Source organism: Mesorhizobium sp. WSM2240 (genome assembly GCF_040438645.1).
Lineage (GTDB): Bacteria > Pseudomonadota > Alphaproteobacteria > Rhizobiales > Rhizobiaceae > Allomesorhizobium.
In genome coordinates, this window is sequence record NZ_CP159253.1 from 5,500,247 (window position 1) to 5,555,159 (window position 54,913).

Annotated in this window: 56 protein-coding genes, 1 tRNA gene and 1 pseudogene (2 of these 58 cut by a window edge); 28 read left to right on the forward strand and 30 right to left on the reverse strand. The window is 63.8% G+C overall.

Annotated elements, in window-relative coordinates; genetic code table 11:
• The 3 genes in view from ABVK50_RS27340 to ABVK50_RS27350 are tightly spaced (at most 54 nt apart) and all read left to right on the forward strand, a layout consistent with a single transcriptional unit that may run on beyond the window.
• A protein-coding gene (locus ABVK50_RS27340) for an ABC transporter substrate-binding protein (protein ID WP_353643597.1) crosses the window boundary here: on the forward strand, positions 1-862 show its 3' portion. 167 nt of this gene lie to the left of the window's left edge; only the last 862 of its 1,029 coding nucleotides appear in the window; the start codon falls outside the window, past its left edge; its stop codon occupies positions 860-862.
• Positions 863-916: 54 nt separating this feature from the next.
• A complete protein-coding gene (locus tag ABVK50_RS27345; protein WP_353645787.1) occupies positions 917-3,145 on the forward strand; it encodes an iron ABC transporter permease in 2,229 nt (742 codons plus the stop codon).
• Between the two features lies 1 nt (position 3,146).
• On the forward strand, positions 3,147-4,223 hold the full coding sequence (locus ABVK50_RS27350) for an ABC transporter ATP-binding protein (protein WP_353643596.1): 1,077 nt from the start codon (positions 3,147-3,149) through the stop codon (positions 4,221-4,223).
• Here the strand turns inward: ABVK50_RS27350 and ABVK50_RS27355 are convergent.
• Positions 4,213-5,004 (reverse strand): inositol monophosphatase family protein, encoded by a 792-nt coding sequence (locus tag ABVK50_RS27355; protein ID WP_353643595.1) that lies wholly within the window; start codon positions 5,002-5,004, stop codon positions 4,213-4,215. The two genes, ABVK50_RS27350 and ABVK50_RS27355, sit on opposite strands and share 11 nt — an antisense overlap.
• Before the next feature lie 212 nt (positions 5,005-5,216).
• On the opposite strand from ABVK50_RS27355, the gene ABVK50_RS27360 reads away from it, so the two are divergent.
• From ABVK50_RS27360 to ABVK50_RS27390, 7 genes are all read left to right on the forward strand, one after another.
• Positions 5,217-6,116, forward strand: a complete 900-nt coding sequence (locus tag ABVK50_RS27360) for a Ku protein (protein WP_353643594.1) — start codon at positions 5,217-5,219, stop codon at positions 6,114-6,116.
• 210 nt (positions 6,117-6,326) lie between these two features.
• Positions 6,327-6,473, forward strand: a complete 147-nt coding sequence (locus ABVK50_RS27365) for a hypothetical protein (RefSeq protein WP_353643593.1) — start codon at positions 6,327-6,329, stop codon at positions 6,471-6,473.
• On the forward strand, positions 6,470-6,796 hold the full coding sequence (locus ABVK50_RS27370) for a hypothetical protein (RefSeq protein WP_353643592.1): 327 nt from the start codon (positions 6,470-6,472) through the stop codon (positions 6,794-6,796). The genes ABVK50_RS27365 and ABVK50_RS27370 overlap by 4 nt, the downstream gene beginning before the upstream one ends.
• Positions 6,797-6,910: 114 nt before the next feature.
• On the forward strand, positions 6,911-7,114 hold the full coding sequence (locus ABVK50_RS27375; protein ID WP_353643591.1) for a hypothetical protein: 204 nt from the start codon (positions 6,911-6,913) through the stop codon (positions 7,112-7,114).
• 22 nt (positions 7,115-7,136) lie between these two features.
• Positions 7,137-7,637, forward strand: coding sequence for a DUF892 family protein (locus tag ABVK50_RS27380; RefSeq protein ID WP_353643590.1), 501 nt, complete (start codon positions 7,137-7,139; stop codon positions 7,635-7,637).
• Positions 7,638-7,730: 93 nt separating this feature from the next.
• Entirely contained in the window at positions 7,731-7,991 is a 261-nt protein-coding gene (locus ABVK50_RS27385; protein WP_353643589.1) for a hypothetical protein, read from the forward strand.
• 278 nt (positions 7,992-8,269) lie between these two features.
• The gene (locus ABVK50_RS27390; protein WP_353643588.1) at positions 8,270-9,172 is read left to right on the forward strand and encodes a hypothetical protein; all 903 of its coding nucleotides are present in this window, start codon (positions 8,270-8,272) and stop codon (positions 9,170-9,172) included.
• A gap of 56 nt (positions 9,173-9,228) precedes the next feature.
• Here the strand turns inward: ABVK50_RS27390 and ABVK50_RS27395 are convergent, their stop codons facing one another.
• The 8 genes from ABVK50_RS27395 to ubiE all read right to left on the reverse strand — a co-directional run bounded on the left by ABVK50_RS27395 (position 9,229) and on the right by ubiE (position 18,756).
• A complete protein-coding gene (locus ABVK50_RS27395; RefSeq protein ID WP_353643587.1) occupies positions 9,229-10,260 on the reverse strand; it encodes a histone deacetylase family protein in 1,032 nt (343 codons plus the stop codon).
• Positions 10,261-10,264: 4 nt separating this feature from the next.
• Positions 10,265-10,756: a GNAT family N-acetyltransferase gene (locus ABVK50_RS27400; RefSeq protein WP_353643586.1), complete on the reverse strand. Its 492-nt coding sequence runs from the start codon at positions 10,754-10,756 to the stop codon at positions 10,265-10,267.
• Between the two features lie 3 nt (positions 10,757-10,759).
• Entirely contained in the window at positions 10,760-11,629 is an 870-nt protein-coding gene (locus tag ABVK50_RS27405; RefSeq protein WP_353645786.1) for a 3-keto-5-aminohexanoate cleavage protein, read from the reverse strand.
• Positions 11,630-11,714: 85 nt separating this feature from the next.
• Positions 11,715-13,103 carry an aspartate aminotransferase family protein gene (locus ABVK50_RS27410; protein ID WP_353643585.1) on the reverse strand — a complete coding sequence of 463 codons (1,389 nt, stop codon included), beginning with the start codon at positions 13,101-13,103 and terminating at the stop codon, positions 11,715-11,717.
• 20 nt (positions 13,104-13,123) lie between these two features.
• Positions 13,124-14,761 carry a N,N-dimethylformamidase beta subunit family domain-containing protein gene (locus ABVK50_RS27415; RefSeq protein WP_353643584.1) on the reverse strand — a complete coding sequence of 546 codons (1,638 nt, stop codon included), beginning with the start codon at positions 14,759-14,761 and terminating at the stop codon, positions 13,124-13,126.
• A 104-nt stretch (positions 14,762-14,865) separates the two neighbouring features.
• The gene (gene coaBC / locus ABVK50_RS27420; RefSeq protein WP_353645785.1) at positions 14,866-16,083 is read right to left on the reverse strand and encodes a bifunctional phosphopantothenoylcysteine decarboxylase/phosphopantothenate--cysteine ligase CoaBC; all 1,218 of its coding nucleotides are present in this window, start codon (positions 16,081-16,083) and stop codon (positions 14,866-14,868) included.
• A 308-nt stretch (positions 16,084-16,391) separates the two neighbouring features.
• The gene (ubiB, locus tag ABVK50_RS27425; protein WP_353643583.1) at positions 16,392-17,966 is read right to left on the reverse strand and encodes a 2-polyprenylphenol 6-hydroxylase; all 1,575 of its coding nucleotides are present in this window, start codon (positions 17,964-17,966) and stop codon (positions 16,392-16,394) included.
• Between the two features lie 13 nt (positions 17,967-17,979).
• Positions 17,980-18,756 (reverse strand): bifunctional demethylmenaquinone methyltransferase/2-methoxy-6-polyprenyl-1,4-benzoquinol methylase UbiE, encoded by a 777-nt coding sequence (gene ubiE / locus ABVK50_RS27430; protein ID WP_353643582.1) that lies wholly within the window; start codon positions 18,754-18,756, stop codon positions 17,980-17,982.
• A gap of 115 nt (positions 18,757-18,871) precedes the next feature.
• Between ubiE and ABVK50_RS27435 the strand changes: the two genes are divergently transcribed.
• The 3 genes from ABVK50_RS27435 to ABVK50_RS27445 all read left to right on the forward strand — a co-directional run bounded on the left by ABVK50_RS27435 (position 18,872) and on the right by ABVK50_RS27445 (position 21,775).
• The gene (locus ABVK50_RS27435; protein ID WP_353643581.1) at positions 18,872-19,846 is read left to right on the forward strand and encodes an adenosine deaminase; all 975 of its coding nucleotides are present in this window, start codon (positions 18,872-18,874) and stop codon (positions 19,844-19,846) included.
• A 99-nt stretch (positions 19,847-19,945) separates the two neighbouring features.
• On the forward strand, positions 19,946-20,572 hold the full coding sequence (gene upp, locus ABVK50_RS27440; protein WP_353643580.1) for a uracil phosphoribosyltransferase: 627 nt from the start codon (positions 19,946-19,948) through the stop codon (positions 20,570-20,572).
• A 642-nt stretch (positions 20,573-21,214) separates the two neighbouring features.
• Complete coding sequence (locus ABVK50_RS27445; RefSeq protein ID WP_353645784.1) at positions 21,215-21,775, forward strand: TIGR02281 family clan AA aspartic protease; 561 nt, start codon at positions 21,215-21,217, stop codon at positions 21,773-21,775.
• Positions 21,776-21,781: 6 nt separating this feature from the next.
• Here ABVK50_RS27445 and deoA read toward each other — a convergent pair whose 3' ends face one another.
• From deoA to ABVK50_RS27480, 7 genes are all read right to left on the reverse strand, one after another.
• Positions 21,782-23,101, reverse strand: a complete 1,320-nt coding sequence (deoA, locus tag ABVK50_RS27450; RefSeq protein ID WP_353643579.1) for a thymidine phosphorylase — start codon at positions 23,099-23,101, stop codon at positions 21,782-21,784.
• 94 nt (positions 23,102-23,195) lie between these two features.
• Complete coding sequence (locus ABVK50_RS27455) at positions 23,196-24,002, reverse strand: purine-nucleoside phosphorylase (protein WP_353643578.1); 807 nt, start codon at positions 24,000-24,002, stop codon at positions 23,196-23,198.
• On the reverse strand, positions 23,999-24,391 hold the full coding sequence (gene cdd, locus ABVK50_RS27460; RefSeq protein ID WP_353643577.1) for a cytidine deaminase: 393 nt from the start codon (positions 24,389-24,391) through the stop codon (positions 23,999-24,001). The genes ABVK50_RS27455 and cdd overlap by 4 nt, the downstream gene beginning before the upstream one ends.
• Before the next feature lies 1 nt (position 24,392).
• Positions 24,393-25,364: an ABC transporter permease gene (locus ABVK50_RS27465; RefSeq protein ID WP_353643576.1), complete on the reverse strand. Its 972-nt coding sequence runs from the start codon at positions 25,362-25,364 to the stop codon at positions 24,393-24,395.
• A 1-nt stretch (position 25,365) separates the two neighbouring features.
• Entirely contained in the window at positions 25,366-26,505 is a 1,140-nt protein-coding gene (locus ABVK50_RS27470) for an ABC transporter permease (RefSeq protein ID WP_353643575.1), read from the reverse strand.
• Entirely contained in the window at positions 26,502-27,053 is a 552-nt protein-coding gene (locus ABVK50_RS27475) for a cysteine hydrolase family protein (protein ID WP_353643574.1), read from the reverse strand. Before ABVK50_RS27475 ends, ABVK50_RS27470 begins: the two co-directional genes overlap by 4 nt.
• A complete protein-coding gene (locus ABVK50_RS27480; protein ID WP_353643573.1) occupies positions 27,050-28,582 on the reverse strand; it encodes an ABC transporter ATP-binding protein in 1,533 nt (510 codons plus the stop codon). The genes ABVK50_RS27475 and ABVK50_RS27480 overlap by 4 nt, the downstream gene beginning before the upstream one ends.
• A 209-nt stretch (positions 28,583-28,791) precedes the next feature.
• Between ABVK50_RS27480 and ABVK50_RS27485 the strand changes: the two genes are divergently transcribed.
• Both ABVK50_RS27485 and ABVK50_RS27490 read left to right on the forward strand, forming a co-directional pair.
• Entirely contained in the window at positions 28,792-29,001 is a 210-nt protein-coding gene (locus tag ABVK50_RS27485) for a SlyX family protein (protein WP_353643572.1), read from the forward strand.
• A gap of 78 nt (positions 29,002-29,079) precedes the next feature.
• Positions 29,080-29,511 carry a hypothetical protein gene (locus ABVK50_RS27490; RefSeq protein ID WP_353643571.1) on the forward strand — a complete coding sequence of 144 codons (432 nt, stop codon included), beginning with the start codon at positions 29,080-29,082 and terminating at the stop codon, positions 29,509-29,511.
• 3 nt (positions 29,512-29,514) lie between these two features.
• Here ABVK50_RS27490 and ABVK50_RS27495 read toward each other — a convergent pair whose 3' ends face one another.
• The 6 genes from ABVK50_RS27495 to ABVK50_RS27520 form a co-directional block, all read right to left on the reverse strand.
• Entirely contained in the window at positions 29,515-29,880 is a 366-nt protein-coding gene (locus ABVK50_RS27495; RefSeq protein WP_353643570.1) for a VOC family protein, read from the reverse strand.
• Positions 29,868-30,350 (reverse strand): GNAT family N-acetyltransferase, encoded by a 483-nt coding sequence (locus ABVK50_RS27500; RefSeq protein WP_353643569.1) that lies wholly within the window; start codon positions 30,348-30,350, stop codon positions 29,868-29,870. Before ABVK50_RS27500 ends, ABVK50_RS27495 begins: the two co-directional genes overlap by 13 nt.
• Positions 30,350-31,540 carry an MFS transporter gene (locus ABVK50_RS27505; RefSeq protein ID WP_353643568.1) on the reverse strand — a complete coding sequence of 397 codons (1,191 nt, stop codon included), beginning with the start codon at positions 31,538-31,540 and terminating at the stop codon, positions 30,350-30,352. Before ABVK50_RS27505 ends, ABVK50_RS27500 begins: the two co-directional genes overlap by 1 nt.
• A 153-nt stretch (positions 31,541-31,693) precedes the next feature.
• Positions 31,694-32,683, reverse strand: coding sequence for a BMP family ABC transporter substrate-binding protein (locus ABVK50_RS27510; protein ID WP_353643567.1), 990 nt, complete (start codon positions 32,681-32,683; stop codon positions 31,694-31,696).
• Positions 32,684-32,873: 190 nt separating this feature from the next.
• Complete coding sequence (msrA, locus tag ABVK50_RS27515) at positions 32,874-33,539, reverse strand: peptide-methionine (S)-S-oxide reductase MsrA (protein WP_353643566.1); 666 nt, start codon at positions 33,537-33,539, stop codon at positions 32,874-32,876.
• A gap of 64 nt (positions 33,540-33,603) precedes the next feature.
• The gene (locus ABVK50_RS27520) at positions 33,604-33,930 is read right to left on the reverse strand and encodes a hypothetical protein (protein ID WP_353643565.1); all 327 of its coding nucleotides are present in this window, start codon (positions 33,928-33,930) and stop codon (positions 33,604-33,606) included.
• Positions 33,931-34,243: 313 nt separating this feature from the next.
• Between ABVK50_RS27520 and ABVK50_RS27525 the strand changes: the two genes are divergently transcribed.
• Together ABVK50_RS27525 and ABVK50_RS27530 are read left to right on the forward strand one after the other, a co-directional pair.
• Positions 34,244-34,333, forward strand: a tRNA-Ser gene (locus ABVK50_RS27525).
• 1,257 nt (positions 34,334-35,590) lie between these two features.
• A pseudogene (locus ABVK50_RS27530) lies at positions 35,591-35,653 on the forward strand (hypothetical protein); the annotation flags it as partial.
• 796 nt (positions 35,654-36,449) lie between these two features.
• On the opposite strand, the gene ABVK50_RS27535 reads toward ABVK50_RS27530, so the two are convergent.
• Entirely contained in the window at positions 36,450-36,893 is a 444-nt protein-coding gene (locus tag ABVK50_RS27535) for a DUF1810 domain-containing protein (RefSeq protein WP_353643564.1), read from the reverse strand.
• 588 nt (positions 36,894-37,481) lie between these two features.
• On the opposite strand from ABVK50_RS27535, the gene ABVK50_RS27540 reads away from it, so the two are divergent.
• Entirely contained in the window at positions 37,482-37,667 is a 186-nt protein-coding gene (locus ABVK50_RS27540) for a hypothetical protein (protein WP_353643563.1), read from the forward strand.
• Between the two features lie 85 nt (positions 37,668-37,752).
• On the opposite strand, the gene ABVK50_RS27545 is transcribed toward ABVK50_RS27540, so the two are convergent.
• A complete protein-coding gene (locus ABVK50_RS27545; protein WP_353643562.1) occupies positions 37,753-39,006 on the reverse strand; it encodes a DUF763 domain-containing protein in 1,254 nt (417 codons plus the stop codon).
• Positions 39,007-39,245: 239 nt separating this feature from the next.
• Between ABVK50_RS27545 and ABVK50_RS27550 the strand changes: the two genes are divergently transcribed.
• Positions 39,246-39,743 (forward strand): MbcA/ParS/Xre antitoxin family protein, encoded by a 498-nt coding sequence (locus ABVK50_RS27550; RefSeq protein WP_353643561.1) that lies wholly within the window; start codon positions 39,246-39,248, stop codon positions 39,741-39,743.
• Positions 39,740-40,414, forward strand: a complete 675-nt coding sequence (locus ABVK50_RS27555; RefSeq protein WP_353643560.1) for an RES family NAD+ phosphorylase — start codon at positions 39,740-39,742, stop codon at positions 40,412-40,414. The genes ABVK50_RS27550 and ABVK50_RS27555 overlap by 4 nt, the downstream gene beginning before the upstream one ends.
• A 63-nt stretch (positions 40,415-40,477) precedes the next feature.
• Here the strand turns inward: ABVK50_RS27555 and ABVK50_RS27560 are convergent, their stop codons facing one another.
• Together ABVK50_RS27560 and ABVK50_RS27565 are read right to left on the reverse strand one after the other, a co-directional pair.
• Complete coding sequence (locus ABVK50_RS27560) at positions 40,478-41,920, reverse strand: protein adenylyltransferase SelO (RefSeq protein WP_353643559.1); 1,443 nt, start codon at positions 41,918-41,920, stop codon at positions 40,478-40,480.
• Positions 41,921-42,185: 265 nt separating this feature from the next.
• Positions 42,186-42,731 carry a Pycsar system effector family protein gene (locus ABVK50_RS27565; protein ID WP_353643558.1) on the reverse strand — a complete coding sequence of 182 codons (546 nt, stop codon included), beginning with the start codon at positions 42,729-42,731 and terminating at the stop codon, positions 42,186-42,188.
• Positions 42,732-42,869: 138 nt separating this feature from the next.
• On the opposite strand from ABVK50_RS27565, the gene ABVK50_RS27570 reads away from it, so the two are divergent.
• Both ABVK50_RS27570 and ABVK50_RS27575 read left to right on the forward strand, forming a co-directional pair.
• Positions 42,870-46,541: a FecR domain-containing protein gene (locus tag ABVK50_RS27570; protein ID WP_353643557.1), complete on the forward strand. Its 3,672-nt coding sequence runs from the start codon at positions 42,870-42,872 to the stop codon at positions 46,539-46,541.
• The gene (locus tag ABVK50_RS27575) at positions 46,541-48,358 is read left to right on the forward strand and encodes a CHASE2 domain-containing protein (protein WP_353643556.1); all 1,818 of its coding nucleotides are present in this window, start codon (positions 46,541-46,543) and stop codon (positions 48,356-48,358) included. The genes ABVK50_RS27570 and ABVK50_RS27575 overlap by 1 nt, the downstream gene beginning before the upstream one ends.
• Before the next feature lies 1 nt (position 48,359).
• Here the strand turns inward: ABVK50_RS27575 and ABVK50_RS27580 are convergent, their stop codons facing one another.
• Positions 48,360-48,905 carry a GNAT family N-acetyltransferase gene (locus ABVK50_RS27580; RefSeq protein ID WP_353643555.1) on the reverse strand — a complete coding sequence of 182 codons (546 nt, stop codon included), beginning with the start codon at positions 48,903-48,905 and terminating at the stop codon, positions 48,360-48,362.
• Between the two features lie 106 nt (positions 48,906-49,011).
• A complete protein-coding gene (locus tag ABVK50_RS27585) occupies positions 49,012-49,248 on the reverse strand; it encodes a YdeI/OmpD-associated family protein (RefSeq protein WP_353643554.1) in 237 nt (78 codons plus the stop codon).
• A gap of 110 nt (positions 49,249-49,358) precedes the next feature.
• On the opposite strand from ABVK50_RS27585, the gene ABVK50_RS27590 reads away from it, so the two are divergent.
• Positions 49,359-49,808: a DUF2214 family protein gene (locus tag ABVK50_RS27590; RefSeq protein ID WP_353643553.1), complete on the forward strand. Its 450-nt coding sequence runs from the start codon at positions 49,359-49,361 to the stop codon at positions 49,806-49,808.
• On the opposite strand, the gene nth is transcribed toward ABVK50_RS27590, so the two are convergent.
• Positions 49,802-50,578 (reverse strand): endonuclease III, encoded by a 777-nt coding sequence (nth, locus tag ABVK50_RS27595; RefSeq protein WP_353643552.1) that lies wholly within the window; start codon positions 50,576-50,578, stop codon positions 49,802-49,804. The two genes, ABVK50_RS27590 and nth, sit on opposite strands and share 7 nt — an antisense overlap.
• Positions 50,579-50,600: 22 nt before the next feature.
• Here nth and ABVK50_RS27600 point away from each other — a divergent pair, with 22 nt between their 5' ends.
• The 5 genes from ABVK50_RS27600 to ABVK50_RS27620 all read left to right on the forward strand — a co-directional run bounded on the left by ABVK50_RS27600 (position 50,601) and on the right by ABVK50_RS27620 (position 54,159).
• Entirely contained in the window at positions 50,601-51,092 is a 492-nt protein-coding gene (locus ABVK50_RS27600) for a DUF2244 domain-containing protein (RefSeq protein WP_353643551.1), read from the forward strand.
• 79 nt (positions 51,093-51,171) lie between these two features.
• Positions 51,172-52,053, forward strand: coding sequence for a methylated-DNA--[protein]-cysteine S-methyltransferase (locus tag ABVK50_RS27605; protein WP_353643550.1), 882 nt, complete (start codon positions 51,172-51,174; stop codon positions 52,051-52,053).
• Positions 52,054-52,128: 75 nt separating this feature from the next.
• The gene (locus ABVK50_RS27610; protein ID WP_353643549.1) at positions 52,129-53,031 is read left to right on the forward strand and encodes a ribokinase; all 903 of its coding nucleotides are present in this window, start codon (positions 52,129-52,131) and stop codon (positions 53,029-53,031) included.
• 61 nt (positions 53,032-53,092) lie between these two features.
• Entirely contained in the window at positions 53,093-53,707 is a 615-nt protein-coding gene (locus tag ABVK50_RS27615; protein WP_353643548.1) for a LysE family translocator, read from the forward strand.
• 98 nt (positions 53,708-53,805) lie between these two features.
• The gene (locus ABVK50_RS27620; RefSeq protein ID WP_353643547.1) at positions 53,806-54,159 is read left to right on the forward strand and encodes a hypothetical protein; all 354 of its coding nucleotides are present in this window, start codon (positions 53,806-53,808) and stop codon (positions 54,157-54,159) included.
• Here the strand turns inward: ABVK50_RS27620 and ABVK50_RS27625 are convergent.
• Positions 54,154-54,913, reverse strand: partial view of a nucleoside hydrolase gene (locus ABVK50_RS27625; RefSeq protein WP_353643546.1) — the 3' portion only. It continues 182 nt past the right edge of the window; 760 of the gene's 942 nt are visible here — the last part of the coding sequence; its start codon lies beyond the right edge, outside the window — the gene reads right to left on this strand; its stop codon occupies positions 54,154-54,156. The two genes, ABVK50_RS27620 and ABVK50_RS27625, sit on opposite strands and share 6 nt — an antisense overlap.

A 54,913-nucleotide genomic window follows, 5' to 3' on the forward strand; every position in this document is an offset into this window, starting at 1 on the left:
GACCCGCAAGAGCTCGGGCGAGACCTATGCCCAGGTGCGCGCCGAAGCCGGAAACCCGAAGGGCGACATCTGGTGGGGCGGCACCGGCGACCCGCATTTGCAGGCGGCCGAGGAAGGCCTGACCGAGGAGTATGTCTCGCCGATGCGCGACCAGCTTCATCCCTGGGCGATCAAGCAGGCGGAAGCGGCCGACAACAAGACGATCGGCGTCTATTCGGGCGCGCTCGGCTTCGGCTACAACAGCGAACTGCTGGCCAAGAACAACCTTCCGGAGCCGAAATGCTGGGAAGACCTGACGAAGCCCGAGTATAAGGGCCACATCCAGATCGCCAATCCGAACTCTTCAGGCACCGCCTACACCACGCTCGCGACGATGGTTCAGCTGTTCGGCGAGGACAAGGGCTTCGAGTACATGAAGGCCCTGCACAAGAACGTGAACCAGTACACGAAATCCGGCTCGGCGCCGATCAAGGCCGCCGGTCTCGGCGAGACCACGATCGGCATTGTCTTCATGCATGACGCGGTGGCGCAGACGGTCGCCGGCTTCCCGATCGTCACCGTCGCGCCCTGCGAGGGCACCGGATACGAGATCGGCTCGATGTCGCTGATCAAAGGGGCGCGCAACGCCGACGCCGCCAAGAGGTTCTACGACTGGGCCCTGACCGCAGAAATGCAGTCCAAGGCGCAGGAAGCGAATTCCTTCCAGCTGCCGTCAAATAAGTCGGCCGAGAGCTCCGACAAAGCGCCCGACCTCTCGACGATCAAGCTCATCGACTACGATTTCAAGAAATACGGGTCGAGCGACGAGCGCAAGCGCCTGCTGCAGAAATGGGACGAGGAAGTCTCGACGCTGCCGCAGTAGACCGTGCGGGCCCGCAAGACCGGCAGCCGATTGCATCCGACCGTCATCCTTTGGATGGCGGTCGGATGGCTCGGCTTTGCCGTGTTGCCCTGGTACGGGCTGGACAGCAATTTCTTCACGCTGTCCTGGCTGCTTGACGGCTATCCTTTCAATGGCGACGTAGCGCCTGCCCTGTTCCTCATCCTGCAGGGCGAGAAGCCCTGGCTAGCGCCGATGGGCGTGCTCCTCACCGCCCCGTTCCTGTTATGGGGCCGGGAAAAGAGCGATCCGCTGTCCGGTGCGCTGCTGATCGCAATCGGCGCGGCCGGCTTTTCCTGGCTGCTGTTCCAAGGTTTCGCCATAGGCCTGCAAGGCTTCCAGTTCGACTGGCTGACAACGCTTTTTGGCGAACTGGACGACCGCCAGTTCGGCATGGGCTACGGCGCGCTGCTCACCGCCGGCGCCTTCCTGTTCCTGTTCACGCTCGGGCTCGCCGGACGCGGCGCGGTCGGCGGCGACGTGTTCGTGGTCGGCTCGATCGGTTTCGTGGTCGCGGTGGTCAGCCTGTTCATCTTCATGCCGATTTTCCAGATGCTGCTCAGTGCGCTAATCACCGAGGAAGGCAGCTATTCGCTCGCGACCTTCTTTGCCAAGCTCTTCAGCCACCGGCTCTGGGGGCTTGGCTGCCTGGCCGGTGGCAGCCGCTGCGGCGTCGCCTGGAACTCGCTCTTCCTGGCCGTGCTTGTCGGCATCCTCACCACCTTGCTCGGCCTGATCTTCGCGCTCGTCGTCACGCGAACCGGATTCCGGTACGGCAGACTGCTCAGGGCGCTGACGGTGCTGCCGATCATCACGCCGCCCTTTGTCATCGGCCTTGCCATCATCCTTCTGTTCGGCCTGTCCGGCGCGGTGACGCAGACCTTCGCCGAGCTTTTCGGCGTACAGCCTACCCGCTGGGTCTACGGCCTGCCGGGCCTCCTTATCGCGCAGGTGCTCGCCTTCACGCCGATCGCCTTCCTGGTGCTGATCGGCGTTGTCGAGGGCGTCAGCCCGTCGATGGAGGAAGCGGCGCAGACATTGCGCGCCAATCGCTGGCAGACCTTCCGCACCGTGTCGCTGCCGCTGATGCGCCCGGGACTGGCAAACGCTTTCCTGCTCGGCTTCATCGAAAGCATGGCCGATTTCGGCAATCCGCTGGTGCTCGGCGGCAATTTCGACGTGCTCTCGACCGAGATATTCTTCGCCATCGTCGGCGCGCAATACGACCAGGCCCAGGCCGCCATACTGGCGCTCGTGCTCCTTTTCTTCACGCTGAGCGCGTTCTACGCGCAGCGCTTCTGGCTGGGCAGGAAATCCTACACCACCGTCTCCGGCAAGGGCGACGCCGGCGTCCATCCGCATCTGCCCAACGGCCTGAAATACTCCGTCTATGCGGTTGCCGGAGCATGGGCCGCGTTCACTATTTTCGTCTATGCGACGATCTTCTACGGCAGCTTCGTCAAGCTGTGGGGCGTCGACCACAGCCTGACCTTCACTCATTACGTCAAATCCTTCGCGATCGGCTGGAACGAGTTCGGCATACACTGGATAGGCTCGGCCTGGAGTTCCTTCTGGACGACGATCACCATTTCGCTGATCTCCGCCCCGCTGACGGCGATGATCGGGCTTCTGACCGCCTATCTCCTGGTCCGGCAGGATTTCGCCGGCAAGGAAGGCTTCGAGTTCGGCACCATGCTGTCTTTCGCTATCCCCGGCACGGTTATCGGCGTCTCCTATGTGATCGCCTTCAACGTGCCGCCGATCGAACTGACCGGAACGGGCCTGATCCTCATCCTGTCCTTCATCTTCCGCAACATGCCGGTCGGGGTACGCGCGGGGGTCGCCTCGATGTCGCAGATCGACCGCAGCCTCGACGAATCCTCGCTGACGCTCGGCGCCAATTCCTGGCAGACATTTCGCAATGTGGTGCTGCCGCTGCTCAGGCCCGCCATCCTTGCGGCGCTGGTCTATTCCTTCGTGCGCGCCATGACCGCCATCAGCGCGGTCATCTTCCTAGTCAGCGCACGTTACGACATGTCGACCAGCTACATTGTCGGACGCGTGGAAAACAACGAATACGGCGTCGCCATCGCCTATTCGTCCGTGCTGATCGCAGTGATGCTCGTCGTGATCGGACTGATGCAGCTTGCCGTCGGCAGCCGTAAGCTGGGCAGGCGTGGCCGCGAGGATCCGCAATCGGCAGGCTGGCGCAGCAATGTCAGCCTGCCCGCGCGGCAGCAACCGGCTTTCACGGGAGGCGGCTGATATGGCCGAAATACGCAGCAACGCCGCATCGGTGGAGTTCCGCGACGTCACCAAGATCTACGGCAAGAGCGCCGTTCCAGCCGTGAACGATGTCTCGCTCTCGGTCGCGGCAGGCAAACTGGTGACGCTGCTTGGCCCGTCCGGCTGCGGCAAGACCACGACGCTTCGCATGATCGCCGGGCTGGAGATGGCGACGAGCGGTACGATCCTGATCGGCGGCAAGGACGTGACCCGGCTGCCGGCGACCGATCGCGACGTTTCCATGGTGTTCCAGTCCTACGCGTTGTTCCCGCACATGACGGTGACGGAAAACGTCGAATACGGCCTGCGCTTTTCCGGCTTCGCCAGGCGCGAGGTGAAGGATCGAGCCAGCGCAGGCCTGGAACTCGTCGGCCTGACCGGCTTCGGCGAGCGCTTTCCGAGTCAGCTCTCGGGTGGGCAACAGCAGCGTGTAGCCGTCGCCCGCGCGCTGGTGCTGGAGCCGCAAGTGCTGCTTTTCGACGAGCCGCTCTCCAATCTCGATGCCAAGCTCAGGCGACACGTCCGGGAGGAAATCCGGGAGATCCAGACCAAGCTCGGCCTGACGGTGGTCTATGTGACGCATGACCAGGAGGAGGCGCTTGCCGTTTCGGACCGCATCATCGTCATGAACAATGCCGCGATTGCGCAGGATGGCACGCCGCGCGAACTCTACGACGCCCCCGCCAACGCCTTCGTGGCGGACTTTATCGGCGAAGCAAACATCCTCGACTGCGAGGTGACATCGGTGAGCGGCGGCATCGCCGATGTGCGGCTCGGCCCGGTGGAGATGCGCCTACCGGCGCGTGGCCGGCAGGTCGGTCCGGCCAGGCTGGCGGCGCGGCCGAACCGCATCGACATCCGAGAGGGTGGAGCCGAAAACACGCTGGCCGGCAGGCTGCGCAAGGTGACCTATGTCGGCAGTCATCTCGAATTCGTGGCCGAGACGCAATTCGGCGACATTTTCGTCACCTCACCGGATGTGAACGCTCCGTTCGAGCAAGGGACCGCGGTCGGGATCGGATTTCCGGCGAAAGGCCCGGTGCTGATTACCGACTGAAGGCGTCGTCGCAAAGCGCGCTGACCTTGTCGAACACGCCCGCCCCGCTGGCGACGACCATCGACCCACGTTCGACGACGGTTTCCGGGTCCGGAACAAGGATGCGTCCCCCGGCTTCCTCGACCAGAAGCAGGCCGGCGAGGCAATCCCACGCGTTCATGTGCTCCTCGCAATAGGCGAGAAGCCTGCCCGCCGCCACATAGGCCAGCATCAGCGCGCCGGAGGCGTTGCGGAAGAACACCCCGCCCTCCTCGAACAGCAACTGGATCAGCGTGACGATGTTCTTCAGTTCGGCGCGATTGGAAAAACCGGTCCCGACCGAACCTTCCGCAAGGCTGGTCGCGGCGCTGGTCCTGATCGGGCGGCCGTTCAGGAATGCGCCGCCGCCGCGCCGGGCATAGAAAATCTCGCCCGTGGACGGCTCGTTGATGACTCCGATTTCGGTCACTCCGTCCTTGGCGCAAGCGATGACGACGCACCAGGCGGGAATGCCGCGCACGAAATTGGCGGTGCCGTCGATCGGGTCGATCACCCAGACATGGCCGGACGTGCCGCTCAGCGCCGCGTGCTCCTCGCCGACAATGGCATCGTCGGGGAATTCCTTCTGCAGGGCGGCACGGATGAACAATTCCACCTCGCGGTCGCCATTCGACACCAGATCCTGATGGCCCTTGCTCTCGATGGTCAGCGATTCGATCTCGCGGAAATAGCGGCTGCCCAGTTCGCCGGCTTCCCTCGCCAGTTCGACCGTGAATGCGAGCCGGCTATCGATTTCATGCATGAACGGTCCCCTCGTTCGGGAGCGCAACGCTCCCGTCCATTCCGACTACCAGACCAATTGCCGGCTTGAAAGGCCGCCTATATCCAGCCGCGGACCGCGACGCCCGCCGCGAATTGCGTAGGATAGCGTTAACCTGGTTTAGGCGTATTATGCGCCGCGCAGGCCTGCCGCTCGTCGCGCCGGACTGCGCATTGGCAATGCGAGGCATGAGAATGGCACTGCGGCCGGCATGGAAGGGTTATCTGAAGCTTTCGCTGGTGACCTGCGCCGTGGAGTTGTCCAACGCCACCACGCAAAGCGGCAAAATCTCGTTCCGCACCATCAATCGGAAGACCGGCAACAGGGTGAAGCGACAGTACATCGACTCGGCCAGCGGAAAACCGGTCGACGAAGACAGCCAGGTCAAGGGCTATGAGATAGACGATGACGAATTCCTGCTGATCGAGGAGGAGGAGATCGAGGCGGTCCAGATCGAATCCTCCCATACGATGGAACTCGAGGGATTCGTCGACAAGTCCGACATCAAGGAGGTCTACCTCGACACTCCTTACTATTTGAGCCCGGCCGACAAGGTGTCGGAGGAAGCATTCGCCGTCATCCGCGAGGCGCTCGCCGCCAAGAAGATGGCCGGGCTGGCCCGCATCGTGCTCTATCGCCGGGAGCGGCCGGTGCTGGTCGAACCCTTCGGCAAGGGCATGCTGGTCACGACGCTGCGCTACCAGAACACGGTGCGCAAACCGGACGAAATCTTCGACGACTTGAAGGGGGTGAAGCTCGACGAGGACATGGTCGAGCTGGCGGCCGACATCGTCGACAAGAAGAAAGCCAAATTCAATCCGGCCAAATTCGAGGACCATTACGAAACAGCGCTGATCGAACTCGTCCGCTCCAAGAAGGCCGGCAAGAAGATACAGAAGGCAAAGCCGGAGACGAAACCCTCCAACGTCGTCAATCTCTTCGACGCGTTGAGAAAAAGCCTGGCCGAGGACGCCGGCAAATCGGCCGGAGCGTCGGAGGATAAGCCCGCGCCGCGCAAGAAGTCGAACAGGCCGGACAAGGAGAAGTCCGAAAAAGCCAAGCCGAAATCCTCCTCGAAGAGCAAGTCGGCATAGGCTGACCGAGCGCGGCGGCGCTGTCGCCGGCCAAGCCAAAATTTCTAACAAAGCCGGAACCAAATCCCCCCTCGTCCGCTTTTTCCCGACTACCGGGAGATGCGCAATGGACAGGCTGATCGATTTATTGCTGGCGTTGCTGAGTGCACGCTGGTTTCCGTACTGGCCGCCCGAAACCGCTGATTTCAGGCCCGTGAGGAGGCGCTGAATATGGTTCGCATGCTCTCCATTCTCTTCGCCGGCTGGGTGGTCAACCGCGTGATGGCGGAAAACCGGATAAGGCATCCGATCGCGCTTCTGCCGCCGCCTGGCCGGAAGCGGCGAGAACGCCCGCAGGGAGAAAGGTATCCCAAATGACGATGGCAGATCAGGACAAGCCCGGCCAACCCGGCAATCCAGCCGAAGAGGATGTGCCCGAGGCCGTAGAGGACGATGCGCCAGTCGTGGAAGAGGACTGGGAACGGGTCGACGCCGCCGAAGCTGAAGCGGGCGCCGATGAAGAGGACGTCTTCGCGTCGGAAGAAGTGGAAGTGATCCCCGAGGAGACGGACCTTTCGCAAGAAGACGACGACGACAATCCCTACCAGGAGAGCGACGAGGCCCTGCCTGACGACGAGGAAGAGGCCGCGATCCGCCACGATCTGCTGGACCGGGACGAGGGCGAGCGCTTCGGCGATTGACCCGCAGCCCTACCGCCCTCTTAAAGGCGGATTCTTTGCGCAATTTCGGGAACCAACGAGCCGCGCCGCTGTTGAAGGGCGGGTGCGGATGGTGCTCTCGGGAGGGTACGCCAAATGAAGAAACTGATCAGCAGCTTTCTGGCTGAAATGCAGCCCTTATGGCTGAAGCAACGCCAGCAAAACGCAATCGGCCGCCGCATCGAGCGGCCCGAACAGCTCGAACAAATCATCCGCGCCAATCCATGGGTTCCGTTCCAGAAACGCGAACCCGGCCACCAGATGCAGAGAAACACGCGTGGGGCGCAGAGCCGCCACTGACCGGAACCGGAGACAACACACAATGGCCAAGCAAAAGACGCTGGAGGACCTGTTCCACGACGGGCTGAAGGACATTCTCTACGCCGAGCGCAAGATCCTGAAGGCCCTGCCGAAGATGGCGAAGGGCGCCGAGGGCGCCGAGGTAAAGGCCGCGTTCGAAAAACACCGCGACGAAACCGAGACGCAGATCGAGCGGCTCGAAAAAGTATTTGAGATCTTCGGCAAGCGCGTGCAGGGCAAGAACTGCCCGGCCATTGAAGGAATCATTGAGGAAGGCGAAGAGATACTGGAGGATTACAAGGGCACTCCGGCGCTGGATGCCGGGCTGGTGTCCGCGGCGCAATCCGTCGAACATTACGAGATAACCCGCTACGGCACGCTGAAACGCTGGGCCGAAGTGCTCGGCATGAGCGATGCGGCGAAGCTGCTCGACCAGACGCTGCAGGAAGAGTCGAAAACCGATTCCGACCTGACCAAGCTGGCCGACGCCATGGCCAATTCGAAGGCGCTCAAGGCAGCCTAGCAATTGGCGTAATGCCCTACGCCCCCGCCTGCCCGGACGGGTGGGCGGCGCAGGGTGCAAGCTGGTAACGCCTGCCGGACATCAGGATGGCCCGTGCCTTTCTACCGTTTCGAATTTCGCGACGAGACCGGCACGCAGACGATGCCGGATATCGACCTTCCAGATCTCGACGCGGCCTACGAAGAGGCCAAAAGATCGACGCGCGACCTTTTGGTCGAGGCAACGATGAAGGGCGAGGAGCGGACCGGCTGGGCCTGCCGCGTCTATGACCAGGACGGACAACGCATCCTCTCCGTGAATTTCGAAGATGTCGTCCTCAATCGAGCAGACGACGATCCCGCAGACCTTCCGTAATCCCGCGAAACAGTCCCGCCTTTCATTTTTTCCCCTTCAGCGGTCCAAAAGTCACCGTTCTGAGGCGCTGCGGGAACCAACTTGCCCGCCACTTGTTGGTTTTGAGTGTTGTTGCAATGCCTTGAAGGGAGAGAACGAAAATGCACGGCATCATTTATCTCGTCGGCCTTGTCGTGGTCATTCTCGCAATTCTGTCGCTGTTCGGGCTGCGCTGAGCGGTTGCCCGTCATCCGGCTGCCGCCGGTAGTGCGAGCCAAATGTTTCCGAGGAGACCTTCGATGGCCACTTCCGACTCTCCCCTGATATCGGTCGGCGGCGTGCAAGCCGACGAAACTTCCTACGTCGACTGGCCGGCGATCTTTGCCGGCACAATATTCGCCACCGCCATTTCATTCGTCCTGCTGACATTCGGCTCGGCGCTCGGCTTGTCCTTCGCCTCGCCCTATGAAGGCAGAGGCATGACGCTGTTCTGGTTCTCGATCGCCGCCGCGCTGTGGCTTCTCTGGGTCCAGATTTCCAGTTTCATCGCCGGCGGTTACCTTACCGGCCGGCTGCGCCGACGAAAGCACGACGCGACGGAAGACGAATCCGACATTCGCGACGGCTCGCACGGACTTATCGTATGGGCGCTCGGCGCTCTGATCAGCGCCTTCATCGCAATATGGGGCATAAGCGGCGTGGCGAGCACTGCCGCCACGTCGGTCAGCACGATCGCGGGAGGCGCGGCCAGCGGTGCGGGCGCTGCGGCCGAGGGCGAAGACCCTCTGTCGGGCACCTACGACCTTCTGGTCGACAGGTTCCTGCGTCCGGGAGATCCCGCCGCACCGCCGGTAAGCGCGGAAGCACGTGACGAAATAGGCCGCGTGCTCGTCATCGCTGTATCGGACGGCGCGCTGAACGACGCCGACCGGCAATATCTGACGACAACCATCGCCGCCCGCGCAGGCCTGGACGAGGCGCAGGCGCAGCAGCGCGTCGATGCGCTGCTGGCCGATGCGCAGGCGGCTGAAGCGGAAGCGAGGCAGGCGGCCGAAACGGCGCGCAAAGTGGCGATGATCGCGGCCTTCGTCACCGCCGCCTCGTTTCTGGTCAGCGCGGTAGGCGCCTACTACGGCGCAACGCTGGGCGGCAAGCACCGCGACAACCAGATCGTCTTCGCCGACTGGCGGCGGCCTTGGTAGCCCGTTTGGGCGGGTGAACGGGTCGCGCCCTTAACCGGGCGCGGCCCATTCTGGCTTCAGGACCTGCCAGCGTCCGCGTAACCGCCAAGAAACGCGGTCAGATTGTCGCTCAGCGCGTCGCAGAGATAGCCGCCTTCCTGGACGATGACGGTCGGCTGGCCGAGCTTTGCAATAGCTTCCGCGATCCGCGAAAATCCAGGCGTCGTCACAGATAGCCCGCCGAAGGGGTCGCCTTCGAAGGCGTCCAGCCCGAGCGCCACCACCAATGCGTCCGGTGAAAAGGCGCGGATGCGCCGGATGGCAATCTCGAGCGCTTCCAAAAATTGTTCGTCGCCTGATTTGCGGGCAAGCGGCAGGTTGAGATTGTAGCCGAGCCCCGGCCCCTCGCCGCGCTCGTCGGCATGGCCCCAGAAGAACGGATAGAAGCGGACTGGATCGGCATGGATCGAGACCGTCAGTACATCGGGCCGGGCATAGAAGATACCCTGCGTGCCGTTGCCGTGGTGCAGGTCGACATCGAGAATGGCGACGCGCGCTGCCTGTCTGCGAAGATGCTGTGCTGCGACCGCCGAATTGTTGATGAAGCAGAAGCCGCCGGCGACATCGGCGAAAGCATGATGGCCGGGCGGGCGGCAGAGCGCATAGGCGGCTGGGGCGCCGGAGATCACCGCTACGGCTGCCTCGACCGCAGACCATGCGCTCCAGCAGGCGCTCTCGAAGGTTTCGGCCGAGATCGGGCAGGCCGTGTCGGCCATGTGGTAGCCGGCCTGACCCACGGCCGAGGCGGGATAGCTGCCGCCGCGGGCGATCGGATGAATGTTCGGGATAACCTCGTCCGACGCTCCCTCAATGCGCCGCCAACGCACGAAGATGTTTTCGAGGAACTCCAGATATTCCGGCGTATGGACAGCGGCGATCGGCGCAAGGCCGAAATCGCGCGGGCGAAGGATTTCGCAACCCGCTGCACGCGCCCCGGCAAGCAGCCGCTCGACGCGCTCCGGCTTTTCCGGATTGGGCTGGGCTGCACCGCTGGACAAGAACGCCTTCGGGTCGTGGCGCTTCTGTTCGTCGGCAAAGTAGGCTTTCATGTGCTTACCCCTCGTGATCGCCGGCGTCGGCGAGCGCGTCGAAATCCTCGCGGTAGGCCGTGTATATCTGCTCGGCGTCGGAAAGACGAAGTCCGATGCGTTCGTAAAATGCCCGGGCGCGGCGGTTGCCGGTATCGACCGAGAGGCGAATGTAGCGGCCGCCGCGCGCTCGTGTCACCGCTGCCAGCCCCTTCAGCAGCTTTTCGCCGACGCCATGCCCGCGAAACTCCTCCGCCACGAACAGGTCCTGCACATATACGCCCGGGCGACCGTGCCATGTCGAGAAACTCGGGAAGAAAAGACAGAGGCCGGCGAAGGCGCCATCGACTTCCGCAATCAGCGCCTCGAACGCCGGGTTCGGGCCGAAACCGAAGCGGCGTATGTCGTCCGGCGTGCTTTTCACCTTGTGCAACTCATCCACCGCCTGGGCGATGCCGAGGATCGCCGCGTGGATCGCGTCGGCGTCGTCGATGGTCGCGGGGCGGATGCGGATCATCGCCTAAAACGCCACCCGGTCGCCGCCCTTGAGCGCCAGCATCTCGCGCGCCTCGGCCGGCGTCGCTATCTCCAGCGACAGCGCCTCCAGAATGGTGCGGATGCGCCTGACCTGGTCGGCGTTCGACTTCGCCAGTTCGCGCCCGTCGTAGAGCGAATCCTCCAAGCCGACGCGCACATTGCCGCCCATGGCGGCCGCGATCGACAGCATCGGCATCTGGTGTCGCCCGGCAGCGAGCACCGAGAATTCATAGTCGGCGCCGAACAGCTTGTCGGCTATCCGCTTCATGTGCGTCAGGTTTTCCGGGTCGGCGCCGATGCCGCCGAGGATGCCGAACACGAACTGAATGAACAGCGGCCCGGAAACCAGCCCGCGATCGCGAAAATGAGCCAGCGAATAGAGGTGGCCGACATCGTAGCACTCGAACTCGAAGCGTGTGCCGCAACCGCGGCCGAGCGTTTCCAGCACCGTCTCCATGTCGGCGAAAGTATTCTTGAAGATCGTGTCGCGCGTGGCTTCGAGCAGCTTGGGCTCCCAGTCGTGCTTCCATTCCCTCGGCCTGTCGAGTATTGGAAAAAGCGCGAAATTCATCGAGCCCATGTTGAGCGAGCACATTTCGGGCGCGGCCTTGAGCGGGGCGGCCAGGCGCTGGTCAAGCGTCATCAGCGACGAGCCGCCGGTGGTGATGTTGATGACTGCGTCGGTCGCCTGCTTGATGCGCGGCAGGAATTGCATGAATACTTCTGGGTCGGCGGTCGGGTGGCCGTCCTTCGGATCGCGGGCGTGGAGATGCAGGATCGACGCTCCGGCTTCCGCGGCCGCGATCGCCTCCGACGCGATCTGGTCGGGCGTCACCGGCAGATAGGGGCTCATGGACGGTGTGTGCACCGAGCCTGTCACCGCGCAAGTGATGACGACTTTCTTCCGAGACTTCTTGTTTTCCGCCACGCGGGTCTCCTCAGCCGTTCACGGGAAGGTCGAGTTCGGCCGCCAGCGCGGCGAGCGAATCATCGAGAACACCGATCACCTCGCGGACCTGCCCGGCCGTGATGATGAGCGGCGGTGCGAGCATGAAATTGTCCGCCTCGACGCCGTCGCCGCGGATGCGCCGTGAGTAGATGATCATTCCGCGCTCATAGGCGAGATCCACCAGCCGCTGGTTGGCTTTCGCGGCCGGCGGCAGCGGCGCCAATGTCTCGGGATCGATGACGAGGTTCGCGCCGAGCAGGAGCCCCTTGCCGCGCACATTGACGACGAAGGGATAGCGTTCGGCAAGCACCTCCAGCTCCTGTTTCAGGAGATCGCCCATCGCCGCGGCGTTGGCGATGCAGCCCAGCCGCTCCATCTCGTCGAGCACGGCGAGGCCGGCCGCGCAGGAGAGCGGGTTGCCGGCATAGGTATAGCCATGCTGGAAGCCGCCGGAATCGAGCACCGGCCCGACCAGTCGCCTGGAGGCGGCCATGGCCCCTAGCGGCGCGTAGCCGGAGCCGATGCCTTTCGACATGGCGACGATGTCAGGCCGGCAATTCCAGTGATCACCGCCGAGATATTTGCCGGTGCGTCCCGCCCCGGTCATCACTTCGTCATGGATCAGCAAGATGCCGTATTTGTCACAAATCTCGCGGATGCGCGGAAAATAGCTGTCGGGCGGAACGAGCGCGGCGGTGGCTGCGCCGCCGATCGGCTCCATGATGAAAGCGAGCACGCTTTCGGGGCCCTCGGCGAGGATCTTCTCCTCCAGCATGTCGGCATAGCGCAGGCCGCGCTGTTCCATGGAAAGATTGTCGCGGTCGCGATAGGCGCTCGGCGACGGGATCTTCGGCATGGTGCGCGTCTGCGGCGCGAAGGTTTCGGTCAGCGCCAGGTCGCCGGTCACCGCAAGCGAGCCGGTGGTGCCCCCATGATAGGAGGGAAAGCGCGAAATCACCTTCCAGCGGCTCGGTTGACTTGTCGCTACGGCCCACTGTCTGGCGAGCTTGATCGCCGATTCCACCGCCTCCGAGCCGCCGGAGACGAAAAAAATCCGGTCGAGATCGCCGGGCATCTTTTCCGCCATGCGCGTGGCAAGCTCTTCGGCCGGCTCGTTCTCGAAATGCAGCCGGTAGGCGAAGGTGACGCGGTCCATCTGCCGCTTCATGGCGTCGAGCACGTTGCGATTGCCGTGGCCGAGATTCACCACCATGGCGCCGCTGGAGCCGTCAATCAGGCGCTTACCGCTCTGGTCCCAGAGATAGATGCCCTCGCCGCGGTCGACCAGCGGGCGGCGCAGGCGGGTCATGTAGAAGAGATTGGACGGGCGGCGGTTTTCGCCTGCGTCCGAAACCTGCGTCATAAGCGGCTTTGACATGATCTGCGCGTGCCTTGGTTCTAGCGATCGAGGAAACGGTCTAGCACATTGGCGGTGACGCGCTCGACCATTGCGTCGCACCTCAGAAGCCCGGCAACCCATTCGCAGCTTCCGGCGTGAAAAACCTCGCCCTTTCCGCGCCTGAAATTGACGATCATGCCGTTGCTGTAACGGACCTTTTCCAGGTTCTCGTCGCTGGCGTCGCCGTAAAGCGTCTCGGCGATGAAGCGGCCGTCCTCGTCGCCGAAGAACTGATCCTCCGGCTGGAGAAAATCCGCCTCCTCGACCTGGCTCGCCATGCCCATCGCCAGGATTTCGAGCCCATCCGGCGCGCCGCTGATAGCCGTGGGATATGGGCGGCCGTTGCGGATTTCGTAGTCCAGTCCGTCGACCTCGTAGCCGTAGATATGGCTGTCGGCGCCCAGTAGATCGCCGTAGAACAGTCCCGTACCGGCGAAAGCCCAGTGCTCGGGCCGGTAGATCGGGAAGCCGCGGACGCCGCGCGGCGCGCAACCGCCCCAGCCTGCATAAACCCCCTTGGTGGAGTTGAGGCCGAAGGTTTGCGCTCCCGGCCGGCCGATTTCGGGAGCCTCCCAGGAATTGGTGGCGCGCGCCACGTCGCCGCCGCGATAGGCGGGGTCTTCGGCGCGGGCGCGGTATTTGTAACAAACCTGCCGGCGACCCTCGTCCTCCAGCCTGGTCTGCCACATGAAATTGCCGGCGAAGCGGGCAGCGCGGCCGCCGCGCTCGACATAGGCGTCGGCGGCGTCGCGCATCTCCCAGGTCCAGTATTCGTCGTGCCCGACGAAAACGACGCAATCATAACCGTCGAGGATTTCGGGAGCGAAGTGCAGTTCGTGCTGGCTGGCCAGGTCGATCGCATAGCCGGCGCGCTCGGCCCAGCGGAAGAAATGGCTGTCGTAGCTCGCCCAGCCCGCCGAGGCATATTTCTTGGAATGGCCGGTGGCGAGCGCCCACTCCATATGCGGATAGCGCGGCACGGTCTTCTGCGGCATCGACACTTCCAGCGGTACACGTGGTGCGTCAGGCGGCAGCACGACGAAACCGCGGCACCACGGGCGCTGTGTCGAGACCATTCTTGCATACTGGTCGCGATTGGTGCCGGTGATGCCGTCATAGGCGTTCGAACCGCCCCAGCTGTTGTAGGCGGTCCAGGTTCCCGTCGCGGCGACCTGCAGGATGCGGCCAAGCTTGCGGCCGGGAAGCGGGCGGACGATGAAGAGATGATGGCAACGGATCGGATTGCCGTTCCGGCCTTCGGCGGTCAGCGTGACGCGATATGCGCCGGACGGCCAGCTTTCCTCGATGCGGAACTCGAAACTCGCCTGCCAGCCGCAGCCTTCAACCGAGCACTGGTCCGGTGTGTCCTGCCAGCGCGCCGCCAGATTTCGACACGTAAGAACCAGCGTCTCGACACCGCCGTCGCGCGCGACTTCCATGCCGAAATCCGGCGCGGTGGAGCTGACGTGCAGCGATACCGTCTCTCCCGGCGCATAGGAGAAGCGGTCAGTGTAGCACCAGACCTCGCCGCGATCCCCGTCCATGCCGGGATATTCGTAGTAGTTTCCGCGAACGGCGAACCGGCGCTGTTCAGGCGTCAGGCCGAAATCGGGAAATACGCTCTGCGGCTGGTGCATGGTTGTCCGTCACTCGGAAGCGGCGATTGCCTCGCCAGATGGCGCTTACGAAAACCGGAAGCCCCCCGGTAGATGCAGATCGCGCCAAGCACAGAGGCAGGCTATCACACCTCGATGGTCTTCAGGCGTTCGGCAACCAGCGCCGCCAGCCTTTCGGCGACTTCATGCTTGTCCATTTCGGGCCATTCCTCCACGCCCGCCTTCGACACGATCCTGACTCGGTTGCGATCGCCGCCCATAACGCCGCCTTCCGGCGAAACATCGTTGGCGACGATGAAATCCGCGCCTTTCTTCTTCAGCTTGGCCTCGGCGTTCTTCAACACGTCCTGGGTCTCGGCGGCAAAGCCGACCACGAAATAGGGTCGCCTGGCATGATGGCCGACGCCGGCCAAAATGTCCGGGTTTTCGACCATCTGCAGCGCCGGAGGCCCTTCGCCGGCTTTCTTCTTGATCTTTTCGCCGGCCGAATTTTCGGTCCGCCAGTCGGCGACGGCCGCGACGAACACCGCGGCGTCGGCCGGCAGGAGATTTTCCACGGCGTCGTTCATCTCACGCGCCGTCTCGACATGCAGCGTGACGACGCCGGCGGGATCGGAAATCGCCACCGGCCCGGAGACCAGCCGCACATCGGCGCCGAGCCTGGCCAGCGCCGCAGCGATAGCGTGGCCCTGCTTGCCCGACGAACGGTTGGCGATGTAGCGCACCGGGTCGATCGGCTCGTGAGTGGGGCCGGAGGTGACGATGATTTTTCTCCCCGCCAGCGGCTTCGGGCGCTGGTCGAGCATCGCCTCGACCGCCGCGACAATCTCCAGCGGCTCGGCCATGCGGCCTTCGCCAGCCTCGTTGCGCTCCGCCATCTCACCCCTGGCCGGACCGACGAACCTGATGCCATCCTTCTCCAGCGTGGCGCGGTTGCGGCGGGTCGCCGGATGCGCCCACATTTTCGGGTTCATCGCCGGCGCCATCAGCACTTTCTTGTCCGTTGCAAGCAGCACGGTTGAGGCCAGGTCGCTGGCCAGACCGGAAGCGAGCTTCGCCATCAGGTCGGCCGTCGCGGGCGCAACGACCAGCAGGTCTGCCTCACGCGAAAGTCGGATATGGCCGACATCGTGCTCATCCTGCCGGTCGAAGAGGTCGGTGAATACGTGATCGGCCGTCAGCGCTCCGACCGACAGTGGCGTGATGAATTCCTTGGCGGCGGCAGTCATGACGCAGCGAACCGAAGCGCCGCGCTCGCGCAGGCGGCGGATCAGATCGAGGCATTTGTAGGCGGCAATGCCGCCGCCGATGATCAGGAGAATGCGCTTGCCGGAGAGGGGCATGCGGGCCTCGTCTTCGATATACGACCACAATTCATCCGAAGCCGCCTTTTGATCAAACTCACTCTCAGGTTTGACGCCCAGCGCCAGAATATCCTCCACCGAAATTCCTCGACGTTCGGCAGGCACCGACACGGTGTCCGCAATGAGATCTCGCAGATGCTGCTCCATCGAGACACCACGCGCCGCCGCACGCTTTCGAAGCTCCAGCTTTATGGAATCGTCGATATTCCTGACGGTCAAAGCGCCCATTCATACCTCCTGCGGAGATAGTAGCCGAGAGCCTCATGCTGTCAATGCAAGCATTGCAATCACGCCAACTTCCAGGCGATCCACAGCAGCGTCAGCGCTATCACCCAGAGCGCCACGCGGCCGGAGCGGGTGTGGCGAGCCTCGGCCTTGCCGATGGCGTTTGCGGTCGCCGGATCGAAGCGCAGGCCGTGCTCGGCCATCAGGTCGATCTCACGCGACAGGCGCTCGGTGCGGGCGGCGAGGTCGGGCGCCTGCCGGGCGAGCGCCATTAGTGCATTCACGCCATCGCGTGCACCCGTCAGCATGCCGCGCGGCCCGAGATTGTCCTTGATCCAGTGCCCGACCACCGGTTCGGCCGTCTTCCACATATTGAAGGCGGGGTCGAGCGTGCGCGCCACGCCCTCGACGACGACCATGGTCTTTTGCAAGAGCACCAGTTCGGGCCGGGTTGCCATATCGAAGATCTCGGTGACCTCGAACAGCAGCGACAGGAGCCGCGCCATGGAAATGGTTTCGGCGGGCTGGCCATGGATCGGCTCGCCGATTGCCCGGATGGCTTGCGCGAAGGCGGCGACATTGTAGTGGCGGGGCACATAACCGGCTTCGAAATGCACCTCGGCGACACGGAAATAGTCGCGGATGATGAAGCCGTACAGGATTTCCGCCAGGAAGCGCCGCTCCTTCTTGTCGAGGCGGCCGGCTATGCCGAGATCAACCGCAACGATGGTGCCGTCGTCTTCGACGAACAGATTTCCCGGATGCATGTCGGCATGGAAGAAGCCGTCGCGCAGCGTGTGGCGCAGGAAGGACTGGACCAGGTTCGCCGCAATCAGCTTCAAATCGTGACCGGCGGCGCGCAGCGCCTCCAGATCGTTCATCTTGATGCCGTCGATCCACTCCATGGTGAGCACGTCGCGGCCGGTGCGCTCCCAATCGACGGACGGCACACGGAAACCCGGGTCGTTTTTCGTATTTTCGCCGAGTTCGGAAAGGGCGGCGGCCTCGAGCCGCAGGTCCATCTCGATCTGGGTGGTTTCGGCAAGCGTCTGCGTGACCTCGACGGGCCGCAGGCGGCGGGTATAGGGAATGTAGCGTTCCTGCAGCCTGGCGGCGAGGAAGAAGCTTTCGAGATCGCGGAAGAAGGCCTTTCGCACGCCGGGCCGTATCACCTTCACGGCAACCATCGACACATCATCGCTGTGGGCTACCTCGGCCCAGTGAACCTGGGCGATCGAGGCGGCGGCGACGGGATCGCCCAGACGGACGTAAAGATCGCCGACGGTACGGCCGAGCGACGCTTCGATCGCGACGATGGATTGCTCCTTCGGAAACGTCCGCATGCGATCCTGCAGGAGCGCGAGATCGACAGCGATGTCGTTGCCGACGACGTCCGGCCGGGTCGCCAGGAACTGGCCGAGCTTCACGTAGGATGGACCGAGGCGCGCAACCGCCTGCGCCAGCCTTTCGGAGCGGCCGCGGCCTATCGCCCGGCGCCGCGTCAAGAGCTTCGCCATTCGCCAGCCCAGTCGCGGCAGGCCATAGAGCTCGTCGCCCGGCAAGGCCGCTATCACGCCCTCGCGCGTCAGTATCCAGCCAGCCCAGACAAGCCTGAACGCCGCTCCAAGACTGCTCATGCAGATGCGTCCGTCACAGCTTCCAGCCCGAATGCAGCGCTGCGATGCCGCCGGAATAATTGCGCCATGTCACGCGGTCGAAGCCCGCGCGGCTGATCATCGAAGCAAAGTTCGCCTGGTTGGGGAATTTGCGGATCGATTCGACCAGGTAGGTATAGGGCTCGCCATCGCCGGCCACGACCTGGCCGATGCGCGGAATGGCGCTGAACGACCAGGCCTCGTAGATCCTGTCGAGCAGCGGCATCTCGACCTCGGAAAATTCCAGGCAGAGGAAGCGGCCGCCCGGCTTCAGCACGCGGAACCCTTCAGAGAAAGCGACCTCGATGCGCGGCACGTTGCGGATGCCGAAGGCGATCGTGTAAGCGTCGAACGTCTCGTCGGCGAAAGGCAGTTGCTCGGCATTCGCCTCGACAAAATCGGTGTTGGCTTGCAGCCCGCGCTTTGCGGCGCGCTCGCGGCCGACTGCCAGCATCGAGCCGTTGATGTCGAGCACCGTCGCATGGGCGTTGCCGTGCGAGGCGTCGATGATGCGGAAGGCGATGTCGCCTGTGCCGCCGGCAACGTCCAGCACTTTCCAGCCCGGCCGCTTCGGAGGATTGAGCCAGGAGACCAGCGCGTCCTTCCACAGGCGGTGCAGCCCGCCCGACATCAGATCGTTCATCAAATCATAGCGGCCGGCAACGCGATGAAACACGTCGTTGACCAGCGTCTGCTTCTCGCCGGCGCCCACATCCTTGAAACCGTAGGAGGTTTCCAAGCCGCCGGCGGCCGTTGTGCGCTGCTCTGACATTATTTCTGATCCGCCATAAAATCGGCCGGACCATAGCCGATCGGAATACCGGGCGCTATTGTTTAAGCCGCGATGAACAGCCGCGCTTGGGACGTCAGAGCACAAGGACCAGCGAATGCCTTTGAAAGCCGAATTGCACTGCCACATCGAAGGTGCGGCAGCACCCGAACTCGCGATCAGGCAGGCGCAGAAATACGGCAAGGATGCCTCTCCCTACATCCAGAACGGCTCCTTCGTCTGGCATGATTTCACCAGTTTCCTGCGGGCCTACGACTTTGCCGCCGACCTGTTCCGCACCGAGGACGACTATGCGCGGCTGTCGGAACATTACCTGACCAGCCTGGCGCGCGACGGCGCAATCTATTCCGAGATCTTCACCTCGCCCGACCATGCGATCAAGGCGGGCCTGTCGCCGCAGGCCTATACCGACGCGCTCGGCGAAGGCATAGCGCGGGCCAAGGCCAAGACCGGCATAGAAGGCCGGATGATCGTCACCGGCGTGCGGCATGTCGGCCTCGAATCGATCGAAGCTGCGGCGCGCTTCGCGGCGAAATGCGGCCATCCCCTGGTGACCGGCTTCGGCGTTGCCGGCGACGAGCGGAACGGCGACATCGAAGACTACGTACGCGCCTTCGAGATCGCGCGCGAGGCCGGTCTCGGCATCACCATCCATGCCGGCGAGTTCGGCGGCTGGGAAAGCGTGCAGGCTGCGCTCGACCACATCCGTCCTTCGCGCATAGGCCACGGAGTGCGCGCAATCGAAAACCCCGATCTGGTCAAGCGCATCGCCACCGAGGGCGTGGTGCTGGAATGCTGCCCCGGTTCGAACATCGCGCTGAAAGTATTCGCCAGCTTTGCCGAGCACCCGTTCCCCGCTTTGCGGGCGGCCGGCTGCAAGGTCACGCTCAATTCCGACGACCCGCCCTATTTCTGGACCACGTTGAAACGCGAATACGACATTGCGGCGGAACATTTCGGCATGAGCGACAAGGATCTCACGGCCGTGACGCGCACCGCGATCGAAGCGGCTTTCGTGGACAGGAAAACCAAGGCGCAGCTTCTTGCGCGGCTGAACACTGGCCAGCGCTGACGCCAATCGACAAAACTGTGGTCGGCCCGGACGAGGCGTTTCTTGCCGGCCGTGCAGTCTATAGTATCGCGTGGCAGCCGGAACTCAGGAGTAAGCATTATGGGCGTTACCGTCGTCGACCACCCGCTTGTCCAGCACAAGCTCACAATCATGCGCGACAAGGAAACGTCGACAGCGAGCTTCCGGCGGCTGCTGCGCGAGATCTCGCTGCTGCTGGGCTACGAGGTGACCCGCGACCTGGAGTTGACGACCAAGTCCATCGAGACGCCGATCGAGACGATGGAGGCGCCGATCTTGGAGGGCAAGAAGCTGGTCTTCGCCTCGGTGCTGCGCGCCGGCAACGGCCTGCTCGAAGGCCTGCTCGATCTGGTTCCGGCAGCGCGCGTCGCCCATATCGGCCTCTACCGCGACCATGAAACACTGGAGGCCGTCGAGTATTTCTTCAAGGCGCCGAGCGACCTTGCCGACCGGCTGGTGATCGTCGTCGACCCGATGCTGGCGACCGCCAATTCCGCCATCGCGGCGATCGAAAAGCTGAAGGGCCGCGGCGCGACCAATCTGCGCTATCTCTGCCTGCTCGCCGCTCCCGAGGGCATAGAGCGCTTCACCAAGGCTCATCCGGACGTCCAGGTCTATACCGCCTCGATAGACCGCCAGCTCAACGAAAAGGGCTATATTGTGCCGGGCCTCGGCGACGCCGGCGACCGGCTTTACGGGACGAAGTAGGCAAACGCATCGCAGCCGCAATTTGCGAAGCATGTACGTCCTCAAGCCCGGCATCAAGAAAAACCCCGAAAACGATGGGCCCTGCCGGACCGCATCTTCTTTGGTTACGGAGCCTGTCACATCCTTGCCGGCGTGTTCCTGGAGCAGCCGCCTCTTGAAGGATTTCATGCGGAACGGATTGTTCCAGCCGAGGGCTTTTGGGGTAACCATATTTACGTGACAAACGGCGTCATCGCTTTCGACCACCACGGCTATTCCAGGCGTGACCTACTCCTGCAGCATCATAGGAGAGGCTGGGCCTCGCGGAATGTCGGTTGGGACTGCGCGATCGAGCAGGTCGATTTCCATCTGCTCGATACGGTTGAACTGAACCAACGCCAGATGTTGGGTCCGGATCAATATTTACACGACGCCATCCCTCGAGCCTATCGGTTCATCCAGCGTATAGACCACCCCAAAGCCGCTGAACGAGCGCTCAGGACGACGTTGAACCCTGCGCCTGCCAGAGGACTCGAGCGGCGAGATTCTGCCTTCCAGCCCGAATGAGCTAGCGATCGGCTGCGTTCCGGAAAGCTTGACACTTCACGTTAAAGGCATGGTCACGGTTTCCGTCGCAGAATGAGCCCGAACCAGGGCGCGACCATGCTGCGGCAACTCATCATCCTCGGCGTCTGCGCCGGCACATCGATGCTGATCCCCGTTGCCTATCAGGCTAACCCGCAGGCCTTTCATGCCTTGCTGCGGCCCGGCGTGGACGACCCCAGCGCCACGCCCAAAGCCGCCGCCAACACTGTACGGCCGAAGACGCCTGCCCAGCCGGAAACCCTGACGGGCAGGAAGGTGCGGCTCACCGCCGATCCGCGCGGGCACTTCCTGGCCGACTTCAAGCTCAACGGCCGCCGGATCGAGGCGCTGGTCGATACCGGCGCAACCGCAGTGGCCATCAATGCCTCCACAGCGCGGCGCATCGGGCTTTCCCTGAAAAGCTCCGATTTCCGGCATTCCGTCAATACGGCCAATGGCGAGACCAGGGCGGCCGCCGTGATGATCGATCGCATCGAGATCGGCCGCATTTATCTCGAGAACATCGAAGCTGCTGTGCTCGATGACAAAGCGCTGTCGGGCACGCTGATCGGCATGAGCTTTCTCAAACGGCTGGGCAAATTCGAGATCGAGAACGGGACGCTGCTGCTGGTGCAGTGAGCCCGGCTAAATCCGTGCGCCGATCCGCCTGATCACCGCCTTCTGCAATGGCGGCTTTGTCTCGCCTATTGTATAAGCTGCCAAGATCGCGGCCGACGCCTGTTCCGCCTCGTCCTCCGATCTTGCATGGACCAGCGCCAGCGCCTCGCCGGCCTTCACCTCCGCGCCGACTGGAAGCAGCCGTGTGATGCCGACCGAATGGTCGACGCTGTCTTCCGGCCGTGTGCGGCCGCCGCCGAGCGTGACGACGGCGAGGCCGACCTCGCGGGTCGCCACGCCCGCGACATAGCCGTCGGTCGGCGCGCTAACCGCGCGTTCGACCTTCGCCTTGGGCAGATATTGCCGGCTTTTCTCGATGAAATCCGCCGGCCCGCCGAGTTCCGCCACCATACGCCCGAAGGTCTCCGCAGCCTTGCCGCTCTGCAGCACCCGGGAGGCGCGCTCAATGCCTTCGCGATTGGATCCGGCGATGCCGGCAGCCTGTAGCATCTCGGCGGCGAGTTCCAGCGTCACCTCCTCCAGCCGCCCGTCGCGGACGCGCCCGGTCACGAAATCCACAGCGTTTCCGACCTCGACGGCATTGCCGGCAGCCGAGGCCAGCGGCTCGTTCATACCGGTGATCAGCGCCGACGTTTTCAGGCCCGCGCCATTGGCCACCTCGACGAGGCTGGTGGCGAGCGTGGTTGCATCGCGCGACTTCGCCATGAAGGCGCCATTGCCGAGCTTGACGTCGAGCACCAGCGACTGCAGCCCGGCGGCGAGCTTCTTCGACAGGATGGACGCCGTGATCAGCGGCACGGATTCGACCGTCGCGGTTACGTCGCGGATGGCGTAGAGCCGCTTGTCGGCGGGCGCCAAATCGGCGGTCTGCCCGATAATGGCGCAGCCCGCCGACAGGACCGCCTTTCGCAGCAGTCTTATGTCGGGCTGGGTCGTGTAGCCGGGGATGGAATCCATCTTGTCGAGCGTGCCGCCGGTATGGCCGAGGCCGCGGCCGGAAATCATCGGCACATAGGCGCCGCAGGCGGCCACGATCGGCGCCAGCATCAGCGAGACATTGTCCCCGACGCCGCCGGTCGAATGTTTGTCGGTCACCGGGCCGGGCAGGTCGGACCAGTCAAGCACTTCGCCGGAATCGCGCATTGCCAGCGTCAGCGCGACCGCCTCTTCGCGGCTCATGCCGTTGAAGAAGATGGCCATCGCCAGCGCAGCGGCCTGGCCCTCGGAAACCGTGCCGGAGGTGACGCCGGCGATGAAGCCGGCGATCTCCTCGGATGTGAGCGGCTGGTCGTCACGCTTTCGGCGGATGATTTCCTGGGGAAGCATGGCTCAGCGCCCACGGGTAGCCAACCGCGAAGAGGTCCGTTTCCTCGCGCCCTCCTCAACGCAGAGCGCTGACCTTTTCCCGGTACGGAATGCCCTACCCATCCAGCAGCCCCTCCGCAAACATATGCTTCAGCACCGTCGCCAGCCGCGCGCCGCCGATGGGCGCCATGTCCTTGGTTTCCTGATGCGACAGTTCCGCGCCGGTCATGCCGGCGGCGAGATTGGTGATGACGGAAGCCGCGGCGACGCGCAGGCCGAGGAAGCGGGCGAGGATGACCTCAGGCACTGTCGACATGCCGACTGCCGTCGCGCCTACGAAGCGGGCCATGCGGATCTCGGCCGGCGTCTCGAAGGACGGGCCGGAAAACCACATATAGACGCCCTTGTGCAGCTTTGTGCCGGTCGCCAGCGCTGCCGCCTCAAAGGCTGTGCGCAGCCCCGCATCATAGGCCTCGGTGAGGCCGACGAAGCGGCGGTCTGTCGGCTCGCCGAACAACGGGTTGGAACCCGAGAAATTGATGTGGTCCGTGATCAGCATGACCGAGCCCGGCGGCATATCCGGATCGACGGAGCCGGCGGCGTTGGTGAGGATCAGCTTTGTCACGCCTATGCCGGCAAGCGTCTCCAGCGCCGGGCGCATGGCGGCGGCATTGCCGTGCTCGTAATAATGCGCGCGGCCGGCGAGCATCAGCACCGGCGTTCCGGCGAAGCTGCCGGCGACGATCTCGCCGGCATGGCCGGTGACGCCGCCTGCCGGAAAGCCGGGCAGGTCGGCATAGGGGATGCGCACCGCATCCTCCACCTCGCCGGCCAGCCCGCCGAGGCCGGAGCCGAGAACCAGGGCGATCGCCGGCATCCGCCCATTCAGCCTTTCGACAAGCCGGTCCGCCGCTTCGTTCATTTCAGAATCCCGCCCTCGAACCCGTAGGGAAGCATCGTGCCCATGGTCACGGTTTCGACTACACCCGCATCGTCGCAGAGATAGAGTTTCGCATCCGCGCCGGCGAATTCGGCGAGCCTCTGGCGGCAACCGCCGCAGGGCGTGATCCTCGCCATGCGCTCTGCGACGACCGCGATCTCCGCGATCTCGCCCCCGCCTCCCATAATGTAATGGCCTAGCGCCGTCGTCTCGGCGCACCAGCCCTCCGGATAGGAGGCGATCTCGATATTGCAGCCGGAAAACACCCTGCCGTCCGTGGTGCGGATGGCAGCGCCGACCGGGAATTTCGAATAGGGCGCATAGGCGTTTTTCATGGCAGCCTTGGCCGCCAGGAAAAGGTCATGGGACAAGTTACCGCTCCTTCACATAAGGCACGCCGCCGGCGCGCGGCGGGATCGCCTTGCCGATGAAGCCGGCGAGCAGGATCACCGTCAGTATGAAGGGCAGCGCATTGATAAGCTGTACCGGCACTTTGCCGATCACCGGCCAGGGCAGGCCCTGGAAGCGGATCGACGCCGCCTCAAGGAAGCCGAACAGCAGGCAGGCGAACATTGCGGGCACCGGCTTCCATTTGGCGAAGATGAGCGCGGCCAGCGCGATAAAGCCCTTGCCGGCGGTCATGTCCTTCACGAAGCCGGCATTCTGCGCGATCGACAGATAGGCGCCGGCCATGCCCGTAAGGACGCCGGTGAAGATGACCGCCCGGTAGCGCAGCCACGTAACCGAAATGCCCGCCGTGTCGACCGCCGCCGGGTTTTCGCCGACGGCGCGCAGCCTCAGGCCGAAGCGGGTGCGAAACAGCACCCACCATGTAAACGGCACCATCAGAAAGGCGACATAGACCAGCAGCGAATGGCCCGAGATCAGTTCGGAATAGAGCGGCCCGAGCACCGGCACGTCGCGCACCGCATCGGCGCCGGGCAGCGTGATTGCCTGGAAGCGCGCGTCTCCGGAAAGCGACGGGGTGCGCCCGCCCTGGCGGAACCAGGCCTGGCCGAGGATGATGGTCGACCCGGCCGCGATGAAATTGATGGCGACGCCCGAGACGATCTGGTTGCCGCGATGGGTGATCGAGGCGAAGCCATGCACCAGTGCGAAGAACACGGCGGTGACAATCGCGGCGCCCAGGCCCAGCCAGGCGGAGCCTGTGACCGCGGCGGCCGACGCGCCGGCAAAAGCGCCGGCCAGCATCTTGCCCTCGAGCCCGATGTCGAAGACGCCGGACCTCTCCGAATAGAGCCCGGCCAGGCAGGCGAGCAGCAGCGGCACGGAAACGCGGATGGTCGCGTCGAAAATCTGCAGCATCACATCGACGAATGCCATCTCAGGCGCCCTCCCCCTTCGGCGCCGCGACCCCGACCGATCGCGGGCTGAACGAGGCGAATACCGCCTGGATGGGCGCACGGAACATGTGTTCGAGCGCACCTGCGAAAAGGATGACGAGACCCTGAATGATGACGATCATGTCGCGCGAGATGTTGGGCATCTCGAAGGCGAGTTCAGCGCCGCCTTGGTAGAGCACGCCGAACAGGATCGCCGCCGGCACGATGCCGGCCGGATGCGAGCGGCCCATCAGCGCCACCGCGATGCCCACAAAACCGGCGCCCGCCACGAAATCGAGCGACATGTGATGCTGGTCGCCCATGATCGGGTTGAGTGCCATCATGCCGGCCAGCGCGCCGGAGATCAGCATGGCGACGATGATGATGCGGACTTCCGAGATGCCGGCGTAGCGCGCCGCCTTGGGCGAAAAGCCGAAGGTGCGCATCTCATAGCCGAGCTTGGAACGCCAGATCAGCACCCAGACCAGCCAGGCCATCAGCAACGCCAGAAGGAAGGATACGTTGAGCGGCGCCGACCGCACGGACAGCCCGACCGCCTCCAGCAGCCAGCCCAGCTTCGGCAGTTGCGCGCCGTCCAGGAAGTTGCGTGTCTGCGGCGCCATCGAGCCGGCCGGTTTCAACGGACCAACAAGCAGATAAACCATCACGCTGGCGGCGATGAAATTGAACATGATGGTGGTGATGACGATATGGGAGCCCCGTTTGGCCTGCAGATAGGCCGGGATGAGCGCCCACAGCGCGCCGACCGCGGCCGAAGCCGCTATGGCCAGCGGAAATGTCAGCCACCAGGGCAGGACCGCATCGAAGGTGAGGCAGACCAGCGCCACGCCGAGCCCGGCAATATAAGCCTGCCCTTCGCCGCCGATGTTGAACAGGCCGGCGTGGAACGCCACCGCGACGGCCAAGCCGGTGAAGATGAAATTGGTCGCGTAGTACAGTGTGTAGGCGATGTTCTGGCCACTGCCGAAAGCACCGTCAATCAGTATGGCGGCCGCGCTCAACGGATTTTCGCCGACGAGCAGCACGACGATGCCGGCGACAAGGAAAGCAACCACAAGATTGACGACCGGGATCAGGCCGTAATCGGCCCAGCCTGGGAGTTTTGCGTAGGGCACGCTCATGGCAGGGACTCGATTACCGATCTTGCGTCAGAAATTTTTGCGTACTCCTTGTCGAGGATGGCCAGCGTCAGCGCGTGCACATCCTCCGCCGGCCAATGCCTGCCGCGCAGGTCGGTGCGGTCGATGCTTGCCACCGCGTCTTCCGGGATGATGACCTCGAAGCCGAGATTGCCGGCCATGCGGGCGGTCGCCTCGACCGAATTTTCGAGCAGCACGCCGGTCATGATCAATTGGCTGACCTGCAATTCATCGAGCAGGTCCATCAGGTCGGTGCCGATGAAGGCGCTGTTGGTGCGCTTGTCGACTACGGGCTCGCCCGGCTGCGGCGCGACTTCCGGCTTGAACTCGTTGCCGCGCGTGCCCGGCCGGTAGGGCGAAGCGGCGTCGGTCGAATCGTGGCGGATATGGACGATCGGCAGGCGCCGCTCGCGCCACGCCGACAAAAGCTCGCCGATTGTCCGTTCCATCTCCGGCTGACCGCGCCGGCCCCATTTTGGGTCGTCGATAGCATTCTGCACATCGATGACGAGAAGCGCCGGGGTCGTCATTCGGCGGCCTCCTGGCGCTCGACACCGGCCATCAGCAGGCCAAGCTCGCCTTCGGTTGCGTCCGCGCCGCGCTCGCCGACGATCCGGCCGGCAAACATAACCAGGATGCGGTCCGACAGCGATCGTATCTCGTCGAGTTCGACCGAGATCAGGAGCACGGCCTTGCCCTGGTCGCGCATGGCGATGAGGCGCTTGTGGATGAATTCGATGGCGCCGACGTCGACGCCGCGCGTTGGTTGGCCGACGATCAGCACGCCGGGGTCTTGTTCCATTTCCCGCGCGAGCACGATCTTCTGCTGGTTGCCGCCGGAGAAATTGGCGGTTCTCAGCCGCGAATTGCCGGGCCGGATGTCGTATTTCGCGATCTTCTCCTCGGCGTCCTTCTGGATCGCCTCGATGTTCAGGAACGGACCTTTCAGATATTGCGGCTTATCGTGATAGCCGAGGATTGAATTCTCGTTCTCTTCGAAGGCGAGCACCAGACCGACATGGTGACGGTCCTCCGGCACGTGCGCGAGGCCACGGTCGCGCAATTCGCCGGGATCGGCAAAGCCGGTTACGTCGATCGGCTTGCCGTCGAGTTCGACACTGCCCGAAACGGCTCGGCGGATGCCGGAAATCGCCTCGATCAGTTCGGACTGGCCGTTGCCGGCGACGCCGGCAATGCCCACGATCTCGCCGCCGCGCACGTCGAAGGAGACGTTATCGACCATTGTGACGCCGCGCGAATCCTTGACCGTCAGGTTCTTCACCCGGAGCTTGAACTCGCCGGGCTTTGCTTCGCCCTTGTCGACCCTGAGCAGAACGCGCCGCCCGACCATCAGTTCGGCGAGTTCCTCGACTGTCGTCTTCGCCGTCTGGCGTGTCGCAACCATCTGGCCCTGGCGCATCACCGAGACGTTGTCGGTGATGGCCATGATCTCGCGCAGCTTGTGAGTGATGAGGACGATCGTCTTGCCCTCGTCCTTCAGCTTCTGGAGGATACGGAACAGATGGTCGGCCTCCGGCGGCGTCAAGACGCCGGTCGGCTCGTCGAGGATGAGAATATCGGCGCTGCGGTAGAGGGCCTTAAGGATTTCGACGCGCTGCTGCAGGCCGACCGGCAATTCCTCGATCAACGCATCCGGATCAACTTCGAGCCCATACTCCTTTTCCAGCCGCACCAGTTCGGATCGTGCCTTGGCGATGCTGGTTTTCAGCAGCGCTTCGCCCTCGGCGCCCAGAATGATGTTTTCGATGACCGAAAAATTTGCCACCAGCATGAAGTGCTGGTGGACCATGCCTATGCCTATGGCAATCGCGTCGTTCGGCGTCTTGATCACCGCCGGCTTGCCGCCGACCCGGATTTCACCGCTGTCGGCCTGGTAGAAGCCGTAGAGGATGGACATCAGCGTCGACTTGCCGGCACCGTTTTCGCCGACGATGCCGTGAATGGTGCCGCGCTGGATTTCGAGATTGATGTCCCGGTTGGCCCGGACCGCGCCGAAGCTCTTGTTGATGCCGACAAGCTCGATTGCGGCCTCCGCCATGCGATGTCCCACCTCTTGTTGTTTTTATCGCTTGGTCAAAAAATAGCATGCCGGATTTGCTGTGCCAATCGCCACGCGGATTGGGCCACTCTCGACAAATCCCGGTGCGCTTGTCAATTTCCCAAGGCCGGCGGAACGCTATAATCAATCGGCTATCCAGCGATTTGCGGCGCTTCGCCGCGACGCTTTGGCAGGAAGAGGTGTTTCCGATGACGACGCCCGGTGACCGGCTGACGACGCTTGAAATCCGCACCGCCGAACAGGAAAAGACGATCGAGGAGCTTTCCGGCCAGATTGTCGATCAGTGGAAGGAGATCGAGCGCCTGCAGAAGACGTTGGAAGCGCTCGCCACGCGCTTTCTGGCCTTGGAGGAGCAGACTGCGCCCGACACACCGGTAACCAGACCGCCGCACTGGTAAAGTTCGGCTGCGATTGCCCGCAGTAGCCCTCTTTACGGGCGGGCCTGGCAGCCGCATGATCGCTGGCGGAGGGCTGCCATGATCGACGAAGGCGATCGGCTGGCGCGGGCCGGCCACTATGTGCTCGGCCTGATGGACGAGGAGGAGCGCGAGCGCGCCGAACGCGACCTCGAGCGCGACGGAGCGTTTCGCGATGCCGTGTTGCGCCTGGCCGAGCGGATGCATGTGCTGGACACCGCCCCCGCGACGGACGGCAGGTGGCGAGCGATCTCGGAGCGCATCGCCGAAATGCCGCAAATGCACGGTCTGGCGCCCGCCACGACCCTAACGGCGGCCCAGCAAATCACCGGCCCCAAAGCGGCCGTCCGCCGCGTCGGCCTGCATTCGGTTCCGGGCTGGCGCGCAGCACTAATGGCGGCGAGTCTGATCGCCGCCTTCGCGCTCGGCTATCTCGCCGGCATCTCTAACGCTCCGAAGGTACCGGCGGCGGTCGAACGCACCGAACCATGAGTTCTATCGATTGCCGGCCGAGGGCTCCCACAATTCGATTGGATTGCCCTCCGGATCATGGATGCGGCAGAAGCGGCCGACCTCGGAATCCCATTCCGCACGGGTCTCGACGGCGATGCCTGCCGCCTCGAGGCCTGCCATCATCGCGTCTAGGTCATCAACGCGGAAATTGATCAGCCACTGCTGTCCGGCGCGCCCGAAATAATCGGTGTCTTCCGAGAAGGGCGTGAACACGGTCGGTCCCGCCTGCTGCCGCCATACGGTCTTAGCTATGTCGTCAATGCCGAGATGCGTCTCGTACCAGGCGGCAAGCGCCTTCGGATCACGCGCCCGGAAGAAGAAGCCGCCTATGCCTGTCACCTTGGCCATTGTCGCTCTCCTGCAAGCTGCCGGGACATGAGCATCATGGGCTGGCCATTCTGCCGGAAAGTCTCGATCGCCTGCCAGCCAAGCGCTGCATAGAAGTCTTTCGCCTCCGAAGTATAAAGGTAGAGCTCCGCTGCGCCGGCGGACAGGGCGTGCGCCTCGACAGCACGCACCAGCGACCTGCCGACGCCTCGTCCGCGATGCTCCGGAGCCACCACAAGCCCGGCAAGCCAAGGGGTCAGATCATGCGCCGGTTCGAGTTCCTGCCGTATGAAAAGACCGGACCCGATGACTACGTCGCCCAGTTCCGCCACAAGCGCGATTTCAAAGCGGCCGTCGAGCAGCAATTGCCGCAAACCTTCGGCATCTTCCTCCACCGCTCTGTCAGACCCTTCAAAGAATGCATCGCTGCGCAGTCGCGCCAGGAAATCGACGTCGCGCTCCTTCATCGGCCGGATCAAAGCTGCGGCCATCACCGCACGGCCAGTTTTGTTCCAGCCGGCCTGGCCAGCAGCGGTATCAGGCTCACGATTCCGGCCGCCGAGGACAGCGCCATGAACCAGCCGAAGCCCGGCCAGCCATAGCTCTCGATGACCTGACCGGCAATCGGCGGACCGAACACCGTGCCGATGCCGCCTGCCTGGCAGACAAGGCCGATGGCGATGGCCGCCGAGCCGCCCTTCGGCAGGATCAGGGGAATGGAAGCGAAAAGCGCCGAGGCGGCGACGCCGCCCGAGATCGCCAGCACCATCGCCGCAAGCGTTGCGAACCAGGCCGACGTTCCGGCAAAGGCCGGCAAGGCGGCCGCAGCTGTCGCGCCGAAGCCGATCGCCGCAAGCCAGGCGGCGAAGCGGGCGTCGCGGCCGCGCACCAGCCAGCCGGTCAGAAGATTGCCGAGCGGAACGAGCAGCGCGATCGTTCCGGCCGAAAGCGCGATGGCCGACGCGCCGCCGGCGATGAAGGCCGGCATAAAGGCGAAGAAGCCGACCGAAAGGACGACATAGATGCCGAATGCGAGCGAGATCAGCACCACTCCGGCGGTCATGGTGGCGCCGAAGGCGCCGCTGCTTTCCGGCTCAGCCAGGCGATGATCGGCAAAATCCGCCACCTTGAACACCAGCCCGATCGCCGCCGCCGCAAGCAGCGCGAACATTGCAATCGCCGCGATCAGGAAGGCGGTCTCGCCCGCTGGCAGGATCCAGGCGGACATGAAGTCGGCGACGGCAAAGCCGACCGGGACGAAGCCGCTCCAGATCGCCAGCACGGGCGCGCGCCAGGCCGGCGGCGAGATGGAGTTGAGCAGCGCCGGAATTGCGATGACCAGCACCAGATAGCCGGCGCCCTCCACGGTTCGGGCGGCAAGGATGGCCTCCGACTTCTGCAGAAAAGCGAGCGCGATGCCGCCGGCGGCCATCACCACGCAGGCCGCCGCGAAGCTCATGCGCATGCCGGCCCGCTCGATGGCCCAGCCGGCTGGGAGCGCCGCCAGCGCCACGAATATGCCGATCATCGAGGTCAGCCAGCCGATCAGAACGAGCGAGAAGCCGACCTCGTCCTGGTACCAGCCGACCAGCGGCGCGATCTTGCCGAGCTGCGTTCCGGCCAATATGCCGGCAAGGAGCAGAGCCGTGGTCGCCGCCAGTCGCATGCTTTTGTCGGTCATCCGCCGTTCGTCCTCCGCGTCCGCCGGGCTCGCAACAGGCGTCGGCTTAGCACTTCTCCGGCATCAATGTTTCCGGACGACGACGCCGGATCGCACCGCCCACAAAAAAGCCGCCGGCGCTGGGCCGGCGGCTTTCATTTCCGCAGTTAAGGATCAATACGGGCAGGAATTGTCCGACATGTAGTCGTGAACCACGATGGTCCCGGCGATGATGTCGGCCTTGGCCTTCTCGGCCGCGGCCTTGATCTCGTCAGTGACGAGATCCTTGTTGTGCTCGTCCATGGCATAGTCGACGCCGCCTTCCTCGAGGCCGAGATCGTTGATGCCGGCCGTAAAGCTGTCGTTCTTGGCATCCATGAAGGCGTTGTAGACTGCGACATCGACCCGCTTGACCATAGAGGTCAGCACGTGACCAGGCTGAAGGCCGTTCTGGTTGGAATCGACGCCGATACCGAGCTTGCCGGCATCCGCAACCGCCTGAAGCACGCCGACGCCCGTACCGCCGGCAGCCGCGTAGATCACGTCGGCGCCCTGATCCATCTGCGATTTGGCGATCTCGCCGCCCTTGGTCGGGTCGTTCCAGGCAGCCGGCGTATCGCCGGTCATGTTCTGAATAACGTCCGTCGCGCCGGCGGCCTTGGCGCCGCCGACATAGCCGCAACCGAACTTGCGGATCAGCGGGATGTCCATGCCGCCGATGAAGCCGACCTCCTTGGTCTCGGAGGCCATGGCCGCCATGACGCCGACGACATAGGAGCCCTCGTGCTCCTTGTAGACCACTGAGCGGACATTCGGCTTGTCGACGACCATGTCGATGATGGCGAAGCTGGTGTCGGGGAAATCGGCCGAAACCTTTTCCAGCGCCGCAGCCCAGGAGAAGCCGGCCATGACGATCGGATTGTTGCCGTCCTCGGCGAATTTGCGCAGCGCCTGCTCGCGCTGGGCGTCGTTCTGGATCTCGAAATCGCGGTAATCGACGCCGGTTTCGGACTTGAACTTCTCGGCGCCGTTATAGGCCGATTCGTTGAAGGATTTGTCGAACTTGCCGCCGAGATCGTAGATGATCGCGGGCTTGATGTCCGCGGCAAAAGCCGGGAAGGACATTGCTGTTGCAGCCAGAAGGCCAAGAACAATACGCTTCATGTGATCCACACCCTGTAGGTTGTTTTTCGTTGAATGCCGCGTCAAGCTGGTTCCCCGGGCGCTTCGCGGCATATGGCGCAGGCCTCCGCCCCCGCTCGGCAGCCACTCTTGCACGGCGAAAAACAAATTTCACGCGGAATCTTGACCATTTGGAAAAGCCCCGCGGCAAACAGCCGCGAGGGTTAATCGCCTAGGCGGAAGCCGGCTGCGGCATGGCGCAGGCGACGCCCGTACCCCTAAGGTTGCAGTAGCCGTAAGGGTTCTTGGCCAGATATTGCTGGTGATCCGCCTCGGCGAAGTAGAATTCCGGCGCAGGCGCGATCTCGGTGGTGATCTTGCCGCGTCCGGCGCCGCGCAGCGAAGCCTCATAGGCGTCGCGCGAGGCCAGCGCCGCCTGGTGCTGGGCCTCTCCAAAGGTGTAGATCGCCGAACGATAGGTGGTGCCGACATCGTTGCCCTGACGCATGCCCTGCGTCGGGTCGTGGTTCTCCCAGAACGCCTTCAGGAGTTCGGCGTAGGAAACGATCTTCGGATCGAACACGACCAAAACCACTTCGGCATGGCCGGTCAGGCCCGTGCAGGTCTCCTGATAGGTCGGATTGGGCGTGACGCCGCCGGCATAACCGACCGCGGTCACCCAGACGCCGTCCATCTGCCAGAACATGCGCTCGGCGCCCCAGAAGCAGCCCAGGCCGAACATCGCTTTTTCCATTCCTTCGGGATAAGGACCCTTCAGGGGCCGCCCGGAGACGAAATGCTCCGACGCCGTCGGGATCGGCCGCTCGCGGCCGGGCAGCGCCTCCTCGGGCTTGGGCAGATTCAGCTTCTTGTTCAGCATGTCGCTCAGGAAAACCATCTGCAATTCCTCTCTAGCTCAAGCAATTCGGTATGCTGCGGCCGCGCGGAAGCGCGCCGGTATGTCAGTTGCCGATCGCCAGCCGGCCGACACGCCGCCGCGGCCTGCGGCCGATCGCATGGAACAGGAAGGCGAGCGCGCCGAAAACCGCGAAGCCCGGAAAACCAAGAACCCGGACCAAAACCGGATCCCAGAAAAGCGGGTGCAGGCGGCTTTGGACGAAGCTGCGCGCCGCCTCCAGCGTGTCGGGCGAAACCGTCGCCCAGCTGGTGGCGAGCGGCGTCAGCACCAGTTGCTCGGCCGCGATGGTGCGGGTCGCGTCCAGCACCGCCATGATGACGGCGACGGCCAGAGCGAGCGTAGCTAACAACCGGAACAGCAGGCGCAGCATTCGGATCCTTCAAGGCGTCGGTTCGACACGAGACATATGGTGCAGCGCCAGGCTTCGCAATTGGCCACACGCGAAATTGAAGCTTCGAGGCGACGACTGCGAATGCGTCCCAAATGCTTGTTCCGATGCAAACAATGTCCATCTCACGGCTTGGCATTCGCTGCGAGATCGACTAGATGACCCCGGCGTTCGCAGTGCCTTGGAGCCCGATCCATTCCGATGGACCGACTTGAGGCCCTGATGATTAGCGCATGATCCCGTCCGAAAGCTTCCACCTTTTCGGGATCATGCCTGGCCGGCAGCGGACGCATGCGGAGAGATGGCCGAGTGGTTGAAGGCGCACGCCTGGAAAGTGTGTATACGGGGAACCGTATCGCGGGTTCGAATCCCGCTCTCTCCGCCAGTTTTGCCGCGATTGCGCGATAGCTGCCTAATCGCCGCCGATCGCCGGGCTGGTACCGCTTCGCACGCCATTTACTGACATCCACAGAGCTTCGTCTTTGCGCTCGTTTACGCGACGACTTGGAGCGCCGAGATAGCCGAGAAAATGCCGCCGGGAGCATCCTGCCACCTGTGCCGGCTTTCATACCGAGACGCACAAGCGGTGCCGGTGGCAAGTTCGCGCCATCGGTAAGCCTTGTACTCCGGCGCGATCAATAATTTTTGTTTCCTTTGCGAAAAGCGATCAGCCGGTTATCTTTTCGCCACTGACCGTTTCAGTGGGGCACGACGATGGCGGTGGGGCGAGGAAAGCGCGGGCAACCGCCCGACAACGGATTCCGCCGTTTGTCGACACGTGGTCTGCCGGCTGCTCAACGCCTCGATTTTTGGCGCAGCATCCATACCTTCATAGACCTCGATGTCAGCGAGCCGGACAGGAGGAAGGACTTCCGGGCGGATTTGCTCCTTCGTATCGGCGATGACGGGACGACCTTCGGATGCGCGTCGAGCGACGACGTGGTCACCCGCTTCGCTAGGTCCAGTGACGAATACGTCTTGTTCAGCCTCGGCCTGTCCGGTACCGCAAAAATCAGGACGGACAGCGATGCGGCGCGGATCGTCACCCCCTCGTCGGACCTGATGGTCGTGAACGGAACCCGGTCGATGACGACGATGACCGAAAACCAATCGCATATTTACCCTGACAGTCCCCAAGGCGATGCTTGCGGATGCCCTGGCCGACAAGCCCGGCCTTTTGCGCAATGGCTTCTGCGAGCTTCCCCCGGAAGGGCTTGCCGGGCTCCTGATGGCGAATCTCGTCTGGATCGCAAGACAAGGCGAGCATCTCGACGGGCAATCCACGGCGGTCGCCATGAAAGCCGCCGTCGATCTTGCGGTCGGAACCCTCGCCGCGCGCATGCCGATCGCGACGCACTGCCGGACGATCGCCATGACGAAGCTTTTTGCGCCGCCGCCTGCCGCTATATCCAGATCCGTCTCGGCGACCCCGAACTCACGTCGGCGAGCATCGCGCATGCCCTCGGCTGCTCGCGGGCGCATCTCTACCGGGTCTTCGCGCAGCACGAGCAGGCGATCGGCGAAATCATCCGCGCCGGGCGTTTTGAGCGGGCGTCGGCGCTGCTGGCCTCCCCGCAAACGCTGCCGATAGAGCGGGTTCGCCGCCGCATGCGGCTTTGCCAGCCCTTCCGCCTTCGCGCGCTCGTTTCGCGACTGGAATGGCCTGACGCCAACCACGTTTCGCGAGCAGATGCGCAACAGGTAGGCATCCGGCACCTCAAGAAAGCACCTGTCATCGCCATGCTGAGACACGCTGCATAGCGATTGGACGCCCTGCATATCCGTTTTCGACTACAAGGCTGAAGGCTTGGCAGTCCGTTGCCGGGCTGCGGCGTCTTGAGGCTTATCCGCCTCAGCGCCGCCAATTCGTAGCAGGCGAGATGGGCGGGGGCGACCATAACGGATCCGGCGGCTTGCCCGAAAAACTTGGCTCAGGCCCGCGGGGGGAACTCGTACGATGATGGCGGCGATAGTGGATTGCATCTGCAACGCGATCTTTCTGCTCACGTTCCAGCAACAGGACGGCGACAGCAGACGTACGCGCAATCACCCAAGAATCGGCTCCTGAGAGGAATTGCACAGCGACTGGACGCTCTGCACATCCGTTTTCGATTATGCCGAGGCAGGCATAATCGGCTCGCCGCTTCGGGCGGGCCCAGCAAAGGCCCGATTCAATCAGCCAAGCGTGACGATTGAGTGGAGCGGGCTTTTTCGCCCACCCCATTCTTCGGGCCAGGGCTCGTATCCGGTATACCAGGTAAACAGAGCCCCCGCCGATCAAAGCGGGATAGCCTACCGGTACCCCACCGAAGTAAAGGCGAAATGCGGTATATGCGCTCCAAGTGAGCAGAATTGCGAAGGCTGCCCATGCGAGGGTCGATATCCAAAACTGGGTTTGGTTCAATTGAATGCCCTCAATCATCTGCAGATGCGGAAATTAGGAGACATACCTTTGCCGTCAACGCTGGGGCCGGAATGCTTTTATGAGCGCCGGCGGGCCTCTAGCTTCCTTTCTGTTCTAGCAGCGCCAGTGTCCGTCGATCCATGCGGCCGTCGCAATAACGAGCGAGCGCCTGATGGAACAGGCTCTCGCCATCATCTCCCGCGAGCGCGAACAGCGTCATCGAGGAGCAAAATTTCATGTCGTCGGGCGAGCCGAAGATCGCATGCAGCGGGCGGCCCTCGAGTGCAAGCACGGTCGAGGCGCATCGCACCAGACGCGGCCCGAGCAATGGATGATCGAGATAGGCTTTCGCCTCGGCCAATGAGCCGATGCCGTAAAATTCGGCCATTGAGGAAGATCCCAGCCCGCGCAGTTGCGGGAAGATGAACCACATCCAGTGACTTCGCTTTTGTCCGGCCTTCAATTCTTCCAGAGCCGTCTCGACGACCGGCTGCTGCGCCGTCACGAAGCGCTCCAGATTGAAACTATCGGCCTCAGCCATGCGTCCCGTTCCTGCTATCCAGCAATCCAAACGTCATTGTCATCATCTGTCAGCAGTCTTTCTACCAGTTTTATCCACCCCCTCAGGCCCACGCGCATAATCCCAGGACCGCCCTCGCGGGAGCCCTGGTCCGGACCGGGGATCAGGGGAGGGCGGCGGCGTCCGGGCCGGCCGCGCAACGGTAGCGCGGTTTAGGGAACAGATCCCCAAGACCCGGGCCCCGGCGTAGGTCAGGGCGGCGGCGCGAATGCTGAGCCCGCCCACTTGCGTCGCGGCGAGAACGCCGGCGGGGCACGGGAAACCGCGCCACGTATTAGATTTTTGAGAGGCTCGGCCCCTTGCCCCGCTTCCCGACTTCTCCTTCCGGCGGCGAGGAGCGTTCTTTGACAAAGGCCAGACGCTTCGGCGGGCGTGGCGATGAACAAGTGTGCTCACGCGCGCCTGACGCCGAAGGCAGCGAGGCTAGTACCGCTCGGGAAGGCGGACCGCAGGATTGTCGCGTTCTACGTTGATAAGCTCGTAGTTGCCGATCCGGAGGCAAGGGGGTTCCCTCGAAAGGGGCGGCCGAGTGACCGCCTCTTCGGGAGATTGTTAAACTTCCTGTTCCATGACGCATCTCATGATGTCACCATCGCTGCTAATCGAGATGGCTCGCTGACAATCGGCCAGCGTCATGCCGCTGCCGATGGTGAAACCGTGCGTGCCAATGAAGATGATGAGAGCATAAAGCAAATCAGTCTCTCCCTCTATAAGGTTGGCCTTGGAGGAGGTTGAACCAATTATGGGAGGTTTCTCTGTGGGGCGTCTGTGACCTAAGTCACTTGGCGTCCGAAGGACTCAGCCATATCTCTCGTTCCTGCTATCTCCGTCCAACCTCCGGCCGTGCAGGCGCAGGTGCCCAGCCGAAGACGCTGCGGCCGCCGAGAAGGTGCGACTGATCGAATTCGCCGGCGACGACTTCCTTGAGGCTGGGGCCCGTGACATGGCGTTCGAGACGCCGCGACTGCTCGTCCAGCCGCTTCAGCGCCCCGAGTTCCTCCTCCCGTCCAAGTTTCGCCTTCTGGACCGCCGATTTCAGCACGCCGATTGTCTGATCATAGACCTTCAGTGGCACCGGGAAAGGGTGGCGGTCCTTTCCGCCATGCGCGAGCGAGAACCGCGCCGGATCGGAGAACCGGCAGGGCGCGCCGTGAATCACTTCCGCCACCATAGCGAGCGCACGCACCGTCCGCGCGCCGACGCCTGGCACGAGCAGCAGCTCGGAAAAATCCGACGGCCCCCGCTCCGCCGCCGCGGCGATGTTGCTGTGAAGCCTGCGCATGACAATGTTGCCCTCGCGGACGTCGTGGTGGGCAGGCATGACGAGATGGGGAAGGGTCGCCTGATCCGATGGGGCCGCGTGGCTCGCCTCTGTCGAGGCGAATTCCCTGACGATCCTGTCGGGACCGAGTGAATGCAGGAGTTCGAGCTGGCCCTTGCGCGACGCCTCGGCGCGGCGGTCGGTGAGGTTGACGATTTTTCCCTGGCTTTGCCCCTCGATGGCGGCGTGCGGCGCGTCGACGAAGCTGGTCAGGCCTTCCGACAGCCAATGATAGCGGCGCGCCTGACGACGGTCGCCGTTCATGCCCTGCTGGATCACCACCCAGCTTCCATCGTCGGTGACGACGAAGCCGTGCAGGTAAAGATCGAACCCGTCCTGCACGGCGGCGCTGTCGACCTTGGCGACGAGGCGGCTGGACGTCGCTAGCGCCGCCCCGTCGAATCCGACGCGCTCGCCTATATTGACGAGTTCCTGCGGCGTCTTGCGCGAATGGGCGCCGCGGCCGCCGCAGACATGAATGCCGAGTTCGCCTGAAAGCGGCGCAAGCCCGCGCTTCAGCGCACCGATGACGCTGGTTGTGATGCCGGAGGAGTGCCAGTCCATTCCCATCACAGCGCCGAAAGACTGGAACCAGAATGGATGCGCCAGCCGCCGCAAAAGCTCGTCGCGGCCGTAATGGTGCACGATCGCTTCGCACATTACCGCACCGATGCGCGTCATGCGCTCGCCGAGCCATTTCGGCACACGCCCGCCATGAAGCGGAAGATCAGCGCTTCCGGACCGTTGGACCAATTCGATCTGCCTCCACCCTTTGTGTCCTCCAGACAAAGGCGCGGACGTAGTCTGCAATTCGCCCGAAGGAGCATGTTCCACTTTTGTTCATGCCGCTCAAAGTGTCAATCGTAGGGAGCCATCTGACCGAAAATCGCGCCGCAGTACCTGCCAAACCCTTGAAATTGTCCAAATCTGGACTATACTCATATCCAGACAGAGGATACCGCATGCCCAACCCACTCAGGAAACCAGCAGAAATGGTCGAAGCAGGGCCGCCGGTGCTCGACCGGTCGCGTTTCGCGCCGGCCAACCGCAAGCGGCTGAGCGCGCCGGCGTTCCGGACCTTTCTCGCCATTGCCGACCTTTGGGGCCTCGTGGAAGAGGAGCGCCGCCTCGTGCTCGGCTACCCGTCGCGGTCCACCTATCATAATTGGGCGAAACTCGCCCGCGAGCATGGCGAGTTCACGCTGGACGTCGACACGCTGACGCGCATTTCGGCCGTGCTCGGCATCCATCAGGCGCTCGGGGTGCTGTTCGGAGCGGAGCGGGAAGGCGTGGCGTGGCTGCGCGGTCCGCATGACGCCGCGGTTTTCGGCGGCAGCCCGCCGCTGGCGCTGGTGACCTCCGGCTCGCAGGACGGGCTGCTTATCGTGCGCCGTTTCCTCGATGCGGCCCGCGGCGGGCTCTACATGGAGCCGAACGCGGTGGACGCCGCCTTCGAACCCTACCGGGAAACGGACATCGTCTTGACGTGATCGACCGGCTTACAGCGGCGCCGCAACCGTCGTTCCGGCTAATCCCGTCGCAATTTCCGCCGATCGGCCTGTTCGACACGGTAGCGACCGCATCGGACCTCGAGGCGGTGATGGACCTCGCCGGCTGGACCAATGACCGCCTCGTCGCCGAACGCACCCGCCGCCTGCCGGAACATGAATGGGTGTTCGGCCGCGCCAATGCCAGCATCGTCATGGCGGCTTTCCTGCACGTCGCACCGGGCGGCACGCGCTTCAACGGCCCCGAACTCGGCGCGTGGTATGCCGCGGCGGAGATCAAAACTGCGATCGCCGAGGTAGGTCATCATCTGCGCCGCGAGGCGGTCGCGCGCAAGGCGCCGGCAATGCAGCGCACCTACCGCGCCTATTCCGCCAGCCTCGCAGGCGCCTATCTCGACATTCGCGGCCTGCAGGCCGAAAAGCCCGAACTCTACGCATCAGACAGCTATGCTGGTTCGCAGCCATTCGGCGAGGCCGTCAGGGCCGACGGCGGGGCGGGCATAGTCTATGACAGCGTCAGGCTCCACGGCGGCGTCAATGTCGCGGCCTACCGGCCGACCAACGTACTCGACGTGGCGCAGGCCGATCATTTCGAGATCTCCGTCTCCGCAGCCGAGCGCCGGATAGAGGCGCGCAAGCTCAAGGCCGCGTAGAAAGGCTGCTGATCTGGGGAGATCGTCGGGCGGAGGGGCAGCATTAACGAAACGGAAGCGCGGCTAGGGCTGCGCGGGGCGGTTGCCGAGCGCCTCGCCCATCTCGCGGATTGCGGCGATCTTGGCGTGGAAGGCCGACCAGCCGTCGCTTCCGGCGATCGGATCCCACAGCGCCTCGAGCTCGTCGATCAGCATGGTGCAGGGGCGCTGCCGTGAAAAATAGGGATGCTCGAGCGCAGCCTTGTCCGCCGGCTGCAACCGGGCAAAGGCGGCGCGGACGGGAGCGAAATCTTCCATCGCATAAAACTCGGCGGAAGGGCCGGCTTCGGCGCGGGCGCTGCTTGCCAGCCCGCCATACCAGTCGAAAAAGGCCTGTTCGAATGGCGCCTTGCTGGCAAGCATGAACTGCCACCATGCCTGCGCCAGGGCGGCGGCGCTTTCGTCGGAGGCCCAAGCGAGGCCCAGCCGGCGCAGCAGGTTTTTCGAGAACTCCGCCTGAAAGGTCCGGCCGAAGCCGCCAAGCACCCGTTCCAGCTCGCTCTGTTCGGCGATCTGGAGAAAACATTCGGCGAGCCGCGTCATGTTCCACAGCAGCGTGTCGGGCTGCCGGCCATAGGCGTAAAGGCCCTGATGGTCGAAATAGGCGGCGGTGAAACCCGGCTGCAATGTCGGCAGGAAACGCCAGGGGCCGTAGTCGAAGCTTTCGCCGGTGATGTTGATGTTGTCGGTGTTCAGGACGCCGTGCACGAAACCGGCGACCATCCATTCGGCGCCCGTCCGCGCCACCAGCCTGCCGACATTCTCGACAAAGGCGACGGCGCGGCCGGCGAGGTCGTCGCGCCAGATCTCCGGCATATAGGTCCTGATCGAATAGTCGAGCAGCTTGGCGATGTCGTCCTTGCGGTCGAGGTAGAGCAGGCGCTGAAAACTGCCGATGCGGATATGCGAATGGCTGAGCCTGACCAGCACGGAGGACCGCGTCGGAGAAGGCTCGTCGCCGCGCATGAGGGCTTCGCCGGTCTCGATCAGGCTGAAACTTTTCGAGGTGTTGACGCCGAGCGCCTCCAGCATCTCGGTGGCCAGTATTTCGCGGACGCCGCCCTTCAGCGTCAGCCGGCCGTCGGCAGTTCGCGACCATGGCGTGCGGCCGCTGCCCTTGGTGCCGAGATCGAGCAGCCGGCCGTCCACCCTGTCGTAGAGTTGCGCGAAGAGGAAGCCGCGACCGTCGCCGATCTCGGGGTTGTAGACGCGAAACTGATGGCCGTGATAGCGCAGCGAAAGCGGCTGCTGATAGGTGCCGGGCAATGGCTGGAACCGGCCGAAGTGGTCGATCCATTCATCGTCGCCCAGCGCCCCCAGCCCGACGCGTTCGGCCCAGCGCTGGTTGCGCCATCGCAGCACGTGCTTGGGAAACGCAGCGGGCGCGACGATGTCATAGAATTCACCGCCCAGCTCTGCATGGCTGGTAGAGGGCCGATAGCCGGCCGGCAGGTTCTGACTATCCATCGGCCCTCTTCCGCTCCGGGTGTGATGAGACCTAAGCCAGGGAGCCGCCATGTCAACCGCGGGCAGCGGTGGACCAAGGCGTGGAGTCCTGAGGATCAATGCCGGTTTACCTTCCGTTCACCCATCGGAGGCGATGGTGCCGCGTCGCTCTGTATCTGCGTAAAGCGGCAGCACCGACGGTCCCGGCCTGGCTTTCCCCAGTCCGGGACCGTTTGCCGTTAAAGACCGCTTGAGAATGCGCCCCAGGGGCGGATGGCGTGTCTTGCTAGCTTACCGCCAGAAGCAGCAGCAGATAGGCCAAGACCATGAAAATCAGCGAGCGGAAGGCGATAGTCACATAGCGGTATTTGACCCGGGCGATCAGCGACAGGCTGTCGATATTGGCCAGGTACTCCCGGAAGATGAAGTCCGGATCGTTGCGGCTGCCGGCCTCGATCACCTCCGCACGATGCGCCGCCCAGCCGCCCCAGAACAGCGATGTCGACCCTACCCCGCGCCTCGGCAGCACCACGAGGATGGCCGCAACCAGCGCGCAGGATGCTGCGAGCGCCATGCCCCCTGAAAATATCACCAGAGGAAATTCGGCGTCGACATAGCGCTGCCATTTGAAGCTCGCCCGGCCTTCCGAGGAAGTTATCAGGAAAGCCAGCATGAAGGTGAAGATATAGGCCGCCTTCTGGTCTGCGATCTTGATCTGATCGTAGAAGACGTCGTTGATCTTTTTCAGATGCTCGACATAGTCTTTGCCCATCGGCAAAGCCTGCACATCGGCGCCTGAAATAGCGCTCTTGGTCTTTTCCATCGCAGCCATGATTCTTTTGCCTGCTTCCCCTGCCTGTGTCTTGCCGGCAACGTTTGCCGCATTACACAGTTTACTGCAACGGAATGTTTGACAGCTTCATGGTGCTAGCGCCATAAACGCCCCTTCCAGGTGGGGGCTTTGGACTGCATGCGGGGGACTATTCGTGTTTCGCTGGCCTTGGCGGCGCTCGCTTGCGTGCAGCAGGCGGCAGCCGAGCCCGTGCCGCGCGCGCAGCCTGCCGCCGGATCGGTCATCGCCCGCAAGAGCGGCGAGGAAGTTCGCTTCATCGAGGTTTCGTCCTGGCAGGTCGTCGACCTCCGCCAGGACGTGGTGCCCGGCGACTATCTCCGCACCAACGCCAACGGCACGCTGGCGGTGCTGTTTTCCGATCGCACGCAGATGCGTCTCGGCCGCAACACAACGCTATTGGTCAAAGAGATCGGCGCGGATACGCGGTTTTCGCTGGAACAGGGCTCGATCTGGGCACGAGCCGAACGCGGCGGCGGCAACGTAACCGTCGACACGCCGGCCGCGGCAGCGGCTATCCGCGGCACCGACTGGACGATGACTGTCGACGGCAACGGCAGGACCTCGCTGGCCGTGCTCGAAGGCCTGGTCGAACTCTCCAACGAATTCGGCTCCGTCAGCGTGGCGGAAGGCGAGGCTGCCGCCGCCAGCATCGGCCAGGCGCCGACGAAGGTGGTGATTGTCGATCCCGACGATCGCGAGCAGATGCTGTTTTACCTGTCTCTGCGCAATTCATTCGGCTGGATGCCTGTGTCGCCGCTGTCGAGTCCCGAGATGCGGGCCGTGCGGGCGCGCATTGGGGCCAAGCCGGAGCAGTCCCGCAGCGCAGAAGAATGGCTGACGCTCGCGGAGGTTTCGCTGAGCTATGACGGCAAGCGCCCCGCGATCGACGCGGCGGAGCAGGCGCGGGCGTTCCGACTCACGCCTTCCCAGAAGGCAAGACTCGACCTGATCGACGCCCTCGCCGCAGGCGCGGCGCAGCAATACGCGCAAGCGGCGCTGCTTTTCGAACGCGCGGCGCCGCGCGTCGATGCGAAACGCCGGGCCATCGCGCTCTATGGCGGCTATTTCGCGCGGTCTCTCGCAGACCCGGACCGCGTGGAGAAACCGCCCGTGGTGAGTGGCGGCGGCCCCTATGCCGCTCTCGCCGAGGCGTGGACTGCCGGTTTCCTGAAGGACATCCCGGCGGCCATTGAGGTCATCAGGCGGGCCGAAGTCCGCTATCCGGACGACCCTTCGCTGCCCGCATATCGCGCGCAACTGGCGATCCTTGTGGACGACCGCACGCAGGTTGAGGAAGCGATCGCGCGTTCGCTGTCGCTCGACCCGGATGACCCCACCGCGCTCGAGGCGCGCGCCAACTACAAGGCCGGCGTCCAGGGCGACATCGGAGGCGCTCTGGCCGATGCCAAGCGTGCAGTTGAGATCGCGCCAGGTTCCACGACGATCTGGAACGTGGTCGGAAACCTGCAGAGCGCGCGCGGCGGCGAGCGCGAGGCGGAAGCCGCCTACCTGCGCTCCATCGAACTCGATCCGCACGATCCGGTATCCTACGCCAATCTGGCGATCCTCTATCTCGACCAGGATCGGGTGAAGGACGCCAAGGTTATGATCGACAAGGCGATGGCCGTCGACCCCTCCTTCGATATCGGCCTGATCGCGCGCGGACGCTATTATCTGCAAACCGGCGAAATGGACAAGGCGATAGAGAACCTGCTCGCCGGGACCACCGCCAATCCGGCTTATGCCCAGGGGCTGCTGATGCTGGCGGCCGGCTATTACGAAAGCGGCGAGCGGGCGCCCGCCGAACAGGCGCTCGAAAACGCCGACAGGCTCGATCCGAACGATCCGACCACGTCGAACTTCGAAACCGCCATCGCTATCGATGCCTACGAATCCGACCGCGCGATCCGAAGCGCGCAGGAGTCTCTCAGGCGGTCACGGGCGCGGGGCGGCGATTATGAAGCGCTGAGCGCCAACAAGGACGCCGGCTCGACACTAAACGACGCCTTCCGACTACAAGGACTCGACGCATGGGGGCGCTACTACGGGCAGGCGGTGTTCGATCCCTTTGCCGCTTCCGGCTATGTAGACCAGACACTCGCTGGCAGCCCGGACCCATTTGTCAATGACGCGACTTTCGGAAACCTGGCGGTCGAGGCCGGGACCAACACCTCGAGCTTTTCATCGTTCCTGCAAGGTCTTATGCTCGACCCGTTCATGATCTCGTCGCGATCGAGAAGCGCCAACCTGATCCGCAGACCCTTCTTGGAGGCATCAGTAGGAACTGGCTTTACGAGCACCGCTAACGCCGATCCTGGCCTCACGACCGAAGTCGAGCTGCAAGGTTTCAGTCACACTCCCCTGCCATGGAGTTTCTACGGGACGTTTGAAACGCGCGACCTAAATGATACCCGCTTTACTACTCTGCCTGGTCCGATCGATGCCCAAGTGGACGCCAGTTTCGAAGACATCACCGGCACGGGCTACTTTGCCACGAAACCTACGCCGAACGACCGCATCGTTGGCTATCTGGCTATCCGCGACAACACGTCTGATTTCGGTGCAGCAACATTTGACCCGTCAATATTGGTGCCGCCGGTCACGGGCTTGCGGGTCCCTTTGGAAAAGCAAACCGAGAGCGGCAACGCAGCTGTCGCGTGGAGCCACACCTTCGGCTACCACAGTGTGGCGAACGCCGCGCTCTTCGCTTCGGTCCTCAATCAGAAAAGTACGACCGGAGAACTGTTCGATACCGATGTCGGCGTGATTGGGACCACGCTGGACACCGAAACCGATCAGCAATCCTATCTGGGGGCGGTGAACCACTTCTACGGGGTTGGCGACCTCACTCTGCGCTACGGTCTGGAGGGCGGGTTCCTGGACCTTGGACAAGAAACGTCGACCACGGTCTATCTCGGGCCATTCCCCTCCATAACGGTTCCAATCTCCTCGGTCGAAGGAACAATCGATATCGGCCGCGCCTATTTCAACGCGCTTTACGATATCAGTCCGACAATCAAAGCCGAGGCGGCGCTGTTCGGAACCTATCTCGATGGCGATGGCGTCAATGTGGAGCGGCTGGAACCGCGCTTTGGTATCGCCTGGGCGCCGTCGGAGGGGCATTGGTTGCGCGCCGCTTTCCTGCGGGAAACGTCCGCGATCGATTCGACCACCTTGGCTCCGATCGGCATTTTGGGCGTCCAGTCCAACCAAACGCAACTCGGCGTCGGAGGATATTCCGATACGTTCGCGGCCCAATGGGACGCCGAGTGGTCGGACCGGTTGTTCACCAGTGTCGAATATCAACATCAGGACATGCACGACCTGGCGATCGAAATTCCGCTGACGATCGGCACAGTTGATTTCAGCGAAGGACGCATCGACCGCGTCAGCGCAACGGCCAATGTATGGCTGGGCAACGGATTCGGCGCTTTCGCGACCGCCGCCTACGCGGTTTCCGAGATCAAGGATCCCGCGAGCGCGGGCTTTGGTGCCGCCTTGCCTTTCGTGCCCGAGATTTCCGGGCGCGTGGGTATGACGTGGGTCCATCCCTCTAATCTCAAAGTCACGGTCGCGGCCACCTATGTCGGCGAACGAGCGAGCGAAGCCACGGGTGGCGAGCTCGACGATTTCTGGACCGCAGATGCCTTTCTGACGTGGGAGCCGTTCGACAAGCGCTTCGAACTCGAACTGGCCGGCTATAACCTCTTCGACGAGAAATTCGAGATCGCCGCCGATGTCCCCGGATGGGGCCAGTCCTTCGTAGGCTCGTTCAAGGTCCGGTTCTGATGTTTCGAGGCGGCCCGTGGTGGAAGGGCCTCGGCGCTTCCGCATCCGGCGCGCCACGCCGTACCGGCATTTTGGCGATAGCGGCCGCTGCCGTGCTGCTTGCCGCCGGGCTATCCTTCCTGACGCCATGGAAACTCGTTGAGGCGCGCGCCTTCGACTATCTCTCGACCATCGCGCCGCCGGCGCGGCCGGCCGAAGGGCCCGTCGTCGTCGCCATAGACGAGCCGTCGCTTGCCGAGATCGGCCTGCAATGGCCGTGGCCGCGCGACCTGCACGCAAGGCTGATCGAGGCGCTGCGCCGCGCCGGAGCCAAGGCGATCGGCGTGGACATCATTTTCACCGAGCCGTCCAGCCTCGCGGCGGACGAGGCGCTTGCGGCGGCGCTCGGCCCGGATGTGGTGCTGGCCGGCGACGAAACCTTCATCGAGACCGAGCATGCCGCGCAGCATGTCCGGGTCGAGCCCCTGGCGATGCTGACGGCCGACGGAGCAATGACCGGCATCGCCTCCATAGCGCCTGACGGCGACGGCATATTGCGGCGCGTGCCAGGCTACCGCGACGGTTTCGCGGCTGGGCTTGCCGAAATTGCCGGCCAGGCGGTGACCGTTCCCGCCTACGCGCTTCTCCAGATGTTCGGACCGTCGCGCACCTATCCGACCGTCTCCTATTACCAGGCGCTCGACCCGAACAATTTCCTGCCGGAAAACTATTTCCGCGACCGCGTCGTCATGGTCGGACTCAGCCTGCAGAACGCGCCGACGCTTTCCGAAGGCGGAGCGGACGTACACGCCACGCCCTTCACCATCCGCACCGGCAGGCTGGTCGCCGGCGTCGAGATCCAGGCGACGGTCTTCGACAATCTCGCCGGGCGGCTCTATATCGGCCGCGCCGCTACGGTCACGGCGATGCTGTCCATCGTGCTTGGCGCGCTGGTCGGAGCAATACTGGTCTGGCGGCAGACCGGGTGGAGGACGCTCGCCGGCTTTGTCATCGCGGCGGGCGCGCTGCTTGCAGGCAGCTATCTGCTTCTGCGCTTCGGCCGCGTTTTCGTGCCGCCGCTTGCGCCCACTTTGGCGATGGGGCTGGTGGCCGGCGCCCAGAGCGCGCGCGATTTCGCCGCCGAGCGCAGGATGCGCCAGGGCATCACCCGCGCCTTCTCGCAGTATCTGTCGCCCGCCCTGGTCGAGCGGCTGGCCCGCGACCCGTCTCAGCTTCGCCTCGGCGGCGAGGTCAGGGCGCTCACCATCCTGTTTTGCGACATTCGCGGCTTCACCACCATCGCCGAAGGCATGAAGGGCGATCCCGAACGGCTGACCACGCTGATCAACCGCCTTTTGACGCCGCTTTCGGAGGTGGTGATGGCGCATGGCGGCACCATCGACAAATATATCGGCGATTGCCTGATGGCGTTCTGGAACGCGCCGCTCGACGATCCCGACCACGCCACCCACGCGGTGGAGGCGGCGCTCGGCATGATGCAGGCGCTCGAAGACTTGAACGGAGAACTGCGGGCCGAGGCCGAGGCGCGCGGCGAGCCCGCGATTTCGCTGCGCATCGGCATCGGCATCAACACCGGCCATTGCGTGGTCGGCAATGTCGGCTCCGAGCGCCGGTTCGACTATTCCGCCCTCGGCGATGCGGTCAATCTGGCGTCGCGGCTGGAAGGCGCGTCGAAGGATCTCGGCGTGCCGCTGGTAATCGGGCAGGCGACCGCCGAACTGGTTTCGGAGCGCATCCCGCTCCGAAAGCTCAAGGAGATAACCGTGAAGGGCCGCGCCGAGCCGGTCGTCGTGTACGCACCGACGGCGCTGGATTGATTCAAGCCACGGCTGCGACGCGTTCGAACATGATCGTCGGCTTGTCGTGATAGGTCGTCCTGGCGGTTTCCCGATAGCCGCACTTCTGCGCGACTTTGATCGAGCCGGCATTGTCCGGATCGATGATGCAGACTGTGTTTGCCCCGCCGAACCGGCTATCGCCCCATTCGACCGCAGCGCTGACGATCTCGGTGGCGAAGCCCTGGCCGTGCGCGGCGGCGATCAGCCCCCATCCGGCTTCGGGCCTGCCCTCGATCGACGGCTCGATATCCCGCTTCAAATCATGAAATCCGGCTTCGCCGATGAAGCGGCCGGTCGCCTTTTCCTCGACCGCCCAGAAGCCGAAGCCGATCATCGACCACATGCCGGGATGGCGCAGGAAGCGAATCCAGCTTTCTTCTCTCGTGCGCGGCTTGCCGCCGGCAACGAAGCGCGTGACGGCCGGATCGGCCCACATGGCGGCATAGTCGTCGAAATCGTCGAGACGATGCGCGCGCAGGATTGTGCGCTGTGTCTCGATGACGGGAATGTCGATGGCGACAGGCATTGGCTTCTCCGCATAAACCGCCGGCACGCTACTATTTTCGACGCGCGCTGGATGATGCCAGCGGCTGGTGCTGCTTTCCTCCAGCAATTCTGGTGGGCTTTGAAAATCAGCGCCGGTCGCCGCGCCACGCCATGTTCATGTAGAGATCGCCGCGCTCGAGTTCGTCCAGCATCTGGTCGAGCCGCTTGCGGCGTGTCTCCTCGCGCTTGGCCCGCGCGATCCAGCCGAGATAATCGTTGCGCTGATAGTCGGGCCGAGCCTCATAAGCGTCCATCAAGCCGCGTGCCCGAAGCTCGTCGCGGATGTCGTCCGGCATCGGGTTGATGTCGCGCGTTAGTGTCATTTGCCGGAAGTTAGCTCGCTGGCAGCGACGGTCAAGCGCCACCACCGGTTGCCAAAGCCGGATTTGCGAGGCCTATTTCTCCGGGTGATTCGAACCAGCGGATGGCGAGCATGTCGACCGACCTCATTCTGGCGATATTCCATCATTTCCTGGCCTTCCTACTCGCCTCGGTGCTCGCCACCGAATGGGCGCTGATCCGTCCCGGACTCGGCGGACGCAATCTGGCGCTGGTGGGACGACTCGACGCGGCCTATGGCGGGCTGGCCGGGACTCTGATCGCTATCGGCGTCCTGCGCGTCTTCTTCGGCCTGAAAGGCTGGGAGTACTATGTCTACAACGCGATGTTCTGGGCCAAGATGGCGTCGTTCGCGGCGGTCGGCATGCTTTCGATAGGCCCGACCGCCCGCATCATCAGATGGCGCAGGGCGGCTGCCGACCCGGCCTATACCGTGCCCGACGCCGAGATCGAGACGGCGCGCTCCTACATCAAGGTGCAGATCGTCGGCTTCGCGCTGATCCTGACCTTCGCGGCCGCGATGGCGCGCGGCATATTCTACTGAGCTTCGGCCAATTCGACCGGTTCGAGAGGCTTCAGCTCCACCAGCGGTGCGGGCACGCTGTTGGTCTTCTCAGGCGCCTTGCACAGATCGGCGATGACGCAGACCGCGCAGTCCGGCTTGCGGGCCTTGCAAACATAGCGGCCGTGCAGGATCAGCCAGTGATGGGCGTGGCGCATATATTCGTCGGGGATGATCGCCACCAGCCCGGCTTCGACCTCCTCCGGCGTCTTGCCGGGCGCCAGGCCCAGCCGGTTGCCGATGCGGAAGATGTGGGTGTCGACCGCCATGGTTGGCTGGCCGAAGGCTATGTTGAGCACGACATTGGCAGTTTTCCGCCCCACGCCCGGCAGCTTCACCAGTAGGTCGCGCTCGCCGGGAACCTCGCCGCCGAAATCGCGGATCAGCGCCTCCGACAGCGCGATCACGTTCTTCGCCTTGTTGCGCCACAGGCCGATGGTGCGGATATAGTCGCCGACCCGCTCCTCCCCCAGTTCCAGCATCCTTTGCGGCGTGTCGGCGACGGCAAACAGCGCCCGCGTCGCCTTGTTGACGCCTGCATCGGTGGCCTGAGCCGACAGCACAACGGCGACCAGAAGCGTGAAGGCATTGACATGCTCCAACTCGCCTTTCGGCTCCGGTCGCTGGACCGAGAAGCGGCGGAATATCTCGCGCACCTCCGCCGGCGTATAGCGCGAGCGCGCACGGTAGCTGCGCGGGCGCGGCTTGGCGTTGGCAGCGGACGGCGCGCTTTTGGCATTGGGCTTTTTCATGCGCCTTCTATATTCTGTCGCTATGAGCGAGACAAACGCCGCCTCTGCCGACGAGCCGTTTTTCAAGGCGCTGCTGACGCCGCATCGCTCGCTCGGCCGAACCGGCTTCATGGTGCTGATGGGCGCGCTGACATTCGGCTGGCTGGCCACCGGCGCTGTCTTCCTCAGCCGGGGCGCATGGCCGGTTTTCGGCTTCTTAGGGCTCGACGTGCTCCTCATCTACGTCGCTTTCCGGCTGAATTATCGCGCCGCGCGGGCCCGTGAAGAGGTGTCGCTGTCGCGCACCAGCCTCGACATCAGGAAGACCGCGCCGTCCGGCAGGGCTGAGGCGCATCATTTCAATCCGTTCTGGGCGCGATTCTCGGTCGCCCGCCATGATGAGATCGGCATCACCAAAATGGCGGTGGAAGGCCAGGGCCGCGCGGTGGCGATCGGCGGCTTCCTCAACCCGGACGACCGCGAAAGCTTCGCCGCCGCCTTTTCGCGGGCGCTCGCACAGGCGAAATCGGGCTGACAAAATCGAGCCAAAAGCGCATGAATCGGGTGGAGAAACGCCTTCCGAACCGCGATATTCGCGTTCAAGGAGATTTGCCATGAACGCACAGACCGCGATCCTGCAAAAGGACATCACGCCCCAGGGCGGAGATTATGAAACCGTTCGCCGCGTGATCGAGAAGATCAGCCTCGACTATCGCGACCAGCCCTCTCTCGAGAATCTGGCGGCCGAGGTCGGCGAGACGCCGACGAACCTGCAAAAACTCTTCACCCGCTGGGCCGGCCTTTCGCCCAAAGGTTTTTTGCAGGCCGTGACGCTAGACCATGCAAGGAAGCTGCTCGACAGCGGCATGCCGCTGCTCGAAACCTCGTTCGAGGTCGGCATGTCCGGCCCCGGCCGGCTGCACGACCTCTTCGTCACCCACGAGGCGATGTCGCCCGGCGACTACAAGACCCGCGGCGCCGGGCTGACGATCCGCTACGGCTATCATATATCGCCGTTCGGCATCGCCCTGATCATGGTCACCGACCGCGGGCTGGCCGGGCTTTCCTTCAACGATCCCGGCGGCGAGCGGGAGGCCTTCGCCGACATGTCGAGCCGCTGGCCGAACGCTGCCTACATAGAGGACATGGCGGCGACCGCGCCCTATGCGGCCCGCATTTTTGACCCGGCCAGATGGCGCTCGGACCAGCCGCTGCGTGTGGTCATGATCGGCACCGATTTCCAGCTTCGCGTCTGGGAGGCGCTGCTGAAGATACCGATGGGCAGGGCGCGCACCTATTCGTCGATCGCCGCGGAAATCGGTTCGCCGCAGGCGAGCCGGGCGGTCGGCGCGGCGATCGGGGCGAACCCTCTCTCCTTTGTGGTGCCTTGCCACAGGGCGCTGGGCAAATCCGGCCAGCTGACCGGCTATCACTGGGGCCTCACCCGCAAGCGAGCTATCCTCGGCTGGGAAGCCGGCCAGGTCTGCGCCCGCTGATCATTTTCGCCGGCCGCGTCTTTCCAATGGCCAGCTAAATCCGTAGCTTCCCGGAAAATCACCGGGAGGCTTTTCTTGATCATCGTCATCGGCTCGATCAATCTCGACCTCATCGCCACCGTCGAGCGCCTGCCCGACCCCGGCGAGACGGTCGCGGGCGACACGTTCAAGACCGCGCCGGGCGGCAAGGGCGCCAATCAGGCGCTGGCGGCGGCGCGCGCTGGGGCCCAGGTCCGCATGATCGGCGCGGTCGGCAAGGACGCGTTCGCGGCCGAGGCGCTGGCCTGCCTGAAGGAGGCCAGGGTCGACCTTTCCGGCGTGCGCGAGGCGCATGCCGCGACCGGAACCGCTCATATCCTTGTCGATAGCCGCGGAGAAAACGTGATCGTGGTGGTGCCCGGCGCCAATGGCGCCGTCTTGCCCGGCGACCTCGTGAAAGCAAAGCCAAAAAGGGGCGACATCCTGCTTCTCCAGCACGAGATACCGCAGGCGACGATCGAGGCGGCGCTCGACGCCGCCCGAGACGCCGGCGCGACGACCATCCTCAACACCGCGCCCTTCCGCACCGAGGCCGCTTTATGCTTCGGCAAGGCCGACTATGTCGTCGCCAATGAGACCGAGTTCGACCTTTACGGCGAGGCGCTGGCGCTGCGCGGCCGCGACCGCCCCGCCCGGATGAAGAGTTTTGCGGAAAACACAGGCCGGACGATTGTCGTCACCCTGGGCGGCGAAGGCGTGCTCGCCGCGACGCCTGAGGCATTTTTCGAGGTTCCCGCGCTGAAGATCACGCCGGTCGACACGGTCGGGGCCGGCGACACGTTCTGCGGCTATCTCGCCGCGGGGCTCGCATCCGGCATCGGCCTGGAGGGCGCGCTGCGCCGCGCGGCGGCCGCCGGTTCGCTTGCCTGCCTGAAACCCGGCGCGCAGCCGGCCATACCGTTGGCCAAGGAGGTCGACGCGGCGCTGGCCGCCGGCTGACACTCTTGACGAGCGCCCCGCAAAATGCAGCCCTGACGCGAGCAAACCTCAGGGGCCGAAAATGTCGCTCGAAGTCTATGTCGCCTACACGCTCGCCTGCATCGTTATCATCCTGGTGCCGGGCCCGACCGTCACCCTGGTCATCGCATCGAGCATGCGCCACGGCACGCGGGCAGGCCTGCTCAACGTCGCCGGAACCCAGGCCGGCATCGCAATGATGATCGCCATCGTCGGCATCGGCCTCAACTCGATGATCGAGGCGATGGGGCACTGGTTCGAATGGGTGAGGCTGCTGGGCGCCGCCTACCTCATCTATATCGGCTGGCAGATGATCCGTTCGAGCGGCAAGCTATCCGAGGGTGAAGCGCCGGTCGCGCCGCGCGGCGGATTTTTCCTGCAGGGGCTCCTGGTCGCCGTCAGCAACCCGAAGACGCTGATCTTTTTCGGCGCCTTCATCCCGCAGTTCATAGACCACAGCCTCGCCTATATGCCGCAGATCGTCATCATGGGCGTCACCGCGCTGATTTTCGCGGCCTTCTCGGACTCCGCCTACGCCATCGTCGCCGGCCGCGCCGGCAAGGCGCTGTCGGCGCACCGGGTAAAGCTGCTCTCCCGCATCAGCGGCGGCTTCCTGATCGGCGGCGGGCTCTGGCTGGCGTTTTCGCGGACGAAGTGAGTCAGCGGATTAAAAGCCTAGTGGATCTTGAAGAAGCTCATCCGGCCGCTCAACTATAACGAGTGGGCACATCGCGGCTTGGGTTTCGCATCTGGCTGATGGTTCTGCAGGAAAATTTCCGCGGCACCATCGCCACCCTTTGTTTTCTTGTTTTATCGATCTTTTTGTTGCTGGCGATGGTCGCCAGCACAAGTTCCGTAATCAAAACGGATCAGATTGTCGGCACCATTGAATCAGCGACCGCTGGGCCTTTGAACCCGAAGGCTTCGATCGGCCGTGGATTCTACTACCAATACAGCGTCCGTCTTCACAACGACGGATTGCTGGTTTTGGTCCGGGGCGACATCAAGAGGCCGCTTCGGCTCGGGCACCACGTTCTGATCGACCGCCAGTACTGGCAGAATGGCCGGATCACCTACCGGCTGTCCGGCCCGGCTGGCTTTGGCTTATAGCCTCCCCAACCGCTCCACCAGCAGCGCGAAAAAGCCCTCATGGTCGATGTCGCGCATGTAGGTGACGTTCTTCTCCCGCTTGGTCACGCCCCACCAGTCGGCGACGGTCATGCCCATGGTCAGTTCCGAGCTGGTCTCTACCGTCACGTTGCAGCGGCGGCCCTTGAAGAATTCCGGCTTCAGGAGATAGGCGATGACGCAGGGGTCGTGCAGCGGGCCGCCGTCGGTGCCGTATTTTTCCTCGTCGAAGCGCTCGAAGAATTCGAGCATCTCGGCGGTTGCGACGCCAACCCTGGTGCCGAGTTCGCGAAAAGCGGCGACGCGCTTTGCCGTCGTCAGCGCCTTATGGGTGACATCGAGCGGCATCATCACGATCGGGATGCCGGATTTCAGCACGATGTCGGCCGCGTGCGGGTCGACATAGATGTTGAACTCGGCGGTCGGCGTGACATTGCCGCCTTCGAAGAAGCCGCCGCCCATCAGCACGATCTCGCGGATGCGCGGCGCGATCTGCGGCTCGCGGATGAGCGCCAGCGCGATATTGGTCAGCGGCCCGAGCGGGCAAAGCGTCACCGCGCCGCTTTCTTCCCGCATCAGCGTCTCGACGATGAAATCGACAGCATGCTGCTCCTGCAGCTTCATGGTCGGGTCGGGAAGCTGGGGCCCGTTGAGGCCGCTCTGGCCATGCACATGCTCGGCGGTTTCCAGTTCCCGCACCAGCGGCCGCACCGCGCCGGCATAAACCTTCGTATCC

Coding starts and splice junctions, on each gene's coding strand:
- ABVK50_RS27345 (WP_353645787.1), top strand. CDS start 917: ATGGCGGTCGGATGGCTCGGCTTTGCCGTGTTGCCCTGGTACGGGCTG.
- ABVK50_RS27350 (WP_353643596.1), top strand. CDS start 3,147: ATGGCCGAAATACGCAGCAACGCCGCATCGGTGGAGTTCCGCGACGTC.
- ABVK50_RS27355 (WP_353643595.1), bottom strand. CDS start 5,004: ATGCATGAAATCGATAGCCGGCTCGCATTCACGGTCGAACTGGCGAGG.
- ABVK50_RS27360 (WP_353643594.1), top strand. CDS start 5,217: ATGGCACTGCGGCCGGCATGGAAGGGTTATCTGAAGCTTTCGCTGGTG.
- ABVK50_RS27365 (WP_353643593.1), top strand. CDS start 6,327: ATGGTTCGCATGCTCTCCATTCTCTTCGCCGGCTGGGTGGTCAACCGC.
- ABVK50_RS27370 (WP_353643592.1), top strand. CDS start 6,470: ATGACGATGGCAGATCAGGACAAGCCCGGCCAACCCGGCAATCCAGCC.
- ABVK50_RS27375 (WP_353643591.1), top strand. CDS start 6,911: ATGAAGAAACTGATCAGCAGCTTTCTGGCTGAAATGCAGCCCTTATGG.
- ABVK50_RS27380 (WP_353643590.1), top strand. CDS start 7,137: ATGGCCAAGCAAAAGACGCTGGAGGACCTGTTCCACGACGGGCTGAAG.
- ABVK50_RS27390 (WP_353643588.1), top strand. CDS start 8,270: ATGGCCACTTCCGACTCTCCCCTGATATCGGTCGGCGGCGTGCAAGCC.
- ABVK50_RS27395 (WP_353643587.1), bottom strand. CDS start 10,260: ATGAAAGCCTACTTTGCCGACGAACAGAAGCGCCACGACCCGAAGGCG.
- ABVK50_RS27400 (WP_353643586.1), bottom strand. CDS start 10,756: ATGATCCGCATCCGCCCCGCGACCATCGACGACGCCGACGCGATCCAC.
- ABVK50_RS27405 (WP_353645786.1), bottom strand. CDS start 11,629: ATGAGCCCCTATCTGCCGGTGACGCCCGACCAGATCGCGTCGGAGGCG.
- ABVK50_RS27410 (WP_353643585.1), bottom strand. CDS start 13,103: ATGTCAAAGCCGCTTATGACGCAGGTTTCGGACGCAGGCGAAAACCGC.
- ABVK50_RS27415 (WP_353643584.1), bottom strand. CDS start 14,761: ATGCACCAGCCGCAGAGCGTATTTCCCGATTTCGGCCTGACGCCTGAA.
- coaBC (WP_353645785.1), bottom strand. CDS start 16,083: ATGCCCCTCTCCGGCAAGCGCATTCTCCTGATCATCGGCGGCGGCATT.
- ubiB (WP_353643583.1), bottom strand. CDS start 17,966: ATGAGCAGTCTTGGAGCGGCGTTCAGGCTTGTCTGGGCTGGCTGGATA.
- ubiE (WP_353643582.1), bottom strand. CDS start 18,756: ATGTCAGAGCAGCGCACAACGGCCGCCGGCGGCTTGGAAACCTCCTAC.
- ABVK50_RS27435 (WP_353643581.1), top strand. CDS start 18,872: ATGCCTTTGAAAGCCGAATTGCACTGCCACATCGAAGGTGCGGCAGCA.
- upp (WP_353643580.1), top strand. CDS start 19,946: ATGGGCGTTACCGTCGTCGACCACCCGCTTGTCCAGCACAAGCTCACA.
- ABVK50_RS27445 (WP_353645784.1), top strand. CDS start 21,215: ATGCTGCGGCAACTCATCATCCTCGGCGTCTGCGCCGGCACATCGATG.
- deoA (WP_353643579.1), bottom strand. CDS start 23,101: ATGCTTCCCCAGGAAATCATCCGCCGAAAGCGTGACGACCAGCCGCTC.
- ABVK50_RS27455 (WP_353643578.1), bottom strand. CDS start 24,002: ATGAACGAAGCGGCGGACCGGCTTGTCGAAAGGCTGAATGGGCGGATG.
- ABVK50_RS27465 (WP_353643576.1), bottom strand. CDS start 25,364: ATGGCATTCGTCGATGTGATGCTGCAGATTTTCGACGCGACCATCCGC.
- ABVK50_RS27470 (WP_353643575.1), bottom strand. CDS start 26,505: ATGAGCGTGCCCTACGCAAAACTCCCAGGCTGGGCCGATTACGGCCTG.
- ABVK50_RS27475 (WP_353643574.1), bottom strand. CDS start 27,053: ATGACGACCCCGGCGCTTCTCGTCATCGATGTGCAGAATGCTATCGAC.
- ABVK50_RS27480 (WP_353643573.1), bottom strand. CDS start 28,582: ATGGCGGAGGCCGCAATCGAGCTTGTCGGCATCAACAAGAGCTTCGGC.
- ABVK50_RS27485 (WP_353643572.1), top strand. CDS start 28,792: ATGACGACGCCCGGTGACCGGCTGACGACGCTTGAAATCCGCACCGCC.
- ABVK50_RS27490 (WP_353643571.1), top strand. CDS start 29,080: ATGATCGACGAAGGCGATCGGCTGGCGCGGGCCGGCCACTATGTGCTC.
- ABVK50_RS27495 (WP_353643570.1), bottom strand. CDS start 29,880: ATGGCCAAGGTGACAGGCATAGGCGGCTTCTTCTTCCGGGCGCGTGAT.
- ABVK50_RS27500 (WP_353643569.1), bottom strand. CDS start 30,350: ATGGCCGCAGCTTTGATCCGGCCGATGAAGGAGCGCGACGTCGATTTC.
- ABVK50_RS27505 (WP_353643568.1), bottom strand. CDS start 31,540: ATGACCGACAAAAGCATGCGACTGGCGGCGACCACGGCTCTGCTCCTT.
- ABVK50_RS27510 (WP_353643567.1), bottom strand. CDS start 32,683: ATGAAGCGTATTGTTCTTGGCCTTCTGGCTGCAACAGCAATGTCCTTC.
- msrA (WP_353643566.1), bottom strand. CDS start 33,539: ATGGTTTTCCTGAGCGACATGCTGAACAAGAAGCTGAATCTGCCCAAG.
- ABVK50_RS27520 (WP_353643565.1), bottom strand. CDS start 33,930: ATGCTGCGCCTGCTGTTCCGGTTGTTAGCTACGCTCGCTCTGGCCGTC.
- ABVK50_RS27535 (WP_353643564.1), bottom strand. CDS start 36,893: ATGGCTGAGGCCGATAGTTTCAATCTGGAGCGCTTCGTGACGGCGCAG.
- ABVK50_RS27550 (WP_353643561.1), top strand. CDS start 39,246: ATGGTCGAAGCAGGGCCGCCGGTGCTCGACCGGTCGCGTTTCGCGCCG.
- ABVK50_RS27560 (WP_353643559.1), bottom strand. CDS start 41,920: ATGGATAGTCAGAACCTGCCGGCCGGCTATCGGCCCTCTACCAGCCAT.
- ABVK50_RS27565 (WP_353643558.1), bottom strand. CDS start 42,731: ATGGCTGCGATGGAAAAGACCAAGAGCGCTATTTCAGGCGCCGATGTG.
- ABVK50_RS27570 (WP_353643557.1), top strand. CDS start 42,870: ATGCGGGGGACTATTCGTGTTTCGCTGGCCTTGGCGGCGCTCGCTTGC.
- ABVK50_RS27575 (WP_353643556.1), top strand. CDS start 46,541: ATGTTTCGAGGCGGCCCGTGGTGGAAGGGCCTCGGCGCTTCCGCATCC.
- ABVK50_RS27580 (WP_353643555.1), bottom strand. CDS start 48,905: ATGCCTGTCGCCATCGACATTCCCGTCATCGAGACACAGCGCACAATC.
- ABVK50_RS27585 (WP_353643554.1), bottom strand. CDS start 49,248: ATGACACTAACGCGCGACATCAACCCGATGCCGGACGACATCCGCGAC.
- ABVK50_RS27590 (WP_353643553.1), top strand. CDS start 49,359: ATGTCGACCGACCTCATTCTGGCGATATTCCATCATTTCCTGGCCTTC.
- nth (WP_353643552.1), bottom strand. CDS start 50,578: ATGAAAAAGCCCAATGCCAAAAGCGCGCCGTCCGCTGCCAACGCCAAG.
- ABVK50_RS27600 (WP_353643551.1), top strand. CDS start 50,601: ATGAGCGAGACAAACGCCGCCTCTGCCGACGAGCCGTTTTTCAAGGCG.
- ABVK50_RS27605 (WP_353643550.1), top strand. CDS start 51,172: ATGAACGCACAGACCGCGATCCTGCAAAAGGACATCACGCCCCAGGGC.
- ABVK50_RS27615 (WP_353643548.1), top strand. CDS start 53,093: ATGTCGCTCGAAGTCTATGTCGCCTACACGCTCGCCTGCATCGTTATC.
- ABVK50_RS27620 (WP_353643547.1), top strand. CDS start 53,806: ATGGTTCTGCAGGAAAATTTCCGCGGCACCATCGCCACCCTTTGTTTT.